The sequence below is a fragment of the Pseudomonas sp. P39-UII1 genome (assembly GCF_039672635.1).
Taxonomy (GTDB): Bacteria; Pseudomonadota; Gammaproteobacteria; order Pseudomonadales; family Pseudomonadaceae; genus Aquipseudomonas.
Map to the genome: position 1 here is coordinate 55,029 of NZ_JBDFPP010000015.1, position 57,671 is coordinate 112,699.

Below are 57,671 nucleotides of genomic sequence, written 5' to 3' on the forward strand. Positions count from 1 at the left end.
TTTCCGTGCCGTCGTGAACGGCCAGTTTTTCCAAAGGAGTGACACCATGCTGGTGATGCGCCCCGCGCAAATGGCTGATCTGAATGAAGTGCAGCGCATGGCTGCAGACAGCCCCGTTGGTGTCACCTCGCTGCCGGACGACGCTGCCCGCCTGGGCGACAAGATCGCCGCCTCGGAGACGTCGTTCGCCGCCGAAGTCAGCTTCAACGGTGAAGAGAGCTACTTCTTCGTCCTTGAAGACAGCGAGACCGGCAAGCTGGCCGGTTGCTCGGCCATCGTTGCCTCGGCCGGTTATTCCGAGCCGTTCTACAGTTTTCGTAACGAAACCTTCGTGCACGCCTCGCGCGAGCTGAAGATTCACAACAAGATCCACGTTCTGTCGCTGTGCCACGACCTCACCGGCAACAGCCTGCTGACCAGCTTCTATGTGCTGCCCGAACTGGTCAACAGTGGCTGGGCCGAGCTCAATTCGCGCGGTCGCTTGCTGTTCATGGCGGCGCACCCGGAGCGCTTTGCCGATTCGGTGGTCACCGAGATCGTCGGCTACAGCGACGAGCAAGGCGAGTCGCCGTTCTGGGATGCCATCGGGCGCAACTTCTTCGACCTCAACTACGCCCACGCCGAGCGCCTGTGCGGCCTGAAAAGCCGTACTTTCCTCGCCGAGCTGATGCCGCATTACCCGATCTACGTGCCCCTGCTGCCGGACGCCGCGCAGGAAGCCATGGGCCAGGTGCATCCGCGTGCGCAGATCACCTTCGACATCCTCATGCGCGAAGGCTTCGAGACCGAACATTACATCGACATCTTCGACGGTGGCCCCACCCTGCATGCGCGTGCTTCGGGCATCCGCTCGATCGCCCAGAGCCGTGTGGTGCCGGTCAGGCTGGAAGAGGCACCGGCCAAGGGTGGCCGCCCGTACCTGGTGTGCAACGGCCAGCTGCAGGATTACCGCGCCGTGCTGCTGGAGCTGGACTGGGTGCCGGGCAAGCCGGTCAGCCTCGGTGCGCAGGCCGCGGAAGCGTTGGGTGTGGGCGAGGGCGCCAGCGTGCGCCTGGTCGCGGTCTGAAGCCTGGGAACAGAGAGTTTTGCGGTGGCCGCAGCTGCCGCTCAAGGAGATAGCATGATCGTTCGTCCTGTACGCAGCAGCGATTTACCTGCGCTGATCGAATTGGCACGCAGCACCGGTACCACCGGGCTGACCACCTTGCCGGCCAATGAGGAGCGCCTCGGGCATCGCGTTGGCTGGGCCGAAAAGAGCTTCCGTGGCGAAGCCGAGCGTGGCGACACCGACTACCTGTTCGTGCTGGAAAACGATGAAGGCCTGGTGGTCGGCATCAGCGCCATCGCCGGTGCCGTCGGCCTGCGCGAGCCCTGGTACAACTACCGGGTCGGCCTGACCGTCAGTGCCTCGCAGGAGCTGAACATCTACCGCGAGATTCCGACCTTGTTCCTGGCCAACGACCTGACGGGCAACTCCGAGCTGTGCTCGTTGTTCCTGCGCAGTGACTATCGCTCCGGGATCAACGGCCGCTTGCTGTCGCGGGCGCGCATGCTGTTCATCGCCGAGTTCCCCGAGCTGTTCGGCAACAAGATCATCGCCGAGATGCGCGGCATGTCCGACGAGCATGGCCGCTCGCCGTTCTGGGAAAGCCTGGGTCGGCACTTCTTCAAGATGGAATTCAGCCAGGCCGACTACCTCACCGGCGTGGGCAACAAGTCGTTCATCGCCGAGCTGATGCCCAAGTTCCCGCTGTACACCTGCTTTTTGTCGGAAGCAGCGCGCAACGTCATCGGCCGGGTGCACACCGATACCGAGCCTGCGCTGGCCATGCTCAAGCAGGAAGGTTTCAACTACCAGGGCTATGTCGACATCTTCGACGCTGGCCCGGCTATCGAATGCGAAACCTCGAAGATTCGTGCGGTGCGCGAAAGCCAGACCTTGGTGCTGGCCGTGGGCACGCCGGGCGATGACGCCACCCCTTACATCATCCACAACCGCAAGCGCGATGACTGCCGCATCACCGCCGCGCCCGCGCGCCTGGCCGCTGGCACCCTGGTGGTCGACCCGCTGACCGCCAAGCGCCTGCGCATGGGCGCTGGCGACAACGTGCGCGCAGTGCCGCTGTCAGCAGCCCGGGAGGCCCAGTAAATGACCACGCATTACATCGCCGGCAACTGGCAGGCTGGCCGGGGTGAAGCCCTGCAATCGCTCAACCCGGTGACCCAGGCGGTTATCTGGCAAGGGCAGGGCGCTGACGCAAGCCAGGTCGACGCTGCCGTGCAGGCCGCTCGCCAGGCCTTCCCGGCATGGGCGCAACTGAGCCTGGAAGCGCGCATCGATGTGCTGGAGAAGTTTGCCGAGCAGCTCAAGACGCATTCCGAGGCGCTGGCCTACTGCATCGGTGAGGAAACCGGCAAGCCGCTGTGGGAATCGGTCACCGAAGTCACCAGCATGGTCAACAAGGTAGCGATCTCGGTGCAGAGCTACCGTGAGCGCACCGGCGAAAAGAGCGGCCCGCTGGCCGATGCCACCGCAGTGCTGCGGCACAAGCCCCACGGCGTGGTCGCGGTGTTCGGGCCGTACAACTTCCCCGGCCACTTGCCCAATGGCCATATCGTGCCGGCGCTGCTGGCAGGTAATTGCGTGGTGTTCAAGCCCAGCGAACTGACCCCCAAGGTCGCTGAGTTGACGGTCAACTGCTGGATTGCTGCAGGCCTGCCTGCCGGTGTGCTCAACCTGGTCCAGGGCGCGCGGGAAACGGGCGTGGCTCTTGCTGCCAACCCGGGTATCGATGGCCTGTTCTTCACCGGCTCCAGCCGTACTGGCAACTTGTTGCACCAGCAGTTTGCCGGGCGGCCAGACAAGATTCTGGCCCTGGAAATGGGCGGCAACAACCCATTGGTGGTGGACGAGGTCAAGGATATCGACGCGGCGGTCTACACCGTCATCCAGTCGGCATTCATCTCTGCCGGCCAGCGCTGCACGTGCGCTCGGCGCTTGCTGGTACCGCAGGGTGCCTGGGGCGATGCGCTGCTCGAGCGACTGGTCGAGGTGTGCAAGACCATCACGGTCGGTGCCTTCGACCAGCAGCCGGCGCCCTTCATGGGCTCGGTAATCTCGCTGCAGGCAGCGCAGGCACTGGTTGCTGCCCAGGCCGAACTGCTTGGCAGAGGCGCCATCAGCCTGCTGCAAATGACCCAGCCGCAGGCCAATGCCGCCTTGCTGACCCCAGGCATCATCGATGTCACTGCCGTGGCCGAGCGCCCCGACGAAGAGTTCTTTGGCCCGCTGCTGCAGGTGATCCGTTATACGGACTTCGATGCCGCCATCGATGAGGCCAACAACACCCAGTACGGCCTTGCCGCCGGGCTGTTGTCCGATTCCCGTGCTCGTTACCAGTACTTCTGGCTGCGCAGCCGCGCCGGCATCGTCAACTGGAACAAGCAATTGACCGGCGCTGCCAGCAGTGCGCCGTTCGGTGGCGTTGGCGCCAGTGGCAACCATCGCGCCAGCGCCTATTACGCGGCCGATTACTGCGCTTACCCCGTGGCTTCGCTGGAGACCGCCAGCCTTGCCTTGCCGGCGACCCTGACGCCGGGCGTCACCCTATAACAACAGGTCACGGAGCCTAGCCGATGAAATCCTATGAAGTGAATTTTGATGGCCTGGTGGGGCCTACCCACAACTACGGCGGCCTTTCCTACGGTAACGTGGCTTCGCAGAGCAATAGCCAGCAGGGCTCAAGCCCCCGTGAAGCGGCGCGCCAGGGCCTGGCAAAGATGAAAGCGTTGGCTGACATGGGCTTCAAGCAAGGCGTGCTGGCGCCACAGGAACGCCCGGACGTGGCCGCGTTGCGCCGCCTGGGCTTCAGTGGCAGTGATGCCGAGGTGATCCAGCGCGCCGCCAAAGAAGCCATGCCGCTGCTGGTCGCCAGCTGCTCGGCGTCGAGCATGTGGGTGGCCAATGCCGCCACTGTCAGCCCCAGCGCCGACACCGCCGATGGCCGAGTGCACTTCACCGCTGCCAACCTGAACTGCAAGTACCACCGCAGCATCGAGCACCCGACCACCAGCCGTGTGCTGGCCGCCATGTTCGACAACGACAGACACTTTGCCCACCACCCGGCACTGCCTGCCGTGGCACAGTTCGGCGATGAAGGCGCGGCCAACCACACGCGCTTCTGCCGCAGCTATGGCGAAGCTGGTGTCGAGTTCTTCGTCTATGGGCGCAGTGCATTCGACAGCCGCTACCCGGCGCCGCAGAAGTACCCGGCACGTCAGACCCTCGAGGCTTCCCAGGCGGTAGCGCGGCTGCACGGCCTGAGTGACGACGGTGTGGTCTACGCTCAACAGAACCCGGCGGTAATCGACCAGGGGGTGTTCCACAACGATGTGATTGCGGTGGGTAACGGCGAGGTGCTGTTCTACCACGAAGATGCCTTCCTTGAGACCGACGCGGTGCTTGGCCAACTGCAAGCTAAACTGGCCAGCAAGGGCGGCAACTTCCAGGCCATCCGGGTGCCACGGGCTAAGGTTGCGGTTGAGGACGCGGTACGGTCCTACCTGTTCAACAGCCAGCTGCTCAGCCGTGAAGACGGCTCGATGCTGCTGGTGGTGCCGGAGGAGTGCCGCAACAACGAGCGCGTCTGGGCCTACCTGCAGCAGTTGGCCAGCCAGGGCGGCGCGGTGCAGGAGGTCAAGGTGTTCGACCTCAAGCAGAGCATGCAGAACGGCGGTGGGCCGGCGTGCCTGCGCTTGCGCGTGGCACTGAAGGAATCGGAACTGGCGGTGGTCAATCCAGGCGTTATCATGACCGCCCCGCTGTACGACACGCTGCTGCAGTGGGTCGACAAGCACTACCGCGACCGCCTCGGCGAGGCGGACCTTGCCGACCCGCAGTTGCTGGTCGAATGCCGTACGGCACTGGATGAGTTGACCCAGATCCTGAAGTTGGGTTCGGTCTATCCGTTCCAACGCCAACCTTGAAGAGAGAGTTTGTAATGACCGACGCCCTGCGCCTGATCCTTGAAGATGAAGACGGCACCCAGCTGGAAACCTCCTGCACCCGTTTTGCCGTGGTGTGGCAAGGCAAGGAAGTGTGGATTCAGCAAGACGGCCGTGGCCAGTTGCTGATTGGCGTCGACGTCGACGAGAACGACGCCGAGTTTGCCAATCTGCTGCTGCGCCCGATGGCCACCAACCTGGTCAGCCTGCAGTTGGAGATGGAGCCGGCAGACGTCGGTGATGAAGGCGATGATCACGTCCATGGCCCCGATTGCGGCCACCACCACTAAGGAAGCGCCTATGCTCGCCCTTGGCAAATTGCTTGAGCTGACCCTGACCGATCACGAGCCGGCCGAGAAGACCCAAGTGACAACCAAGGGCGTGCGTTTGCGCTGGCTGGGGGAGGGCGCGCTGGAAGTGCGCCCTCCGGAAGTCGACGATTGTGGGTTGGACCTGCTGCTGTCGGCGGGTATTCATGGCAATGAAACCGCGCCGATCGAACTGCTCGAACGGCTGCTGCATGGCGTTGCCAATGGCAAGATCAAGCCGCGTGCTCGGGTGCTGTTCCTGTTCGGCAACCCGGCAGCCATCCGCAAGGGCGAGCGCTTCATCGAGCAGGACATCAACCGCCTGTTCAATGGCCGCCACGAACTCTCCAGTGGTTTCGAGGCGCTGCGTGCCGCCGAGCTGGAGCAGTTTGCCCGGGTTTTCTTCAGCAAGCCTGAGCGCACCCGCCTGCATTACGACCTGCATACCGCCATCCGCGGTTCCAAGATCGAGCAGTTCGCCCTGTACCCTTACAAAGAGGGGCGCCAGCATTCCCGGCGCGAGCTGGCGCGCCTGGCGGCCGCCGGCATGGAGGCGGTGCTGCTGCAAAGCAAGTCGTCGATCACCTTCAGTGCCTTCACCTATGAGCAGCTCGACGCCGAGGCATTCACCCTGGAGCTTGGCAAGGCGCGGCCATTCGGGCAGAACGAGCAGGTCAATCTCGACAAGCTGGAAGAGCGTCTGATCCAGATTATCGAAGGTGCCGAGCCCGAGACCGAAGGCTCGCTGGACGGTTTGCAACTCTTCAGCGTAGCCCGCGAGATCATCAAGCACAGCGAGGGCTTCCGCCTGCACCTACCGGCGGACATCGAGAACTTCTCCGAGCTGAGCAAGGGTTACCTGCTGGCCGAGGACCTGGCGGAAATGCGCTGGGTGGTCGAGGAGGAGGGCGCGCGGATCATCTTCCCCAACCCCAAGGTCAAGAACGGGCTGCGCGCCGGGATTCTCATCGTCCCGGACTCGGGGCAACGGCTGGGATGAATTGCTGAGGCCTATTGCCGGCTTGCCGGCGATAGGGTCAGAACGGTCAGCATTGGATCCCAGCGCATCCGTTAAAAGTATTTAATTAACCGCCTGTTCCATTTTCCCTTCCCTTGGGCGGTAATTGGCTTGCCAGCGGCAAAAGCCTGCCTTTAGCATCCGGTCATGTATTTTTCGTTTGCTTGAGCTGAAAAGCCGTCCAATCGACGCTTTCTATCGCATAAACACACTGCACCGAGATTGCAGGACCGATATAATGCGGCCCTTTGCCGTCGTTTCGTCGACGCGTTTGCCCCCAAGGGCCGCCGTTTCCGTGGAAGAACCTATGAAAAGCGCAGAAATCCGTGAAGCCTTCCTTCGCTTCTTCGAAGAGCAAGGCCATACCCGAGTCGCCTCCAGTTCGCTGATCCCGAACAACGACCCGACCCTGCTGTTCACCAACGCAGGCATGAACCAGTTCAAGGACTGCTTCCTCGGTGCAGAGAAGCGCGCCTACACCCGTGCGGTCAGCAGCCAGAAGTGCGTGCGCGCCGGCGGCAAGCACAACGACCTGGAAAACGTCGGCTACACCGCGCGTCACCACACCTTCTTTGAAATGTTGGGCAACTTCAGCTTCGGCGACTACTTCAAGCGCGATGCGATCACCTTCGCCTGGAACTTCCTGACGTCCGACAAGTGGCTGAACCTGCCCAAGGAAAAGCTCTGGGTCACCGTTTACGCCAGCGACGACGAAGCCTACGACATCTGGACCAAAGAAGTCGGCGTGCCGGCCGAGCGCATGGTGCGCATCGGTGACAACAAAGGCGCCCCGTACGCCTCCGACAACTTCTGGACCATGGGCGATACCGGCCCGTGCGGCCCGTGCACCGAGATCTTCTATGACCACGGCGCTGATATCTGGGGCGGCCCACCCGGCTCCCCGGAAGAAGACGGCGACCGTTACATCGAGATCTGGAACAACGTCTTCATGCAGTTCAACCGCACGGCTGACGGTGTCCTGCACCCGCTGCCAGCGCCGTCGGTGGATACCGGCATGGGCCTTGAGCGCATCAGTGCGGTCATGCAGCACGTGCACTCGAACTACGAGATCGACCTGTTCCAGAACCTGCTGATCGCAGCCGCCAAGGCCATCGGTTGCAGCAACGATGGCCAGGCTTCGTTGAAGGTTGTGGCCGACCACATTCGCTCCTGCGGCTTCCTGATCGCCGACGGCGTGCTGCCGTCCAATGAAGGCCGTGGCTACGTGCTGCGCCGCATCATTCGCCGTGCGTGCCGTCACGGCAACAAGCTGGGCGCCAAGGGCAACTTCTTCTATCAGATCGTCGCTGCCCTGGTCGCCGAGATGGGCGAGGCCTTCCCGGAGCTCAAGAGCCAGCAGGCGCACATCGAGCGTGTGCTCAAGGCTGAAGAAGAGCAGTTCGCCAAGACCCTCGAGCAGGGCCTGCGCATCCTCGAGCAGGACCTGGCCCAGCTCAAGGGCAACGTGGTGCCGGGCGACGTGGTGTTCAAGCTGTACGACACCTACGGCTTCCCGATGGACCTCACCGCCGACATCGCCCGCGAGCGCGAGCTGACCATCGACGAAGCCGGCTTCGAGCGCGAAATGGACGCCCAGCGTGAGCGTGCCCGTTCCGCCAGCGCCTTCGGCATGGACTACAACAGCCTGGTCAAGGTCGACACGGCCACCGACTTCGTCGGCTACAGCGCCACCGAAGGCCAGGGTAAGGTCATCGCCCTGTACAAGGACGGCCAGGCCGTCGACCAGCTGGGTGAAGGCGAGCAGGGCGTCGTGGTCCTGGACCGTACGCCGTTCTACGCCGAATCCGGTGGCCAGGTCGGTGACTGTGGCTACCTGCAATCCGGTGCCGTGCGCTTCGACGTGCAGGACACCACCAAGACCGGCGGTGCATTCCTGCACCATGGGGTCGTCAGCAGCGGTGCGTTGGTCATCGGTTCGCCGGTCGAGGCCAAGGTCGATGCCGAGGTGCAGCACGCCACTTCGCTGAACCACTCGGCCACCCACCTGTTGCACGAAGCGCTGCGCCAGGTGCTGGGCGAGCACGTGCAGCAGAAGGGCTCGCTGGTCGACAGCCAGCGCCTGCGTTTCGACTTCAGCCACTTCGAAGCGGTGACGCCTGCGCAGATCAAGGCGCTGGAAGACATCGTCAACCGTGAAGTGCGCAAGAACACCCCGGTTGAAACCGAAGTCACCGATATCGAAACCGCCAAGCGCAAAGGCGCGATGGCCCTGTTCGGCGAGAAGTACGGTGATACCGTGCGCGTGCTGAGCATGGGTGGCGATTTCTCCGTCGAGCTGTGCGGCGGTATCCACGCCAAGCGCACCGGCGATATCAGCCTGTTCAAGATCATCAGCGAAGGTGGCGTGGCCTCTGGCGTACGCCGTATCGAAGCAGTTACCGGCGCTGCCGCGCTGGCCTACCTGAACGCTGCCGAAGAGCAGGTCAAGGAAGCCGCGCAGCTGGTCAAGGGTAACCGTGACAACCTGATCGACAAGCTGTCGGCTGTGCTTGAGCGCAACCGCCAGCTGGAGAAGCAGCTGGAACAGCTGCAGGCCAAGGCCGCCAGCGCCGCCGGGGATGATCTCTCCAACGCGGCTGTTGAGGTCAAGGGCGCCAAGGTGCTTGCTGCCCGCCTGGATGGGCAGGATGGCAAGGCCCTGCTGGCGCTGGTCGATCAACTGAAGAACAAGCTCGGCCACGCAGTGATCCTGCTGGGCAGCGAGCATGAGGGCAAGGTCGTGCTGGTGGCCGGCGTGACCAAAGACCTCTCCAGCCAACTCAAGGCTGGCGACCTGATGAAACAAGCCGCTGCGGCAGTGGGTGGCAAGGGCGGTGGCCGTCCGGACATGGCCCAGGGTGGTGGCGTCGACGTCGCTGCGCTGGACCAGGCCTTGGCGCTGGCCGTGCCGTTCGCAGAGCAGGGACTTTGAGATGAAGGGGCCGGCGGTCTAGTCGCCGGCCCCTTCATGTTGGATGGTTTTTTTGGGGCCCTGTATGGGCTGAGGCACCATTGAAATGGCGTTGATCGTACAGAAATTTGGCGGTACCTCTGTCGGTTCCATCGAGCGGATCGAGCAGGTTGCCGACAAGGTCAAGAAACACCGTGAGGCGGGCGACGACCTGGTGGTTGTGCTGTCGGCCATGAGCGGCGAAACCAATCGCCTGATCGAACTGGCCAAGCAGATCACCGATCAGCCGGTTCCGCGTGAGCTGGATGTGATCGTATCCACCGGCGAGCAGGTCACCATTGCCCTGCTGGCCATGGCCTTGATCAAACGTGGCGTGCCGGCTGTGTCCTACACCGGCAACCAGGTGCGCATCCTCACCGACAGCTCGCACAACAAGGCGCGCATCCTGCAGATCGACGACCAGAAGATTCGTGCCGACCTCAAGGCCGGGCGCGTGGTGGTTGTGGCTGGCTTCCAGGGCGTCGACGAGCACGGCAGCATCACCACCCTCGGCCGTGGCGGCTCCGACACCACCGGTGTGGCCCTGGCGGCCGCGCTCAAGGCTGACGAGTGCCAGATCTACACCGACGTCGATGGCGTCTACACCACCGACCCGCGTGTGGTGCCGCAGGCTCGCCGCCTGGAGAAGATCACTTTCGAAGAGATGCTGGAAATGGCCAGCCTCGGTTCCAAGGTGCTGCAGATCCGTTCGGTGGAGTTCGCCGGCAAGTACAACGTTCCGCTGCGCGTGCTGCACAGCTTCAAGGAGGGTCCGGGGACCCTCATTACCATTGATGAAGAGGAATCCATGGAACAGCCGATCATTTCCGGTATCGCCTTCAACCGTGATGAAGCCAAGCTGACCATTCGTGGCGTGCCGGACACCCCGGGCGTCGCTTTCAAGATCCTCGGCCCGATCAGCGCCTCGAACATCGAAGTGGACATGATCGTGCAGAACGTGTCGCACGATAACACCACTGACTTCACCTTCACCGTGCACCGCAACGAGTACGAGAGTGCTTACCGTGTGCTGGAAAACACCGCGCGTGAAATCGGTGCCCGTGAAGTGATCGGCGACACCAAGATCGCCAAGGTGTCGATCGTCGGTGTTGGCATGCGTTCGCACGCCGGCGTTGCCAGCCGCATGTTCGAAGCCCTGGCCAAGGAGAGCATCAACATCCAGATGATCTCCACGTCCGAAATCAAGGTTTCGGTAGTCATCGAAGAGAAGTACCTGGAGCTGGCCGTACGCGCGCTGCACACCGCGTTCGAGCTCGACGCTCCGGCCCGACAGGGCGAGTAAGGCGTTGCCTTGAGGGGCGCGGCTTGCCGCGCCCTTCGCGTTTCTGCTCGTCACGCAGGCCCTGTCCTGCCGGCGTGACGCGCTTTGCGGCCTTGAGTCGTTGTCCGCGACCAGGCCCTGCTGTTACCAGACTGTTATCCCTGAATGTTTGCCTAAGGAGAAAGCTATGTTGATTTTGACTCGTCGGTGCGCCGAGAGCCTGATCATTGGAGACGGCGAGATCACCGTGACGGTGCTCGGCGTGAAAGGAAACCAGGTGCGTATCGGCGTCAGCGCCCCTAAGGAAGTGGCCGTTCACCGCGAAGAAATCTACCTGCGGATCAAGAAAGAGAAGGATGAGGAGCCAAGCCTTTAATTCTTTTGAAGTTTTTTTCAAAAAAAGGGTTGCAAACGAGGAAGAGCCTGTTTAATATTCGCCTCGTGTTGCGGTGAGGTGGCCGAGTGGCCGAAGGCGCTCCCCTGCTAAGGGAGTATACCTCATAAGGGTATCGGGGGTTCGAATCCCCCCTTCACCGCCATTATTTGCGTAGGGCGCTGTAAGCGGTAAGAACGCTAAGTCGTTGATTTTAAACGAAAAGATTCTTGCAAAAATGTTTCAGCGACCTATAATGCGCGGCAAGACACGGACTCATAGCTCAGCTGGATAGAGTACTCGGCTACGAACCGAGCGGTCGCAGGTTCGAATCCTGCTGAGTCCGCCATTTTTGAAGTGGCTTTGCTTGCAAGGGTGCTTCAAACAACCAGTGGTAATCTGGTCTAAAACTACCAACTACGGACTCATAGCTCAGCTGGATAGAGTACTCGGCTACGAACCGAGCGGTCGCAGGTTCGAATCCTGCTGAGTCCGCCATTTTTTGAAGTGGCTCTGCTTGCAAAGGCGCTTCAAGCAATCAGTGGTAATCTGATTCAAAACTACCAACCACGGACTCATAGCTCAGCTGGATAGAGTACTCGGCTACGAACCGAGCGGTCGCAGGTTCGAATCCTGCTGAGTCCGCCATTTTTGAAGTGGCTCTGCTTGCAAAGGCACTTCAACCCACCAGTGGTAACCTGGTCTAAAACTACCACCACGGACTCATAGCTCAGCTGGATAGAGTACTCGGCTACGAACCGAGCGGTCGCAGGTTCGAATCCTGCTGAGTCCGCCATACAATTAAGAAGCCCGCTCATTTGAGCGGGCTTTTTGTTTTCTCCCGGTCACTGATTTATCAGTGATGCCCGCTAGACTCAAACTAACCAGCGCCACACTCTTTTGCGCGGTGCATGTGTTCTTTCTTTCGCAGCTGCCGTCGCACAGATAGCTTCGAGCGTTGTCCTAGCTTTATCGCGCAAACGATTGTTCTGGCCAAAAATTTAGGCGATCTGCCCGCTTAGGCAGTGTATGATTGCGCCCGTCAGCCCCGCCGGGGCTTGTGGAAAACCACCATGGACTTACCCAGTAGTTACTCCTTAACACGTTTCATGCAGCTTGATCTGACCGATTGATTCTCCCGGCGTGCTCCGCTGCTGGGAGTGGAGTTCGCCTATGACTGAAGTAGAAGTAAAAAAAGCGCAAGAGAGCCTGCAGGATCGCCTGGCCCAAGTGGTCGAGCTGTTGCAGCGCCAACGCGTGGTGGAAGACCTGACCCACCGTCAGGAAGGTCATCACCACGATCTGGTGGAAAACCTCGTCCACCGTCAGAATCTTGTCGAGCTGCAACGTAAGCTCGACGACCTGCACCCTGCAGACATCGCCTACATCCTCGAAGCCTTGCCTCTGGAAGACCGCCTGACGGTCTGGCAGCTGGTGCGCTCGGATCGTGATGGCGACATTCTGCTCGAGGTTTCCGATTCGGTACGCCAATCGCTGATCGCCGACATGGACGATCACGAGATCCTCGCTGCGGCCAAGGAGATGGACGCCGACGAACTGGCTGACCTGGCGCCGGAACTGCCGCGTGACGTCGTTCACGAGCTGATGGAAACGCTCGATGCCCAGCAGCGCGAGCGTGTCCGTTCGGCGCTGAGCTACGACGAGGAGCAGGTCGGTGCACTGATGGACTTCGAGATGGTCACCATCCGCGAAGACATCAGCCTGGAAGTCGTGCTGCGCTACCTGCGCCGCCTGAAAGAACTGCCCAACCACACCGACAAGCTGTTCGTGGTCGACTACGACGGCATTCTCAAAGGTGTGCTGCCGATCAAGCGCTTGCTGGTCAACGACCCGGACAAGAAGGTGGCGGAGGTCATGGCGACCGACCCGGTATCCTTCCACCCCGAGGAAGATGCCTACGACGCTGCACAGGCGTTCGAGCGTTATGACCTGGTATCGGCGCCGGTGGTGGACAAGAGCGACCGCTTGATCGGCCGTTTGACCATCGATGAAATGGTCGACCTGATTCGCGAGGAGAGCGAGAGCGAAGTCCTCAACATGGCCGGCCTGCGTGAAGAGGAAGACATTTTTGCCTCGGTCTGGCGTTCGCTGCGCAACCGTTGGGCGTGGCTCGCGATCAACCTGATTACCGCATTCCTGGCTTCGCGGGTTATTGGCCTGTTCGAAGGTTCCATCGAGAAGCTGGTAGCCCTGGCTGCACTGATGCCCATCGTTGCGGGCATTGGCGGCAACTCCGGTAACCAGACCATTACCATGATCGTTCGCGCCATGGCGTTGGACCAGGTGTCACCGGGCAATACCAGCCGCCTGATGCGCAAGGAGCTGGCAGTTTCGCTGCTCAATGGTCTGATCTGGGGTGGGGTGATCGGTATCGTCGCGTTCTGGCTGTACGGCAGCTGGTCACTGGGCCTGGTGATGACTGCGGCGATGACCTTGAACTTGTTGCTGGCCGCGCTGATGGGGGTATTGATCCCCATGACCCTGACGCGTCTGGGGCGCGACCCGGCCATGGGCTCCAGCGTGATGATCACTGCCGTGACCGACAGTGGTGGCTTCTTCATCTTCCTGGGGCTGGCGACGCTGTTCCTGCTGTAACAGCGTCAACGCCTGGGGGGGCTGCCTGGCAGTTCTCCGCAGCGTTCTCGGCACAACGAAAAAAGCCAGCTTGCGCTGGCTTTTTTGTGCTCGCTGTACGCTTCAGGAAGCGTCGGCGGCCATTTCCACGTCGTGAGCGATGAGGGCCACCAGCGCGTTCTGCTGGCGGTGCGACAACTGGCGGAAGCGTTGCAGCAGCTCGCGTTCATGCAGGGACAGTTCAGGGCTGTCCAGGCGCATGCTCAGCTCGTCGCCCAGCGCACCTTCCTGGATAAGGCTTTGTTCCAGGCGAGCGATGATTTCGGAGTTCATGCTGCGATGATGGTTGCGCGCTACCTCGGCAATGCGCTCACGCATTCCGTCTGGCAGGCGGACTACAAACTTGTCAGCGGTGCGGCTCGAATAAATAGCCTGTTTCATTGGGCGCATATAAATTGACCGGTTTTTGGTTCAGGGGAAGCGGTTCTCAAATTGGCCGCACGGGATGGTGGTACGACCGTGGCGACGACAAAATGTTCAACCGACTGGAAAATTTGGTGCTCATCTTGCCTCAAGGTCGCCGTTTCCTTGGCGTCAATTCTGTGACAAATAGTGATCCCGATAAAGGCTTTTTGCCAGTACCAATTATCAGAAATGAGTACTGGTTTGAAAAGTTTTGCATTCCCAGGCTCACCCTACCGTCAGGCCCTTGCCGTCAAAAACCCGTAAAACGCAGCAAAGGTCACAGAAAACCCCTAAAATGCGCGGGTTTCCTTTCATAGAGCATAGTGGCTATGCAACATGACGCAAGCGCCCAACGTAAACCCCCAGGCCGCCTGATATTCCTGATAGGACCTTCAGGTTCGGGAAAAGATTCCCTGATCGATGCGGCCCGTGAGCAGCTCTCTGCCGCGGGGGTTGAAATTGCCCGGCGGGTCATCACCCGCTCGCCGGAGGCCAAGGGTGAGGCTGCCCATGGCGTTACGCCAGAGCGTTTCGCGGCCATGCAGGCGGCCGGAGAATTTGCCATGTATTGGCAAGCCAATGGCCTGGCGTACGGAATCCCTGCCCAGGTCAACGATTGGCTGGCGCAGGGGCGATCGGTGCTGGTCAATGGTTCCCGGGCTTATCTGCCCGAAGCTCGACAGCGCTATCCGGACCTTCTGGCGGTATGCCTGGAGGTCAAGCCCGAGATCCTGCGCGAGCGCCTTCTCGCCAGAGGGCGCGAGACGCCGCAGCAGGTCGACCAGCGCCTGGCGCGAGGTGCGCAGTTGCAGGCCGGCGCCGATTCGGCGGTGTATCGCCTGGACAACTCGGGGTCACTGGCCACGGCGGTGTGCGCGTTGCTTGAGGTGCTGCGCCAGGAGCGGCTGCTCGTTTGACATGCATCGGAAAGGCCCTACGTGCAAAAAGCCCGATAGGTGCATGACAAACGGCAGCCTGCTGGTTAACATGCTCCCCGTCCAGCCGTGCAGCGCTCGCTGTCGGTTCTTGTGTCTCAGTAGCTCAATTGGATAGAGCATCCCCCTCCTAAGGGGAAGGTTGGCAGTTCGAACCTGCCCTGGGACGCCATATTTCTGCTACTTGCAGTTCCCCGCCTTGCGATACCCCGCGGCTTGCGCCTCGGCCTCGTTGCCGAACACCACCTGATTTTTCTGCGCGACCTGGCTGTAGCCTGGGCACCCGCTGGCCAGGTGGTACACATGACTGTTGCGGTTGCCAATAATCGCCCCGTCGATCGACGCACTCGCCAATGTCGGTTTGGCCACTTCCTTCACTGCATTTTTCGGGGCTGCCGATGCGGCGATGTCGGGAGCGCCTGCGGGCTTGTAACCCAGGGTCCACGTGCGTTCGCCCGTCACGAAGGGGTTGGAGTGGCCCATGATCGCGGCAATACGCTGGTCCCGTTGTTTCTCCCATGCCGATACCGGGTGCTGTTTGTCCCAGGCCATGAGCAACTGTTGCTGCTGGCGCGACATGCTCAGCTTGTAGCGGTCGAACATGTAGAACGTCGTACGCGCCACCAGGCCTTTCACTTCATCGCGAGGTTCGGCAGTTTTCTGCTGGAAGTCCACCTTGGTGGTGCATTGCCCGTATTGCGGCGCGACGCCCGAAACCATGCCGTAGTTGAAGTTGCTGCGGTCTCCGTTCACCTCGCCCACGGACGGGTAAAGGTTGAACAGGTCAGCCTCCATGGCGCGGAAGGTCGGGTCTTCATCGACGCAGTGTTCACGCCCACCGTTCTGCCAGCACTGGCGCTGGTGGCCAAAGGTCCACGCCGGCACGATGTGTTCCCATTCCGTTCGCTCGGCACGTGTCTGCAGCTTGCGGGTTTCATAGCCGCAGGACTTGGCATCGACCCGGCCGCCGGACTTGCCTACCCAGGTCCATTTGCAGCCACAGTACAGCTCACCCAGGGGGCTGTTTGCCTGATCGAGGTAGATTTTCTGCTTGGCGACAACCTTGGCTTCGGTAAACGTTGCGGGTGGATTGGCGAATGCGCTGGGGATGGCGGCGAGGGCGAGGGTTACGACGTACAGCAGTTTCTTCATGAGAAAACATCATCGGATTTTGGGGGGCGGGATTATACGGCGTGCTGACGTCGAATGAAGAAATGTCCAATGACGATGCCGTACTGCGCCTACCTAAACCGGTGCTGCATAGTGACGCCACCCCGGGCAGGGGTGGCCATCCACGCTCAGATCTGGCTAGCCTCCAACGCTTTTTCACGTTCGGCGTTGCCCTGCGAGGCTGCAAGGTCGGTGCCTTGGGGAAGCTGCTCGGCCATCCCACCCTGCGCCTGGAGTTTTGCCTGAGCCTCCATTTTCAGGTCTTCTTTGATGCGTTGCGCTATCTGCTCGCAAATTCTGGCTCTCTGTTCCGGTGGCAGCGCGTTGAACTCCTCCACCGTCATGCCCAGTTCGGCGAGCATTTTCTCCTTGATTTTATCCTCGGGCGTCTTGGCCATGTACTCGCGGAATGCTTGTGTGGCATCGCTGCTTTCCTGGGTGCTTGCGCCGGCCTGCTGGCGTGCGGCAATGTCGGGGTTCTGCAGCAGCAACTTCAGTTTGGCAAAGGCTTCTTCACGGGCCTCTTCGGCGTTCTGTTCCGAGGTGCTGCCCTGGCTGTTCTTTTGCGCGGAGGTGTTGCTTGGTGCCTGTGGCGCACGCAGCGGCACGCTATCGGCCTGTGGCTGTTCGAGAATGATCCGGTGCTGTTGCTGGACCGTGGGTTGCCAGCCCAAGCCATTGAATGTGATCACGGTGTTTCCTCCTTGTCCCTGGAAATCATTAAAGGGCTCGGTTTAGGGGCAAAGGCCATGCCAGTGAGGCAAACCCGAGAAAATAGGGCGTCTGGGCTATTCCGGTTGCCATCTGCGCGGAATATGCTCGCCAGTGATAGGAACGATCTTGCCGCTGGCGGCAATCACGAGCACATTCGGCAGCACCTTGACCGGGGCGCAGTTGCTGGACACCAGGGAGAGCGTCCATGAGTCAGGAATCAAGGCCGGTGCCTGCCGGTTTCAGTGAGCAGCAATTGCAGATGCTGTTCGAGTTGATCAGCGATGGCATCTGGGACTGGAACGCCAACACCGGCTACGTCTATCGCAACCCCGGCTGGTACGCCATGCTCGGCTACGCCAGCCATTCCATGGCCAACAGCGTGCTTACCTGGGAGAGCGTTATCCATCCCGAGGACTACCCGCGGGTGATGGCGCACTTCGAGGCGTACATCAACCAGCGCAACGAGCGCTACCTCATCGAGTACCGCTGCCGCTGCCAGGATGGCAGCTACCTGTGGATCGAGGACAGCGGCCACATCATCGCCCGCAACGAAGACGGCTCGGTGGCGCGCATGCTGGGCGCGCACCGCAACATCGACGCCGGCAAGCGCCTGGTGGCTCAGCTTGAGCAAAAGAACCAATCGCTGGAGGCTCAGGTGGCTGAGCGCACGCGCGAGCTGTCCTGGGTCAACCAGCAGCTGCAGCGCCAGCTGGACGAAAACCGCGAGCTGGCCGAGCGTGATGCGCTCACCCGCATCGCCAATCGCTACCGGCTGGAGCAGGCGCTGCAACAGGAATGCAGGCGCGCCCAGCGCTTTCGGGAGCCGCTGGCGGTGATCGCCATGGACGTGGACGATTTCAAACCGATCAACGACCGCTATGGCCATGCCCAGGGCGATGCGGCCTTGGTCCAGGTGGTCGAAAACTTGCGTACCTGCCTGCGCGATCACGACCTGCTGGCGCGTTGGGGCGGCGACGAGTTCGTCATGGTGATGCCGCAGACCACGCTGGACGAGGCGCTTGGCGGTGGCGGGCCGGTTGCGTCAGGCGATGGTGCAGGTCGAGCAGATTGGCGAGTGCCGGCTGACCCTGAGCTATGGCGTGGTGCAGTGGCAGGAAGGTGAAGGTCAGAGCGACCTGCTCGGTCGTGCAGACAAGGCCTTGTACCGGGCCAAGGGTGCCGGCAAGAACGCCATTTCCGAGTGAACCTGCATCGGCGAGATGAAAAAAGACCCGCAGCGCCTTCAGGGCACTGCGGGCCAAATCGGCCGTAGCCGCTTCAGTGTCAGATGTGCAGGGCGTGGCCCAGCGCGCGCAGTGCCGCCTCTTGAACTGCCTCGCCCAGGGTCGGGTGGGCGTGGATGGTGCCGGCGATATCTTCCAGCCGAGCGCCCATTTCCAGTGACTGGGCAAAGGCCGTGGACAGCTCAGAAACCGCCACGCCAACCGCCTGCCAACCCACGATCAGGTGATTGTCCCGGCGCGCCACCACGCGCACGAAGCCAGTTTTCGACTCCAGGCTCATGGCCCGGCCGTTAGCGGCGAACGGGAACTGCGCAACGATGCATTCCAGCCCTTGCTGGCTTGCCTGCTCCGGTGTGTGGCCGACCACCACCACTTCCGGGTCGGTGAAGCACACGGCGGCAATCGCGCTGGGCTCGAAGCGTCGCGCCTTGCCGGCGATGATTTCGGCCACCATTTCGCCTTGCGCCATGGCGCGGTGGGCGAGCATGGGTTCGCCGGCCACGTCGCCGATGGCCCACACGTTGCGCATGCTGGTCTGGCAGCGGTCGTCGATGGCGATGGCAGCGCCGTTCATCTTCAGTGCCAGGCTGTCCAGGTTGAAGCCCTGGGTGCGCGGGCGGCGGCCCACGGCCACCAATACCCGGTCGGCTTCCAGGCGCAGCTGTGCGCCTTGGCCATCGCGGGCCAGCAGGCAGCCGTTGTCATAGCCTTCGACGCTGTGCCCCAGGTGCAGGGCGATGCCCAGCTTTTTCAGTGAGTCGGCCACCGGCGTGGTCAGTTCGCTGTCGTAGGTCGGCAGGATGCGCTCGCGCGCCTCCACCACACTGACGTGAGCGCCCAGCTTGCGGTAGGCGATACCCAGCTCCAGGCCGATATAGCCGCCGCCCACCACCACCAGGTGCTTGGGCAGCGTCTGCGGTGCCAGGGCTTCGGTAGACGAAACCACAGCGCCGCCCAGCGGCAGCATCGGCAGCTCGACGCTGTTCGAGCCGGTGGCCAGCAGCAGGTGCTCGCACTGGATACGCTGGCCATCGACCTCGACATGCTTGCCGTCGAGGATCTTCGCCCAGCCATGGATCACCTTGACCCCGTGCTTTTTCAGCAGCGCAGCGACGCCGGTGGTCAGGCGGTCGACGATCCCGTCCTTCCAGGCCACGCTTTGGCTGATGTCCAGGCGCGGCGAGGTCACGCTGATACCCAGCTCGGACGGTTCGGTGTAGCGGGCGGCCTGATGGAACTGCTCGGCCACATGGATCAGTGCCTTGGACGGAATGCAGCCGATGTTCAGGCAAGTGCCGCCTAGCGCCTGGCCTTCCACCAGAACGGTGGGGATGCCCAACTGCCCGGCGCGGATGGCAGCCACGTAGCCGCCTGGGCCGCCGCCGATGATCAGCAGGGTAGTGTCGATAGTCTGTTGCATGCTCACTCCACGAACAGGCAGGCGGGTTGCTCAAGCAGACCACGCACGGCCTGGATGAACAGCGCGGCATCCATGCCATCGACCACCCGGTGGTCGAACGAGCTGGACAGGTTCATCATCTTGCGGATCACGATCTGGCCGTCGATCACCATCGGCCGCTCGACCATGCGGTTGACGCCGACGATCGCCACTTCCGGGGTGTTCACCACCGGCGTACTGACGATGCCGCCCAGCGCGCCGAGGCTGGTCAGGGTGATGGTCGAGCCGGACAGTTCCTCGCGGCTGGCCTTGTTGTTGCGGGCGGCGTTCGCCAGGCGGGAAATCTCGCTGGCATTGCCCCACAGGCTGCCGGCCTCGGCGTGGCGCAATACGGGCACCATCAGGCCGTTATCGCCCTGTGTGGCGATACCCACATGCACCGCGCCATGGCGGGTGATCACCTGCGCTTCGTCGTCATAGGTGGCGTTGATCTGCGGGAAGTCGCGCAGCGCGACAACCAGTGCGCGGACCAGGAACGGCAGCAGGGTCAGTTTGCCGCGGCTCTCGCCGTGCTTGCTGTTGAGTTGCAGGCGCAGGGCTTCCAGCGCCGTGACGTCGATCTCCTCGACGTAGCTGAAGTGCGCGACACGGCGCTTGGCATCCTGCATGCGCTGGGCGATCTTGCGGCGCAGGCCGATTACTTGCACCTGCTCGCTGTCGGTGCGCTTGGCGTAGCCGCCGGGCGCCTGGCCTGCAGTGCTCTGCGGTTTGCTGATGAAGGCGTCGAGGTCTTCGTGCAAGATGCGCCCGGCCGGGCCGCTGCCATGCACGTAACGCAGTTCGACGCCGGCATCCAGCGCGCGCTTGCGCACGGCCGGGGAGGCCAGGGGTTTTTCGTCGGCCTGGCGCGGCACGATCGGCGCCGCGCTGTGCGACGCTGCTGCCGGGCAGGCAACCGGTTGCGCTTCGACCCGCGGCTCCGGCTTGGCAGCAGCCGGTGCGGCTTCAGTTGCGGCAGGCTTGGCCTGCGGCGCATCCACATGGTTGCCGCTGCCTTCGACTTCGATGCGGATCAGCTCGCTGCCGACCGCCATCACCTCACCTGGCTGGCCGCCCAGGGCCAGTACCTTGCCGCTGACCGGCGAAGGAATTTCCACGGTGGCCTTGTCGGTCATGACATCGGCTACTACCTGGTCCTCGGCGATTACATCACCGACTTTGACAAACCATTCCACCAACTCGACCTGCGCAATGCCTTCACCAATGTCCGGCATTTTGATGACGTGCGTGCCCATTCAGACCTCCATGACCCGTTTCAATGCCGCACCTACCCGCGAAGGGCCTGGGAAGTAAGCCCATTCCTGCGCGTGAGGGTAGGGGGTGTCCCAGCCAGTGACGCGCTCGATGGGCGCTTCCAGATGGTGGAAGCAATGCTCCTGCACCAGTGACACCAGCTCGGCGCCAAAGCCGCAGGTACGGGTGGCCTCGTGCACCACCACGCAGCGGCCGGTCTTTTTCACCGACGCGACGATGGTGTCCAGGTCCAGCGGCCAGAGGCTGCGCAGGTCGATCACTTCAGCGTCGACGCCGGTCTCTTCGGCGGCCACCTGGGCCACATAGACCGTGGTGCCGTAAGTCAGCACGGTAACGTCGCTGCCGGGGCGGGTGATGGCTGCCTTGTCCAGCGGCACCGTGTAGTAGCCATCGGGTACTGCGCTGTGCGGGTGCTTGGACCAAGGGGTCACTGGGCGATCGTGGTGGCCGTCGAACGGGCCGTTGTACAGGCGCTTGGGCTCGAGGAAGATCACCGGGTCGTCAGATTCGATCGAGGCGATCAGCAGGCCTTTGGCGTCATACGGGTTGGACGGCATCACCGTGCGCAGGCCGCACACCTGGGTGAACATCGCTTCCGGGCTCTGGCTGTGCGTCTGGCCGCCGTAGATGCCGCCACCGCACGGCATGCGCAGGGTCAGTGGGGCGATGAATTCGCCGGCCGAGCGGTAGCGCAGGCGCGCCATCTCGGAAACGATCTGGTCGGAGGCTGGGTAGAAGTAGTCGGCAAACTGGATTTCCACCACCGGCCGCAGGCCATAGGCGCCCATGCCGACGGCGGTGCCGACGATGCCGCTCTCGGAGATCGGCGCGTCGAACACGCGCGACTTGCCGTACTTGGTCTGCAGGCCTTCGGTGCAGCGGAACACGCCGCCGAAGTAGCCGACGTCCTGGCCGTAGATCACCACATTGTCGTCGCGCTCGAGCATGACATCCATGGCCGAGCGCAGGGCCTGGATCATGGTCATGGTGGTGGTGGCCATGGCGGTTTCCGGGTTGATGCTGTTGTTGTGGTCGTTCATCTCAAACCCCCAGTTCCTGGCGCTGACGGCGCAGGTGGTCGGGCATTTCCTTGTACACGTCCTCGAACATCGAGGCCGCGCTCGGGATGTGGCCGTTGGCCAGGGTGCCGTACTGTTCGGCTTCCTTCTGCGCGGCAATCACCGCGGCCTCGAACTCGGCGGTAACCGCCTGGTGTTCTTCCTCGGACCATTGGCCGATCTTGATCAGGTGCTGCTTCAGGCGGGCGATCGGGTCGCCCAGTGGGAAGTGGCTCCAGTCGTCGGCCGGGCGGTATTTGGACGGGTCGTCGGAGGTGGAGTGCGGGCCAGCGCGGTAGGTCACCCACTCGATCAGGCAGGGGCCGAGGCCGCGGCGGGCGCGTTCAGCGGCCCAGCGCGAGGCGGCGTATACAGCGACGAAATCGTTGCCGTCGACCCGCAGCGAGGCGATGCCACAGCCGACGCCACGGCCGGCGAAGGTGGTCGATTCACCGCCGGCAATGGCCTGGAACGTGGAAATCGCCCACTGGTTATTGACCACGTTGAGGATCACCGGCGCGCGGTACACGTGGGCAAAGGTCAGGGCGGTGTGGAAATCCGACTCGGCGGTGGCACCGTCGCCGATCCAGGCCGAGGCGATCTTGGTATCACCCTTGATGGCCGAGGCCATGGCCCAGCCGACCGCCTGCACGAACTGGGTCGCCAGGTTGCCGCTGATGGTGAAGAAGCCGGCCTCGCGCACCGAATACATGATCGGCAACTGGCGGCCCTTGAGCGGGTCGCGCTCGTTGGACAGCAACTGGCAGATCATCTCCACCAGCGACACGTCGCGGGCCATCAGGATGCTTTGCTGGCGATAAGTGGGGAAGCACATGTCGGTGCGGTTGAGTGCCAGCGCCTGAGCGCTGCCGATGGCTTCTTCACCCAGGCTCTGCATGTAGAAGGACATCTTCTTCTGGCGCTGGGCAACCACCATGCGGCTGTCGAAGATGCGCGTCTTGAGCATGGCGCGCATGCCTTGGCGCAGGATCTGCGGGTCGATGCCTTCAGCCCATGGGCCGAGTGCATCGCCGTGCTCGTCGAGCACGCGGATCAGGCTGTTGGACAGGTCAGCGGTGTCGGCAGCATCGACATCGATAGGGGGTTTACGGACTTGACCTGCGTCGTTCAGGCGCAGGTAGGAAAAATCGGTCTGGCAGCCTGGCCGGCCGGTAGGCTCGGGCACATGCAAACGCAGGGGGGCGTACTCGTTCATGCTTTTTACGCTCGCTCGGATGTTGTTTTTGTGAGCTCTGAAGCGGCCGCCGCTGAATACCGGCTTGTGACTGGTAGGTCAGCGTCAATTACATAGTAGTGACACGCTGGGAGAATTTTTCTCTCAAGTTGATTGCCTTTATCGGGCGGCACAGATAAACATTCTGCATAAACACAAAAAACCGGTGATTTTATCTCATGCGCAAACTCGATCGTACCGATATCGGCATTCTCAACAGCCTGCAGGACAACGCCCGCATCACCAATGCAGAGCTGGCGCGGTCGGTGAACCTGTCGCCCACGCCCTGTTTCAACCGGGTCAAGGCCATGGAAGAACTGGGCGTGATCCGCCAGCAGGTGACGTTGCTGTCGCCGGAGGTTCTGGGGCTGGATGTGAATGTGTTCATTCATGTCAGCCTGGAGAAGCAGGTCGAGCAGGCGCTGCACCGCTTCGAGGAAGAGATCGCCGAACGGCCCGAGGTGATGGAGTGCTACCTGATGACCGGTGACCCGGACTACCTGCTGCGGGTGTTGTTGCCGAGCATTCAGGCGCTCGAACGCTTTCTTGATTACCTGACGCGGTTGCCGGGGGTGGCCAACATTCGCTCGAGTTTTGCCTTGAAGCAGGTGCGGTACAAGACCGCCTTGCCGTTGCCTGCCAATGGCATGACCCTGCGCGAATAAGGTTGTTCATACGGGCCTGATCGCCGGCAAGCCGGCTGCCACAGGTATTGCACCGCTGTGAGGGCCTGTGATTTCCCTGTGGGAGCCGGCTTGCCGGCGATGAGGCCAGTGCGGGGTGCTTGATATTTTAAACACCCCCAGCCTATGTTGTGGTCAGCCTATAACAACAAGGACAAGCGTCATGACCACCGCAGCCCAACGCTCGCTCGACGAGCACCTCCAGGGCATCGACCAGATCGAATGCGTCACCCCCGACCTCAACGGTGTACCTCGCGGCAAGGTGATGACCGCCGAAGGCTTCCTGCAGGGCCGCCGCCTGCAGATGGCCCGCGGCGTGCTGTTGCAATGCATCATGGGCGGCTACCCGCCGGCGCGCTTTTACGGCAGTGACGACGGCGACCTGGCACTGGTGGCGGAGCCTTCGCAGATCCACCGGTTGCCGTGGAGTGAGGAGGGCCTGGCCCTGGCTATCTGTGATGCCAACGAGCTGGACGGCAGGTCATCGGCGCTTTCCACCCGCGGCCAGCTCAAATCCGTGATCGCCCGTTATGCTGCGCTCGGCCTGGCGCCCGTGGTGGCGACCGAGCTGGAGTTCTTCGTCTTCGCGCCCAACAGCGACCCGCTGCAGCCTTTTCAGCCGCCGCTGGGCAAGGACGGCCGTCGCGAGCTTGGCCATTCGGCGTTCAGTGTCAGTTCCAACAATGGCCTGCGCCCGTTCTTCCAGGAGGTGTACCACTGCATGGCCGCGCTCGGCCTGCCGCGCGACACGTTCATGCATGAAATGGGCGTCAGCCAGTTCGAGATCAACTTGTTGCACGGCGACCCGCTGGTGCTGGCTGACCAGACCTTCCTGTTCAAGCACCTGCTCAAGGAAGTGGCGCTCAAGCATGGGCTGAACGTGGTGTGCATGGCCAAGCCCTTGGCGCATACGCCGGGCAGCTCGATGCATATTCACCAGAGCCTGGTGGAGGTTGCCACGGGGCGTAACGTGTTCAGCGATGACCAGGGCCAGCCGACCGAGACCTTTTACCACTTCATCGGTGGGCAGCAGGCGTGCATGGCCGATTTCACCGCACTGTTCGCTCCCAACGTCAATTCGTACCAGCGGCTTTGCCACCCCTATGCCTCGCCTAACAATGCCTGCTGGTCCGAAGACAACCGCGCCGCCGGGCTGCGCATCCCGGCCAGTGACCCAGTGGCGCGGCGTGTCGAAAACCGCCTGCCGGGTGCCGACGCCAACCCCTACCTGGCCATCGCCGCCAGCCTGGCGGCCGGCCTGCACGGCATCGAGCAACGCCTGCAGCCCACGCCGGCGATACAGGGCGAGTTCGCGGTGCCGGAGCACCTGAGCCTGCCGTGCACCTTGCACGCGGCGCTGGAGTGCCTCAAACGCAGCGCGCTGGCACGGGAACTGTTCGGCAGTGAGTTCATCGAAGGCTACGTTGCCACCAAGACGCTTGAGCTGACCGATTTCTTTGACGAGATCACGCCGTGGGAGCGGCGCGTGTTGGCAGCACAGGCCTGATCGCGACACCATCGCTACTGGGCGCGTCCCTGTTCGGCTATTTCGCCGGCAGGGGACTGCGCTGCGGCACAATTGCTTTTATGCTTGCCAAGCCAACGCCACCAGACCAGGGAGCCCGACGGGACGTATGCGAAACATCTGGAAGCCGTTTCAGTCGCTGTATTTCGCTGCCTTGATGATGCTTATCGGCTCGGGTCTGCTCAGTACCTACCTGGCACTGCGCCTGGCGGCCGATCATGTCGACAGCCTGTGGGTCGGTGCGCTGATGGCAGCCAACTATTTCGGCCTGGCCGTGGGCGGCAAGGTCGGCCACCGGCTGATCGGCCGGGTCGGGCACATTCGCGCCTATGCCACGTGTGCCGGTATCGTCGGTGCGGCGGTGCTGGGGCATGGGCTGACCAATTGGCTACCGGCCTGGGTCGGGCTGCGGATGATCGTCGGGCTGGGCATGATGTGCCAGTACATGGTCATCGAGAGCTGGCTCAACGAACAGGCCGATGCCAAGCACCGTGGTGCGGTGTTCAGCGGCTACATGATCGCCTCCTACCTGGGGCTGGTGCTTGGCCAGCTGATCCTGGTGGTGCACCCGGAACTTGGCCCTGAACTGCTGATGCTGGTCGCCATGTGCTTTGCGCTGTGCCTGGTGCCGGTGGCGATGACCCGGCGCATTCACCCTGCACCGCTGCGCCCGGCGCCAATGGAGCCGAAATTCTTCATCAAGCGGGTGCCACAATCGCTGAGCACGGTGCTGGGGTCGGGGCTGATCGTCGGTTCGTTCTACGGCCTGGCGCCGCTGTATGCCTCAAGCCAAGGGCTGTCCACCGAGCAGATCGGTCTGTTCATGGGTAGCTGCATCTTTGCCGGTTTGCTGGTGCAGTGGCCGTTGGGCTGGTTGTCCGACCGCTACGACCGGGCGGTACTGATCCGCAGTGTGGCGGTGGGGCTGGCGCTGGCGGCGGCGCCACTGGCGATTCTCCCCAACGTGCCGCTGGAATTGCTCTTCGGCATCGGCTTTTTGATCTCGCTCCTGCAGTTCTGCCTGTATCCGCTGGCGGTCGCTTTTTCCAACGACCATGTGGAAAGCGAGCGGCGCGTCTCGCTGACTGCGATGTTGCTGGTCACTTATGGCGTGGGGGCGTGCATCGGGCCGCTGGCGGCGGGGGTGCTGATGAAGGTGCTGGGTTCCCAGATGCTCTATGCCTTCTTCGTGTTCTTCGCGCTGGTGCTGGTGTGGCGGATCCGCCCGAAAGCGGTCACCGGCTTGCACCAGGTGCAGGACGCACCGCTGGGCCACGTGGCGATGCCGGCGGCGGGTTCGCCATTGTCGGCGGCGCTCGACCCGCGCGTGGATGAGCAGACCGTGCAGGATGTGATGCAGGCGCCGGTGGCGGCTGAGGATACCGAAGTGGAAGAAAAAGCAGAGCCTGTGGCTGAGGCTCCGGAGGGGGATGAGATCAGCAAGTCGGTTTGAGCCTTGTGTCGTCTGTACCGGCGCTTTCGCGGGGCAAGCCCGCTCCCACAGATACCCTACAGGCCCCAAGCCATTGGTAGCACTGTGGGAGCGGGCTTGCCCCGCGAAGAGGCCGGTTCAGGCACATCGAAAACAAAAATGCCACCCAATGGGTGGCATTTGCGCATTCGACAGGCAATCAATAATCGTCTTTGTCGAAGCGCCGCGCTTCACGCTGCAACTGGTACACGAAGCTCTCGATCTTGCGCTGCGCCTGGCCATTAAGGTTATGGAAGCGCACGCCGGCAAAGGTCGTGTTGATGCGTTCTTCGTGGTGCAGGTGGCGCAACTCGACCATGGTGTCGACCAGGCCCAGGGGGTTGCCGGCCTTGAAGCGCTCGTACACCTGGCCCAGTTGCAGGCGGTCTTCGACATTGCCGTCGAAACGCAGCTTGCAGCCGGTGGCAGAGATGTCCAGCAGCTTGCCACGCAGGGCGCCATTGCCCTTGAGGTGGGCGCCGTCGAGGATCACATCGACCAGTTGCGACAGTTTCAGCGCGGCGCGGAACGCATTGCGGCGCTGGTGGTAGGTCATCTCTTCAGGCATTGCACCGCGGTACGAGCGGTGGCCGTCGACCTCGGTGATCTTCAGTTCGTGGTTGCATTCCCAGGCGATGCGCACGCCATCGTGGAAGCCTTCGACGCGGAACGGTTCGCCGTTCTCGATGAATCGTTCGCCGTCGCGCGGGATCATTTCGTCCAGCGCCAGGGTATGGCTGTCACGGTCCACATCCACCACGTAGCTCTGGAACCGCTGGCTGCGCTCATGGAAGGTGATGATCAGAGGATCGTGACTGTCCTGTAGCTGGCGCAGGTTGGCCGCGATCTCCAAAGGAGTGTTCAGCACCTTTGGTGGCTGCGGAGCATCGGTTTCATTGAACACGGGTTATCAATCTCCAGGCAAAAGCGGCACACGCAAGTAACGGCATTTTGCCAGTATGTTCCGTGCCTTGATAGAAGTAATCACACTTGGCTGAGCGCCCGGGGCTTGGCCAGTGGCGAGGTAGCGCCACGGCTGTCGTAGAGCGACGGAGAATCGCCGCCCATGAGGATTCTGATCTGGTTGGCCGTCACGTGCTGCTGTACCTGAATGATCCGGCCATTGGTCTCGTTGACCTTCTGGCAGGCGTCCATCAACTGGGTCAGCACGTTGAGTTGCTGCATGATCACTTCACCGTTGGGCGACTGCGCTGCGACTGCCTGCACCCCGGCGCGGTCGGCGCTGAGGCCGAGGCTGGCGAGCAGGTTGTTGCGGCGGATGCCTTGCTGCTCGAGCAGGACGATCAGCGACTGCTTGCGGGCCAGAATACCCTCCAGCGGTGCCATGTCGCGGCCGTGCAGGGCGACTGCCTCCTGCTGAAGCAGGTCGAGCAGTTCCTGGGTGGGTGCGATGTCGTCTTCGATCAGTTGCAGCAATGTGATGTCGTGCATGGCTAACTCTTGGCTTTTAAAGCGTCCGTGAAGTCAGCGCGCCGAACGGTCAGCGCTGGGCTTCGAAATCGAGCAGTTTGCTGGCGACCCGGCCGGCATCGACCTGGTAGCTGCCATCTGCGATCGCCTGTTTCAACTGCGCCACGCGGGCACTGTCGACAACCGGCTGATCGCGCAGCTTGTCGCTGATCTTCTGCAACTGCTGGGCCTCTTGACTGAGGTGTACCGCTTCTCCGCTGGCGCTGGCGCTTTTCGGCGCTTCACTGGTTTCGCCGGGTTTGTCGGCGTTGCCGGGGGCGGCATTGCCGCGAACGCCGCCCGTGATGGACGGAGAATTATTCAAACGACTGAAGTCGATGACCATGATCAGAAACCCCTGGGTATTTGGACGCTTGCCTTGTTTTCGGCCATTGCGAAAGAAACTTTAGGCACAAATGCTCAGCCGCCTGTCGGCAAGCCCGCGAACCCGTGTTCTGACACAGTTTAGGAAAAGCGGTTCCCAACCGCCAGCCCAATCTACATGGCGACCTCGACCTGGCCGGGGCCGGTAATCCGGGCCTTTACCACCCGTTGCGAATTCAGGTTGCGCACCCGTATCTGCTCACCCTGGCCACCCTTGCTCAGGGCCTCGCCAGGCATGCGCACGCTGAGGCTGCCGCTGCGGGCGATGATGACGACGTGGTCGCCCTTTTGCACCACCTCGGCCTGCTCCAGATGCTGCGGGGTAAGCACCTGGTCGATGACCGTCGGGCGGAGCATCTTCATGCCCACTGCCTGGTCCAGGTCGGTGAGAAAGCCCTGGCCGAGGGTGCCGACGTCGCGTTCGCGCAGGGCCACGTCACCTTCGCCGACGATGTTCTGGCGCTTGAGCGGGCGGGTCACCACCACCACGTCGCGGAACAGCCGCACGGTGGCCGGCACGAAGATCGTCCACGGCGCACTGCCATCGCAGCGCACCCGCACGGTCACCCGGCCCAAAGGCTGCGCAGGGCTCTCCAGCGAGGCGTCCAGCGGCTGGCTGCACAACGGCATGCGCAGGCGCGGGTCGAGCGGGTTGACCTGGATCTCGTAGCGGCCTGCAGTCTGGGTCGTGGCCAGGTAATCCTCGACAGTGAATTCAAGAAACCCTTGGGTGACACCGATAAGCTGTTCAGGCAAGGTAACCGCGTCCGCCCAGGTGCGAGCGCCGGGTGCCAACAGGCACAGCACGGCAAGCGAGCCGCTCAGCAGGTGCGTCAGTCGTCGGAAAATTGTCGTTTTCGTGTACATGGCGCTCAAAAAAGCAAAGCCCGTGCCGACTCGCTACATGAGTTGCTACGAAATGGCAGAAAGAAGAAGGAGTCAGGCATGGCGGGGGTAATGGATTCGGTCAACCAGCGCACACAGCTGGTGGGGCAGAATCGCCTGGAGTTGCTGCTGTTTCGCCTCAATGGCGCACAGCTTTACGGGATCAACGTGTTCAAGGTTCGCGAGGTGCTGCAGTGCCCGGACCTGACCGTGCTGCCCAGATCACACCCGGTGGTGCGTGGCGTGGCCAATATTCGCGGGGCGACCATTCCGATCCTCGACCTGTCGATGGCCACCGGGTTGCCCGGGCTGCAGGAAGAAACGCGCAAGAGCTTCGTGATCATCACCGAGTACAACACCAAGACCCAAGGCTTCCTGGTGCACTCGGTCGAGCGCATCGTCAACATGAACTGGGAAGAAATCCATCCGCCACCCAAGGGTACCGGCCGCGACCACTACCTGACTGCAGTCACCCGAGTGGACAACCGCATGGTCGAAATCATCGACGTGGAAAAGGTGCTGGCCGAGGTGGCGCCGTCGTCGGAGCAGGTATCTGCCGGTGTGGTCGATGCCGATACGCAGGACAAGGCCGTGCTGCTGCGTGTGCTGACCGTCGACGATTCGTCGGTGGCGCGCAAGCAGGTCAGCCGCTGCCTGCAGACGGTCGGGGTCGAGGTGGTGGCACTCAATGACGGCCGTCAGGCCCTGGACTACCTGCGCAAGCTGGTGGATGAGGGCAAGCGGCCGGAAGAAGAATTCCTGATGATGATCTCGGACATTGAAATGCCGGAAATGGACGGCTACACGCTCACTGCCGAGATCCGCAGCGATCCACGTATGCAAAAATTGCACATCTGCCTGCATACTTCGCTGTCCGGGGTATTCAACCAGGCGATGGTCAAGAAAGTCGGTGCCGATGATTTCCTCGCCAAGTTCAAGCCGGACGACCTGGCCCAGCGAGTGGTCGACCGGATCAAGGCAGCGCATTGAAGCAGCCGGGAGGCGACTCCCGGCACCAGTGATTGAAAAGAGGCCGCAGTAGTGTCTACGGGTAATTTGGATTTCGAACAGTTCCGGGTATTCCTGGAGAAAGCCTGTGGCATCCTGCTGGGCGAGAATAAGCAGTACCTGGTCGCCAGCCGTCTCAACAAGCTGATGGAGCAACAGGGCATCAAGAGCCTGGGCGAGCTGGTGCAGCGCATCCAGACCCAGCCGCGTGGCGGCTTGCGCGAACAGGTGGTGGATGCGATGACCACCAACGAAACCCTGTGGTTTCGCGACACCTACCCGTTCGAAGTGCTGAAGAACAAGGTCATCCCCGAGTTCATCAAGAACAACCCGGGCCAGCGCCTGCGCATGTGGTCGGCGGCCTGCTCGTCGGGCCAGGAGCCGTACTCCATCTCGATGGCCATCGACGAGTTCGAGCGCAGCAACCTCGGCCAGTTGAAGATGGGCGCGCAGATCGTCGCCACCGACCTGTCCGGTTCGATGCTGAACAACTGCAAGACCGGCGAGTACGACAGCCTGGCAATCGCCCGCGGCCTGTCCCAGGAGCGCCTGCAGCGTTATTTCGATACCAAGGGCCCGGGGCGCTGGGCGGTCAAGCCGGCCATCCGCAGTCGTGTCGAGTTCCGGTCGTTCAACCTGCTCGACAGTTATGCAGCCTTGGGCAAGTTCGACATCGTGTTCTGCCGCAACGTGCTGATCTACTTCTCGGCACAGGTGAAGAAGGACATCCTGCTGCGGATTCACAGCACGCTGAAGCCGGGCGGGTATCTGTTCCTCGGCGCCTCCGAGGCGCTCAATGGGTTGCCGGATCATTATCAGATGGTGCAGTGCAGTCCGGGGATCATTTACCAGGCCAAGTGAAGGCTTGCAGGTGCATGCCGTCGGGCTTCCGGTGGCCTTGAGATCGAGCGCCGCCCGCGCGGCGCATCGCGGGCAAGCCCGCTCCTACATTTGTTGCAACGTGCCATGGCCTGATAGGCCATAGTTGTCAGCCTTGTTAGCACGACGCGATTTTTCGGCTGGCGCTGCCGCCGCCCCACCTGTGTTCAGCCATGCGCCAAGGCGAACAACCATGGCCTGACTGGAACGGCACGTTGCAACAAATGTAGGAGCGGGCTTGCCCGCGATGCGCCGCGCGGGCGGCGCGCGATTTGCGCATCACCTCAAATTCCCAGCCGAGCGATTGGCGCACCCCCTCAAATCTCCAGCCGAGCGCTTTACCCCCCCCCCAACCCCAACCCTTGACGTCAATTTTTTGTTTTGCCGCTTTTGCCACCCGGCAATTGCCGCTTTGCCTTCCCCAGGCGGAAGCACTTTGCCGCTTTTCTGGCATCACCCCCGCAATCATCCGCCGCCCAGCCCAGCGTTTCCGGGCTTTTTGAACATTGGCACAGCCCTTGCTATAGCTTGGCCAACGATCTTCCGGTCAACCTTCGAAGGTTTCCCCGACATGAGCATCAGTTTCGACAAGGCGCTTGGCATCCACGAAAAGGCCCTGGGCTTCCGCGCCCAGCGCGCGGAAGTGCTGGCCAACAACATCGCCAACGCCGACACGCCCAACTACAAAGCGCGTGACATGGACTTCTCTTCGGTGCTCGCCGCCGAAAGCCAGAAGCAGCAAACCGGTGGCCGCTTCGCCATGGACCGGACCAACAGCCGTCACATCGAGGCTGAAGGCCTGGCGATGGCCGACGACACGCTGCAGTACCGCACGCCGACACAACCGTCGATCGACCAGAACACCGTGGACGCCCAGATCGAGCAATCGAACTACACGGAAAACGCCATCGGTTTCCAGGCCAGCTTCACCTTGCTCAACAGTAAATTCAAAGGGCTGGTTTCGGCCCTGCGCGGAGAATGACCATGTCCCTTTCCAGTGTCTTCAACATTGCCGGTAGCGGCATGAGTGCGCAGAACACCCGCCTCAACACCGTTGCCTCCAACATCGCCAACGCCGAAACCGTTTCGTCGAGCATCGACCAGACCTACCGCGCACGTCACCCGGTATTCGCCACCACCTTCCAGAATGCCCAGGCCGGTACCAGCCAGTCGCTGTTCGAAGACCAGGGCGAGGCGGGGCAGGGTGTGCAGGTCAAGGGCATCATCGAAGACCAGAGCAACCTGGAGGCGCGTTACGAGCCCAACCACCCGGCGGCGAACAAGGACGGCTACGTCTATTACCCGAACGTCAACGTGGTTGAGGAGATGGCCGACATGATCTCCGCCAGCCGGGCGTTCCAGACCAACGCCGAGCTGATGAACACCGCCAAGAACATGATGCAGAAAGTCCTGACCCTGGGTCAGTGATAAGGAATCCAGACCATGGCAGTCGATAGCACCAGCGGTGTAAACCTCAATGATGTCCTCACGGCATCGGGCGTCGGTGGCACCACCAAGAAAACCACGGATACCGCCTCCAAGACGGGCACCGACACGCTCGGCAAGGATGCGTTCCTGCAGTTGCTGGTTACCCAGATGCAGCACCAGAACCCGCTGGACCCGCAGGACAATGGCGAGTTCGTGGCCCAGCTGGCGCAGTTCAGCAGCCTGGAAGGCATCACCACGCTGAACGATTCGGTCAGCAGCATCACCAACGCCATGGCTTCGTCCCAGGCCCTGCAGGCTTCGTCGCTGGTCGGCCGTTCGGTGGTCGTGCAGAACGACAAGGCCGTGGTCGATACGGCCGAGAGCTTCAATGCGCAGTTCGTCGTACCGCAGGCGATCAGCGAAGCGAAGATCACCATCAAGGACAAGGACGGCAACACCGTCAAGACCATCGAGTTGGGCGAGCAGAAAGCCGGTTATGCCGACTTCATCTGGGATGGCACCAACAACAGTGGCGAGAAGGTCGACCCGGGCACCTACACCTTCACCGCCAGCACCACCGTGGACGGGCAGGCAGTGCAGATGAACACCCTGCTGCCGGCCAAGGTGACCAGTGTCAGCTTCAATGCAACCGGCGAAATGGTGCTCAACCTCGCGGGTGTCGGTAAGGTTTCCCTCTCCGACGTACAAACTATCGGTATCTAAGGCCCGCCAGCGCGGAGCAGGAGCGAATTCATGTCTTTCAATATCGGCCTTAGCGGTCTGTACGCAGCCAACAAGCAACTCGACGTCACCGGCAACAACATCGCCAACGTCAACACCACCGGCTTCAAGTCCTCGCGCGCCGAGTTCGCCGACGTTTACGCAGGCGCCAACCGCCTGGGCGTGGGCAAGAACCAGGTCGGTAACGGCGTGCGCCTGGCAGCTGTTTCGCAGCAGTTCACCCAGGGTGATGTGAACACCACTGGCAACGTGCTGGACATGGGCATCCAGGGGCAGGGCTTCTTCGTGCTGTCCGACAACGGCTCTAAGGTTTACACCCGCGCTGGTGCCTTCCAGGCCGACAAGAATAACTTCGTGACCACCTCGGACGGCCTGCGCCTGCAAGGCTACGCGGCCGATTCGTCCGGCAAGATCCAGAAGGGTGTACTGACCGATCTGCAGATCGATACGTCGGCGCTGCAGCCCAAGGCCACCAGCCTGATCGATCAGGGCATCAACCTGAATTCCTCGTCCAAGGACATCCCGCTGGAAGTCGACGATGGTACCGGCGCCATGGTCCCGAACCTGCCGTTCGACCCTACTGACGAGACGACCTACAGCAAGTCGTTCCCGACCAAGGTGTACGACAGCCAGGGTAACGAGCACACCATGGAGCAGTACTACCGCAAGACCGGTACCAATGAGTGGACGTCGTACACCTTGATCGACGGCCGCAACCCGTTCGACCCGTCTTCCACCGCGCCGCTGACCGGCATCATCAGCTTCAACAGCGATGGTTCGGTGAAGAGCATGGCGGCCGACAACACCGGCCACCCGGCAGGTTCGTCGTTCACCGTGACCAACAACACCTTCACCATGACCGGTTGGGTGCCGGCGGTGGAAGATGCCGCGGGCAACTGGGCGTCCAACGGGGCGGCCGGCAATGCCGACGGCATCAAGCTGTCGATGAACAGCACCACCTCCTACAACACCGAGACCGCGCGTATGTCGCAGTCCCAGGATGGCTTTGCCACCGGTATCCTGTCGAGCCTGAGCATCGACGCCACGGGCGTGCTGTTCGCCAGCTTCAGCAATGGCCAGTCGCGCGCCATCGGTCAGGTTGCCCTGGCCAGCTTCGCCAACGAGCAGGGCCTGCAGCAGATTGGCGGTACTCGCTGGACCGAGACCTACAACTCGGGCATTCCGGGCATCGATGCACCGAAGACCGGTACTTTGGGTAGCGTTGAGTCCAACTCGCTGGAAGGCTCGAACGTCAACCTGACTCAAGAGCTGGTCGAGCTGATCAAGGCGCAGAGCAACTACCAGGCCAACGCCAAGACCATCTCTACCGAAAGCACCATCATGCAGACCGTCATCCAGATGGCCTGATGGTCGCGGGTTGATGGCGTGAGGACGAACCCCTTTGTCGTGAAGGGGTTCGTCGTTTTTGCGGGAGTGTTCATGAAAAGGTTGCTTGTCGCGTTGCTCGCTGCCTTCTGCCTGTATCAGGCACAAGCCGGCACTGCCCCCTGGTGGCGCTGGGAAAGCCAGGTGGATGGGCGTCTGGTGTGCTCGCAGTGGTCGCCGGGGGAGGGCTGGAAGCGGTTTGCCGGGCCTTACAACAATGGTGGGTGCCGCGATCGTTGAATCTTGTGTCGGCCTCTTCGCGGAGCAAGCCCGCTCCCACAGGTTTGAGGGCGCAACACAATTCCCTGTGGGGGCGGGCTGGCCCCGCGAAGAGGCCGGTACAGGTTTGCCGCAATCGGCAATCCGGCGCCGGATAACCGGCGTTACTCTCGCCACGCTCACCCGCAAAAGCCCGTAATCACGGGCTTTTTCACGATTTCCAAAAGTTGGTTCGGAACTTGCTTTAGTGCCTGCACAGCAACGGCGAGCGGCAAGCGATCGCCAGTGCAGCGGAGGATGACTGTGGACAAGATGCTTTACGTGGCCATGACCGGCGCCAGCCAGAACGCGCTGGCGCAGAAGGCCCACGCCAACAACCTGGCGAACATTTCCACCAATGGCTTTCAGCGCGACCTGGAGCAGGCGCGCTCGATGCCGGTGTTCGGCGACAGCTTTCCGTCGCGGGCGTTTGCCATGACCGAGCGTCCCGCCACCGACTTCAGCGAAGGGCCGATGGTCGAGACCGGGCGTGACCTGGACGTAGCCGTCGCCGGCCAGGGCTTCATTGCCGTGCAGGCACCGGACGGCAGCGAAGCCTACGTGCGCACCGGCAGCCTGAACATCGACGCCCTGGGGGTGCTGCGCGCCGGCAACGGCATGCCGGTGATCGGCAATGGCGGCCCTATCGCCATTCCGCCAGAACAGAAAGTCGAAGTGGGCGAGGACGGCACCATCAGTATCCGCTCCATGGGTGAAGACCCGCGGGTGATGGCCGAAGTCGACCGCATCAAGCTGGTCAACCCGGACATCAAAGGCATGACCAAGGGCCTGGACGGTTTGATCCACACCAGCAACGGCCAGCCAGCGGCGGCCGACGTCAACGTCAAAGTGGTGTCGGGCTTCCTGGAAGGCAGCAACGTCAACGCCGTTGAAGAGATGACCTCGGTGCTGGCGCTGTCCCGCCAATTCGAACTGCACGTGAAGATGATGAACGCGGCCAAGGAAGGCGACGAAGCCATGGCGCGTGTTTTGCAAATCGGCTAACCACACTTGAACGGGTGCCGTAAAACAGGCGCACGAGGAGAATACTGATGCTTCCGGCTCTTTGGGTCGCTAAAACCGGCCTGTCCGCCCAGGACACCAACCTCACGGTCATTTCCAACAACCTGGCCAACGTTTCGACCACCGGCTTCAAGCGTGATCGCGCCGAATTCCAGGACCTGTTGTACCAGATCAAACGCCAGCCAGGCGCGCAGTCCACCCAGGACAGCGAACTGCCGTCGGGCCTTCAGGTGGGTACCGGTGTGCGCATCGTCGGCACCCAGAAGAACTTCCAGACTGGCAGCCTGCAGACCACCGAAAACCCGCTGGACATGGCGGTCAACGGCCGTGGCTTCTTCCAGGTGCTGCAGCCCGATGGCACGGTTTCCTACACCCGTGACGGTACCTTCCACCTGAACTCGGACGGCCAGATCGTCACCGCCAACGGTTTTGCGCTGGAGCCTGCGGTCGTCGTGCCGAACGACGCCCAGACCTTCACCGTCGGCCAGGACGGCACCGTGTCGATCACCACTGCCGGCAACCCGGCGGCACAGGTCATCGGCAACATCCAGACCGCTGACTTCATCAACCCGGCGGGCCTGCAGGCCATCGGCGAAAACCTGTTCCTGGAAACCGCCGCCAGCGGCGCGCCACAGGTCGGCACCCCAGGCCTGAACGGCTTCGGCACCACCCTGCAGCAGACCCTGGAAAACTCCAACGTCAGCACCGTGGAAGAACTGGTGAACATGATCACCACACAGCGCGCCTACGAGATGAACTCCAAGGTCATCTCCACCGCCGACCAGATGCTCTCGTTCGTCACCCAGCAGCTGTAAGCCCTAGCCCTTGTTACACCGTGAGGTAAGCGTCATGAATCTTCTGTTGTCCGTATTCGCCCTGGGGGGGGCGGTGTTGCTGGCTGGTTGCGTCGCACCGACGGCCAAGCCCAACGACCCGTACTACGCGCCGGTATTGCCGCGCACCCCGTTGCCGGCAGCGGCCAACAACGGTTCGATCTACCAGGCCGGTTTCGACCAGAACCTGTACAGCGATCGCAAGGCGTTTCGGGTGGGTGACATCATCACCATCACGCTCAACGAGAAGACCTCGGCGAGCAAGAACGCCGGCTCGCAGATCCAGAAGAACAGCAAGGCAGACATCGGCCTGACCTCGCTGTTCGGCGCCTCGCCGAACACCAACAACCCGTTCGGCGGCGGTGACCTTTCGCTCGAGGCTGGCTACAGCGGCGACCGCACCACCAAAGGTGACAGCAAGGCCACCCAGGGCAACACCCTGACCGGCTCGATCACCGTGACCGTTGCAGAGGTGCTGCCCAACGGCATCATCGCCGTGCGCGGTGAAAAATGGCTCACGTTGAACACCGGTGAGGAACTGGTGCGCATTGCCGGCCTGATCCGCGCCGACGATATCGCCACCGACAACACCGTGCCGTCCACCCGTGTGGCCGATGCGCGCATCACCTATTCGGGCACTGGCTCATTCGCCGATGCCAGCCAGCCCGGTTGGCTGGATCGCTTCTTCCTCAGCCCGCTTTGGCCTTTCTGAGTACGGATGAACATGTTCAACGTCAGGCAGCTGATTGCCGCAACCTTGCTTCTGTCCTGTGCGTTCGGTGCCCATGCCGAGCGCCTGAAGGACATCGCCAGTATCTCTGGCGTGCGCTCCAACCAGTTGATCGGTTACGGCCTGGTGGTGGGGCTCAATGGCACGGGTGACCAGACCACCCAGACGCCATTCACCCTGCAGACCTTCAACAACATGCTGTCGCAGTTCGGCATCAAGGTACCGGCAGGCTCCGGCAACGTGCAGCTGAAAAACGTCGCCGCGGTGTCGGTGCATGCCGACCTGCCGGCGTTCGCCAAGCCCGGCCAGGTGGTGGACATTACCGTTTCGTCGATCGGTAACTCCAAGAGCCTGCGTGGCGGCAGCCTGCTGATGACCCCGCTCAAGGGTATCGATGGCAACGTCTACGCGGTCGCCCAAGGCAACCTGGTGGTCGGCGGTTTCGATGCCGAAGGCCGCGACGGCTCGAAGATCACCGTCAACGTTCCGTCGGCCGGTCGCATCCCGGGTGGTGCTTCGGTGGAGCGTGCCGTGCCGAGCGGTTTCAACCAGGGCAACAGCCTGACCCTGAACCTCAATCGCCCCGACTTCACCACGGCCAAGCGTATCGTCGACAAGGTCAACGAGCTGCTCGGCCCAGGTGTCGCCCAGGCCGTGGATGGCGGTTCGGTGCGCGTCAGTGCGCCGATGGACCCGACCCAGCGCGTGGACTACCTGTCGATCCTCGAAAACCTCGAGATCGACCCCGGCCAGGCGGTGGCCAAGGTCATCATCAACTCGCGCACCGGCACCATCGTCATCGGCCAGAACGTCAAGGTCTCGCCGGCGGCGGTGACCCACGGCAGCCTGACCGTGACCATTACCGAAGACCCGATCGTCAGCCAGCCGGGGCCGTTCTCCAATGGCGAGACCGCCGTGGTGCCGCGCTCGCGGGTCAACGCGCAACAGGAAGCCAAGCCGATGTTCAAGTTCGGCCCGGGTACCACGCTGGATGAGATCGTCCGCGCGGTGAACCAGGTCGGCGCGGCGCCCAGCGACCTGATGGCGATCCTTGAAGCCCTGAAACAGGCCGGCGCCTTGCAGGCCGACCTGATCGTGATCTGAGGACGCCACCCATGAACTCGAAAAGCCTGGTGTCCAGCGCCGCCGACAGCGGCGCCTACACCGACCTCAACCGCCTGAGCTCGCTCAAGCACGGTGACCGCGACAGCGACGCCAACGTGCGCAAGGTGGCCCAGGAGTTCGAGTCGCTGTTCATCAGCGAGATGCTCAAGGCCTCGCGCAAGGCCAGCGATGTGCTGGCCGACGACAACCCGATGAACACCCAGACGGTCAAGCAGTACCGCGACATGTACGACCAGCAGTTGGCCGTGAGCATGTCCCGCGAGGGCGGGGGTATCGGCTTGCAGGACGTGCTGGTGCGCCAGCTGTCGAAGAACAAGAGCACGCCGGCCAACACCAGCCCGTTCCCGCGCAACGAGGGCAGTGCGCCGGCGTTGTGGGGCAACAAGGTGGCCGAGCCGGTGCATGCCGCTCAGTCGGCCAGCCGCAACGATGTCGCCGCGCTCAATTCGCGGCGCCTGGCCTTGCCGGGCAAGCTTACCGACCGCCTGCTGGCCGGTATCGTGCCTTCGGCAACCAACCCTGCAGCCACTACCAATACCGCCGCCGTGCCGGCCCGCGACGGGCAACAGGTCGCGCAGAGCTTCGCGGTACCCGAGGGCGGCCTGCGCATCACCGGCCGCGCCGTGGCACAGCCGCCCCTGGCGCCGAAGAAGGCCTTCAGCGACAGCGACGAATTCGTCGCCACCATGCTGCCGATGGCCGAACAGGCGGCCAAGCGCATCGGTGTCGACCCGCGTTACCTGGTGGCCCAGGCGGCCCTGGAAACCGGCTGGGGCAAGTCGGTCATGCGCAACAGCGACGGCAGCAGCAGCCACAACCTGTTCGGCATCAAGGCCTCCGGCAACTGGGAGGGCGATTCGGCGCGGGCAATCACCAGCGAATTCCGCGACGGCCAGTTCGTCAAGGAGACCGCGGCGTTCCGTTCCTACGACTCGTATCAGGACAGCTTCCACGACCTGGTCAGCCTGCTGCAGAACAATTCCCGCTATCAAGAAGCGGTGAAGGCGGCCGATAAACCAGAACAGTTCGTGCAAGAGTTGCAGAAGGCCGGGTATGCCACCGACCCGAATTACGCCAGCAAGATCTCGCAGATCGCAAGACAGATGAAGTCGTACGAGCGCTACGCAATGCTCGGTACCACAACGAAACTTTAAGGGCATGGAACCATGGCGAGTCTGATCAATATTGGTATGTCGGGGCTTGGCGCCGCGCAGTCGGGGATGTACACCCTCGGTAACAACATCGCCAACGCCGACGTCGAGAGCTACTCGCGCCAGCAGAACGTGCAGAAGACCAAGGGCGGCCAGCAGGTCGGCCAGGTCTTCATCGGCAGCGGCACCACGCTGGCCGACGTGCGCCGGGTGTACAACGCGTTCCTCGAGAACCAGTTGCGCACCACCACGTCGCTGAGCAGCGAGGCTTCCTCGTACCTGGATCAGATCACCCCGCTGGATACCTCCCTGTCCGGCAGCGACACCGGCATCACCGCCGCGCTGCAAAGCTTCTTCAGCGCCATGCAGGATGCCGCCGCCAAGCCGACCGAGGACGCCTCGCGCCAGCTGCTGCTGACCAGCGCCCAGTCGCTGGCCAAGCGCTTCAATACCCTGTCGGCGCAGCTCAATCAGCAGAACAGCAACATCAACAGCAACATGGCGTCGCTGGCTGACCAAGTGAACAGCCTGACCAAGACCATCGCCGACCTCAACGAACAGATTTCCCGCGTGAGCGCCGTTTCCGGCCAGCCCAACGACCTGCTCGACCAGCGCGACGGCGCGGTGCGCCAGCTGAGTTCGTTGATCGGCACCGATGTGGTCGAGCGTGAAGGCAACTACGACATCTACCTGAAAAACGGCCAGGCACTGGTACTGGGCAAGACCACCCAGACCCTGGGCGTGCAGGCCAGCGCTACCGACCCGACCCGCATGAGCCTGATCCTCAACCGCGGTTCGACCAAGATGGACGTCACCAGCAGCGCCACCGGTGGCGAGCTGGGCGGGCTGATCCGCTATCGCAGCGAAACCCTCGACCCTGCGCTCAACGAGCTGGGCCGCGTGGCCCTGGTGGTGGCCGATGCGATCAACAGCCAGCTGGCCCAGGGCATCGACAAGAACGGTGACTTCGGCGCCACGCTGTTCGGCGACATCAACAGTGCCGCCGCCATCGCCCAGCGCAGCATCGCCAAGACCGGCAACAGCGCCGGCTCCGGCAACCTCGATGTGACCATCAAGGACACCGGCAAGCTGTCCACCAGCGACTACCAGGTGACCTTCACCAGCGACAAGCAGTACACCGTGCGTAAGCTGCCCGACGGCACTGACATGGGTAGCTACAGCCTCGACGACGACCCGGCACCGGTGATCGACGGTTTCAGCCTGTCGCTCAATGGCGGTGCCTTGAGTGCCGGCGACAGCTTCAAGATCACCCCGACGCGCAACGCGGCGGCCAGCATCGATACCGTGCTCACCGACCCCAAGCGCCTGGCGCTGTCGTCGCCGCTGACCGCCACCAGCGGCTCGGGCAACAAGGGCACCGGCGTGATCACCCAGCCGACGCTGACCTCGCAGCTGGACATCTACGATGCCGCCCAGCGCACCCAGCTGCAAAATGGCCTGAAGTACTCGACCCCGGTCAAGCTGGTGTTCGGTGACGAAGCCACGTCGCCCCAGGCCTACAAGATGTACGACGCCAAGGGCACCGAAATTGGCAGCGGCACCATCGTGCCCGGCCAGGAAAACAAGCTGCAGCTGTCGGTGCCGATGGTCGATGCCAACGGCAACTCGCTGGGCGGCAACTTCACCTTCGAGATGAGCGTTTCCGGCGCCCCGAAGAACGGCGACAGCTACACCGTGGCGCTGACCGCCGCAGGCTCGGCGGACAACCGCAACGGCCAGTCGATCATCGACCTGCAGACCAAGGCCACGGTCGAGGTCGGGGCCGACGGCAAGGGCATCAGCATCACCGATGCCTACGCCAAGCTGGTGTCCAACGTCGGCGGCAAGGCCGGCCAGGCGCAGATGGACAGCGACGCCACAAGCGCCTTGCAAACTTCTGCACTGGACAGCCGCAACGGCTTGTCGGGCGTTTCGATCGACGAAGAGACCGGCAACCTGATCAAGTTCCAGCAGTACTACACCGCGTCGTCGCAGATCATCAAGGCGGCCCAGGAAACCTTCGCCACCCTGATCAACAGTCTTTAAGGAGCCGTAGATCGTGAGCGTACGCATCTCTACTTCGCAGTTCTACAACACCAACAGCGCCAACTATCAGAAGAACTTCGCCAATACCGTGAAGACCCAGCAGGAGGCCAGCGATGGCATCCGCGTGCGGTCGGGCAAGGACGACCCGGTGGGGGCGGCGCGGTTGCTGCAGCTGGAGCAGCAGCAGAACATGCTGAAGCAGTACTCGGGCAATATCACCAATGTGCGCAATGCGTTGGGCACTGCCGAGAGTACGTTGAGCTCGATCGGCACCATCCTGCAGCGCGTCAACGAACTGGCGGTGGCCTCGGGCAACGGCACGTTCACCGACGCCGATCGCAAGGCCAACGCCGATGAGCTGGCCTCGCTGGAAGATCAGCTGTTCTCGCTGATGAACAGCAAGGACGAGAACGGCAAGTACATCTTCTCGGGGTCCAAGGGTGATACCCCGCCTTACGCGCGGAACGCCGATGGTACCTACAGCTACCAGGGCGACCAGGGCAAGCTGAACCTGCAGGTCGGTGACATGCTTAGCCTGGCGGCCAACGAAACCGGCTATGACGCTTTCGAACAGGCGCTCAACACCAGCCGTAGCGAGACCAGGCTGACTGCACCGGCCACCGACGATGGGCGCGTCAGCCTGTCCAATGGCCAGGTTGCGGGCAGCTCGACCTACAACGACCGTTTCCGCAGCGGCGAGCCGTACAAGATCGAGTTCATCAGCAGCACCGAATACAAGATCACCGACGCCAACAACAACGACGTTACCCTGGAAGCCAGCCAGGGCGGCAAGTTCGACCCTGCTGCCGACAACGGCTCGATCAGCTTCCGCGGTGTCGACCTGCGGCTGGACATCACCTTCAAGGACGGCGACAAGGGCAATGAAGATGCTGCCATCGCCGGTCATACCTTCAGCCTGAGTTCGAAAGCCGATCAAGTCTCGGGTACCCGCAGCCCGGGCAACACGTCGTCGGAGCAGGTGACGGGTGCGACCATCACCGATCAAAACGCTTACAAGGCTGCGTTCCCCTCCGGTGGCGCGGTGCTCAAGTTCACCGGTACCAGCACGTTCGAGTTGTACGCCTCGCCGGTTACCGCTGACAGCCGTCCGGTCGCCTCGGGCGCTCTGGGCGGCCCGAACGGCACCACTGCCACGGCGGCGGGGGTCAGTTTTGAATTGTCGGCAGCCCCAAACGCGGGCGACTCGTTCGCGGTAAAGGTTGATACCCATCAGACCCAGAACGTGCTCGATACCATCAGCCAACTGCGCCAGGCGCTTACCAGCCCGGTCGACAACGATCCCGTTGCCCGGCAGAACTTCCTGGCGTCGCTGGATTCGGCGATTGGCAACATCGCCAGTGCTACCAATCAGGTTTCCTCGTCGATCAGTGCCATCGGCGGACGTGGTCAGGCGCTGGACGTTCAAGCGGAAACCAACGAGGCGCTGAGCACCGAGAACACCAAGACGCAGAGCTCGATCCGTGAAAGTGATCCAGCCGAGGTGATGCTGCGCCTGCAAATGCAGACCAACATGCTGCAGGCTTCGCTGCAGGCTTATGCCAAGGTCTCCAGCCTGTCGCTGGTCAACTACATCTGATTTTCCTCTCGTGTCACCTACCGTGCATCGCTCCACCGGGGCGGTGCGCGGACCCTCTCCCAGGTCCCGCATCGTGAATCAATCGGCTCTCGTCACCATTGCCATTCCGGCCTTCAACCCAGACTTCCTGCGCAGAACGCTGATCAGCGCCCTCAACCAGGATTATCCGCACTGTGAAGTGCTGGTCTGCGACGATAGCCGTGGTGAGGAAGTCCAGCGCATCGTCGATGAAGTGGTGAACGATACCGGCAGGCCTGTACGTTACCTGCGCAACCCGCAGACGCTGGGTTTTGCTCGCAACCTGCTGACGTGCCTGGAGCAGGCTCGGGGTGAGCTGATCAAGTTCCTGTGCGATGACGACCTGCTGTTCACTGAATGCGTAAGCCTGCAGGCGGCCGTGATGAACACGCATGCGGATGTCAGCCTGACCATCTGCCAGCGCATGCTGTGTTCGGCAGACGACACGCTGCTCCCGTCACGCATGATCAACATGGTGATGTGCCCGGATGATGCGGTGGTCAAGGGCTCCGACCTGCTTGAGGGGTTGGAGCAGCATGCGCCCAACCTGTTCGGCGGGCTCAGCAGTGCGCTGCTGCGCCGAGCCCTGGTGGAGGAATTTCTGCCGTCGCTGGTGCTCGAAGGCCAGGGTTTCACTGCTCGGTTGGACATGGCGCTCTACATTTGCATGATGCGCCGCGGCAACCTCGGGCACCTCGATCGTTTCCTCAGTATGGAGCGCCTGCATCCGGGGCGGTTGAGCCATAACCCCGGCATTACCCTGCTCTATCCCACCGAAACCGACTGGCTCAAGGCCATGTTGGCTGCGCGATCCAGTGAGCCTGCGCCTGCGAAGGGTTGGGTGCGCTATGTGCCGTTGCACACCTACACGGGTGAGCGAACGAGCCAGTGGGAGGAGTACGACCTCAATGGCTTGAGCGCTTTGCAGGCTGCCCGGGCACGGCAGCAGGTCGGTAGCGACTGTCTGTCATTCGAAGAAGTGTACGCGCAGTGGCTGGAATGCCGAGCGTTGTCCCCGGCACAACTCAAGTTGTTGCCCAAACGTATCGAGCAGTGGCCTTCGCAACCGCGGATCGTGCCAGTGATCTGGGCCGAGCCAGGTGAAGAACAAGCGTTGCGCGCGACCCTCGACAGTTTCGCAGCGCAATCTTATGCGCCCGCCGAATACTGGGTGCTTGCACCTGCCCAGATGTGCTGCCCCCCGGTACCGGGTGTCCACCATCTGCCGTTGCAGGGCAATGGCATTGCTCAGTTGCAGGCACGCCTGGCCGGGGCGGTAGACGCCGACTGGATTTTCCTGCTCCGTGCCGGTGACCGCGTGGTGCCACACGCGTTGGCGATCATGGCTGAGCGCATGGTCCTGGGCAATCGAGTGTGCCTGTATGTCGATGAAGGTGGGCACGACACCATCAACCCATCCACGCCGATCTTCAAACCGGATTTCAATCTCGACCTGATGCGCAGCCTGCCCTACGTCGGACGCTTGCTGGCCTTTGAGTGCAAGGCGGTGCGCGAAGCAGGCGGGTTCGATCACGATTTCGACCTGTTGGCGCCGCATGACCTGCTCTGGCGTCTCGCAGAAAACCGTGGCTTGCAGGTTATCGGGCACGTCGACGAACTGCTGGTGCACAGCCAGTGGGATTATGCCCAATGGTTGAGCGACCCGCGCTGCGTAGCGCAGGCGCCCCGCGTGGTGCGCGCCCATCTGGGCCGTCTGGGGGTCGATGCCGAGGTCGAAGGGGTGGTGGGGCAAGCACTGTGCAGGGTGGCTTACCGTCATGAAGGGCAGGCCAGCGTGTCGATACTGGTGGACGTTGGTGTCGACCTGATCGCAGCACGGCGATGTGTCGAATCGCTCTTCGAGCATACCGCCTACAGTAATTTCGAGGTGCTGCTGATAGCCGGTTCGGACGCGCCCACCGAGTTGCGTCAGTGGCTACAGGCGATGAGCAGCCTGGGCAGCGACCAACTGCGGCTGATCGAGGTTGCCGCGCAGGGACGGGTGGCGCGGCTCAATGAGGCCAGTGCCGCTGCGCGTGGTGACTATCTGTTGATGCTTGAAAGCGCCTGCGTGGCGTTCGAGGCACAGTGGCTGGCCGAACTCATGGCCCAGGCGCGTCGGCCCGAGGTCGGCGTGGTTGGCCCCAAGCTCTGCAATACGGCTGGCAGTATCCTGCAGGCCGGTTTGGTCCTAGGGCTCCACGGCGAAGCCGGTAGCCCGTTCGTTGGCATGCCGGCGGACAGCGGCGGCTACATGCACAGACTGATGACGGTGCAGAACTGGAGCGCCCTGTCGCTGGAGTGCCTGCTGGTGCGTCGCGAACTTCTGTTTGCTTTGGGTGGTTTCGACTGCGAAGCGCTGCAGGGTGAGCTGCAAGATGCGGATTTCTGCTTGCGTGCAGGTGAGCAGGGATACCTCGCGGTCTGGACGCCTGCGGCGATGTTGCTGCGCCTGACCAGTCAAGCCCATCATCGCCAGGTGCAAGTCAGCGAGCCGCATCAAGACCGGGATGCTTTCTACAGCCGCTGGCTGGCCAAAATAGCCCGAGACCCGGCCTACAATCGCAATCTCAGCTTGAAGATGGCCAGCTTCACCATGGACCCCGGCTTGCGCGAGGGCTGGGACCCGTTCATCAAACGAGTCCTGCCGTCGGTCATGGCGTTGCCGGTCAACTCGTCCGCCGTGGGCCACTATCGTGTGTCTCAGCCGTTCCAGGCACTGGAAGATGCCGGCTGGCTACAGGGGCGCGTGGATTACTCGCTACCGGAGTTGATCCAGATCGAGCGCGAGAAGCCGGACATCGTTGTGTTCCAGTACCGCAGCAAAGCGAGCTCAGTGGTGGAGATGGAGCGGCTGGTGCGCTCGTCCAGTGCCAGGCACATCTACGAGATCGATGACTACATCATTGATGTGCCCAAGCGCAACGACCACTCCCGCAACATCGCTGCTGACATACGTAACCTCGTCGAGCGCGGTATCTCGATGTGTGATCGGTTGGTCGTCTCCACCGAGCCGCTGGCCGATGCGCTTTCGAGTATGCACCAGGATATCCGGGTGGTGCCCAACATGCTCGCTGCCGGGCTGTGGACCGGGCTTGCCAGTGAGCGACAGACCGCTGCCAGGCCGCGCGTGGGATGGGCTGGCGGCACTAGCCATCGAGGCGATCTGGAGCTGCTGCTGGAGGTTATCAAGACACTTGCCGACGAGGTCGACTGGGTATTCTTCGGCATGTGCCCGGAGCCGCTGCGCCCTTACGTGAAGGAGTTTCACCAGGGCATCCCGATGACGTTCTATCCGCAGAAACTGGCCAGTCTCAACCTGGACCTGGCGCTTGCCCCGCTCGAGCAGAACCTCTTCAACGACTGCAAGAGCAACCTGCGGCTGCTGGAGTACGGGGCCTGCGGCTTCCCGGTGATCTGCTCGGATACCAAGGCCTATGCCGGGTATCTGCCTTGCACACGGGTCACCCATAATCGATCGCACGAGTGGCTGGACGCCATTCGGATGCACCTGGCCGACCCTGATGCGAGCTACCGGCAGGGTGATGCCCTGCGGGAAACCGTTTTACGTGATTACGTGCTCAACGAGCGCCATCTGCAGCACTGGGCCAACGCGTGGTTGGCTGACTGAAGCGTCACGGCAGGTCGTCTGGCGAGTGACCGTGACAAGACTGGTTTTATAGCATCGGGTAACCCAATGACTGGACATGCAACCCTGAATACTTTGTCGTCGCTGGATACCAGTGTACTGCTGCTGGGCACTGAGCTCGGGGGCGCCCTGCACAATGCAGACGAAAACTACCGTGCGCGCGCAAGTGCGCACATCCGTGGGCTTGGGTGCCAGCCTGTAGGGGTCGACCGGGTGAATGGCGAACCACTGCACGTAGCGCTGGCGCGGGCCCTCGATCAGGTGACTACGCCGTTCGTGGTGCTGGCCAAAGACAGCGACTTCCTGCTGCACGATGCTTTGTCGCAGGCTCGGCAGTGGCTGTTGAGCCACCCGCAGGTGCAGGGCGTACAGGGATACTCACTCGGTATGCGTCCGGGCAATGCGACGGTGGGCTATCACCGGTTGGGTGAAACGGCGCATCAGGATGGCGAGGGCGGTTTGCGTGAGCGGGTGCTGCAGCATGCATTGAGCGGGTTGCAGCCGTGGCGTGCGTTACTGCGTGTGCAGCAGTTGCGCAGTGCGCTGGCAGAGATGGCGGCCCATGTCGAGGGTGAAGACGGCTTGCTCTGCCTGTCTTTTGCCCTGTTGCGCCAGGGGGCGATCAAGGTCTTGGAGCAGACCATGGTTGTCAGCGAGTGCGCCGAGCACGCTGTGGAAGGTGACGAACTGGCGCCGACCCTGCGCGCCTTGCGGCAATGGGATGCGCAGCAGGGTGGGTGTTTCAACGACGACGACGGGTTCGCAATTCTGCGCCAGTTCGTACTGACTACCGGATTGACTGGCGCTGCACCGCTGCTGTTCACCTCACCCTGGGCGAGCGTCGTCCATGAGCCTGTGCGCAGTTTCGAGGTGCGCCAGTACGTAGAGCTGCCTTATTACAATGCCGGGCTGTTCAAGCAATTGACGGCGTTGGAATTCCTGTTGCATGCATGGCCTGCGGGCCCTGCCCATGTGCGCGCGGTGGAGGGGGCCTGGGTTCGGCAGCGCGATCTGCTGCTGCAGCATGGCAACGACAATGTGAGCACATTGCGTAACCGCTATTGGCAGGCGCTGTCAATCAACCTGTTCGCGCCGCAAGTATGCCAGTTGCTATTGGACGTGTTGACCGAGGAGGATGAAGAAGCGCGCCAGGAGCTTGAAGCCTGGATCGAGCGTCTGGCCCTTGCAGGTGCGCCGGATAGTGCCGCGCGCCTGGCCGCTACGCCCTCGGGGCATGTCTTGCACGCATTGGCCGCAGCCACCTTGGATGATGCCAGCCGGCAGCGGGTACAGCAGCACCAGGCGGCAGGCAAAGGCGTGAGCATGGCGCTGTTGGTGCTCGACCTCGCAGATGACAACGAAGCGTTGCAGCGGACGTTCGATAGCGTCGCCAGCAGCGGGTTGCGTGACATGCGCATTGTCGTGCTCAAGGCCGGCAACCTTCCCGCCATTACCACGCCGCGAGACACGGTGCACTTCGTCAAGGTCACGGCGCAGAACAGCGTATCGCACCTCAATCAGGTGGCCCGGCAGGTGCCCAGTGACTGGATGATGCTGTTGCAGGCGGGGGATGAGTTGGCCGGCAGCGGGCTGTTGCGTCTGCAACTGGAGCTGGCGCAGGACAACAACCTGAAGGCAGTGTGTGGCAACGAAGTTCAGCGTGACGGCGAAGGCCGCCTGGTTGCGTTGCAGCGTCCTGGAGCTGACCTTGATCTGCTGCGCAGCCGCCCGGATGCGATGGCTACGCATTGGCTAGTGCGCCGCGAGGCAGTCCTGCAGGTCGATGGCTATAGCGAAACTTGCCGGGGCGCCCTCGAATTCGATCTGCTGTTGCGCATAGTGGAGACTCAGGGCTTGGGTGGCCTGGCGCATATCGATGAGTTCCTGGTCATCACCAGCAATCAACGCGAAGCCATGCTGCCTGATGCACGGGCCACCCTGGAGCGGCATCTGTCGCTGTTGGGCTACCGCGGGCAGGTGGGGCAGGATGAAGCGGGTCACCTGCACATTGATTTCCGGCATACGAGCACGCCGCTGGTGAGCATCCTGCTGGTAGGCGGCGATGATCTGCAGGTACTGGGTGCCAGCCTGGCGAGTATCCAGCAGCGCACACGCTACCCGCGTTATGAAGTGCTGGTGGTTACCCAGGGCGAGCAGCGCCTGGAGGCTAGTCTTGGCAGCCGAGTCAGAATGCTGGCATGCCCATCACCGGTGCTGGCTGAGCGGCTCAACCTGGCCGCCAGCGAGGCGCGTGGCGAATATCTTGTGCTGATGAGTGACCGTAGCCAGGTGTCCAGCCCAGGCTGGATCGAAAGCCTGCTCAACCAGGCGCAGCGCCCGGAAGTAGGTGTGGTGGGTTGCCAGATGCATGACGGTGCCGGGTACGTCAGTCATGCTGGTTACGAGCTGCTCGAAGGCGGGAAGGTTCATGCCGGCTGGCGTGGACGCGGTGTTGGCGAGACCGTCGAAGCGCTGGGCCTGGGTGTTGTTCGCACCTGCCAAGCTGTTTCCGCTGATGGCCTGATGGTACGCAAAGAGGTTTTCGATGCTGTGGGTGGCCTTGGCCAGCAGGCAGCGCTGGATATCGACTTGTGCCTGCGCGTCGGGCAGCAGGGTCTGTTGGTGCTGATGGCCCCTCACGCGCAGCTGTTCAACCCCGCAGTGCCGGGTGTCCCTGACGACGTGGCGCTGGCGCTGGCAGCGCAAGCCCCCTGGGCGTTCACGCGTGCAGTCGCGGTGGATGGCAGCCATGGCATTGCCGTACCGCCCACAGCGGCAGGCCCCCGCTGGCTGCAAGAGTTGGCCTGACTGGCCTCGTTCAATCAAGCCGGGCGCTGCCCGGCTTTTTTGTGCGCGTTGGCAAACATCTTGCTTTCAGCCATCGGAACAGGGCGAGTGTTGGATTTCTGACTGCTTGATTGCCCGACCGCTGCAGTGACAAGGAGCAATCTTGAACGACTCTCGACGCATTAAGGGTACGCATGTCGCCATTGACTACGACGCGACCCGAGCCTTTTTCGAAGCGCGCGGCAACCGCAGCTACACCAATGTGCTCAGCGCCACCATGTATCAGGATCATAATGCCGAACTGGTCGAACAACGCGATCAGGCGGAAAAAACGGCAATGGCCGATATGCTCGGCCTGGGCCAGGCACAGCGAATCCTGGACATTGGCTGCGGAACAGGGCGATGGGGATGGTTCCTTGCCGAACAGTGTCAAGCACTCGACTATCTGGGCCTTGATTTCTCAGCCAGTCTGATTGCCAAAGCCGAGCAGGAGGCTGCCTCGCGGCAGCTGCCGGGCATGCACTTTCAAGTCATGTCGGCCACCGATATCCAGCCTGATGCACTGAGTGTCAAAGGGCCTTTCGATCTGGCCCTGATCTCCGGCCTGCTCATTTACCTCAACGATGCCGACTGTGTGAAGGTACTGCGTGATGCCGCGCAACTGACCGCTGTAGGTGGCGGCATCTACCTGCGCGAGCCCGTCGGTGTCGCCGAGCGGTTCACCCTGGACCGGTTCTATTCCGAAGAGCTTGCCGACGAGTATTCGGCAATCTATCGCACCGCCAGTGAGCTGCACGTCTTGATGGAGCAGGCCTTCGACGGGCTGGGGCTGTTCGTCCAGCATGAGGGGTTCCTGTTCCCCGAAAGCCTGGAGAAGCGCACAGAGACCCGGCAGTACTTCTTCATACTGCGACGCCCTGGGGGGGAAGTATGAGCACCGCTTACTGCTTCGATCTCGACGGTACCCTTACCCGTCAGGAGTTACTGCCGCTGATCGCCACTTCGGTGGGCCTGGAGGACGAGATCAGCGCCCTTACACAGGCCACCATCGAAGGGCTGCTGCCGTTCGACAAGTCGTTCAAGTTGCGCGTCAAACTGCTTCGCGATGCACGACTGGACTGGATTCATGCGGCGCTCGACAAGCACGTCGAGTTCGACCCAGCAATCCTGGAGTTCATCACGCGTCACCCCGAACAATCCTTCATCGTCACGGGCAACCTTGATCTGTGGGTGAAGCCGGTGCTCGACAAACTGGGCATTCACAGCTTTACCTCGCTCGCCAGGCTCGACCAGCAAGGCCAGTTGGACGGTGTCGAGCATATTTTGCACAAGGGCGATGCAGTCAGCAGCTTGCGTTCGCGCTTCGAGCGCATCGTCGCAGTCGGCGAGGGCATGAATGATGTGCCGATGTTCGAGGCTGCCGATTGGCGTATCGCTTTCGGCGGGGTTCATCGGCCGAACAAAGAGCTGATCAAACTAAGTGATTTTGTTACCTACGATGGGAAGGCCCTATGTCGCTTGTTAAGCACGCTGTAATCTGCGCCGCCGGCATCGGCTCGCGGCTGGGGCTTAACAAGCCGAAATGCCTGGTCGAAGTGGCGGGTCGGACGCTCCTCGATTGGCACCTCGAGCGTCTGCACTGGGCAGAAACTGTCTGGCTGGTGGTCGGCTTTCATGAGGAAGAGGTGATCGAGCATGCCATCTCACTGCGTCCCGATGTAATCGTGGTACGCAACCCCGACTACGCGCGCACCAACACCCTGCAAAGCATCTACCGGGTTTCTCGACACCTCGATGAGCGGATGCTGGTGCTGGACGCGGATACTGTCGTTGAGCCCCGCAGCTTCGATGCGTTCCTGGAGGCAGCGCAACACCACGACCAGTTGGTAGGCGTTTCGCCCTACATCACCAGCGACGGCGTGAGGGTCCACCTCGATGACGCTGGCACCCGATTGCTGGGTTTCACCCGTGAACCGAAATATGCCATGGAGTGGACGGGCATCGCCGTGATAAAGCCGCAGATCGTGGTCAACCAGCCGATCTTCGTTTACCAGGCGTTGGAAACCTGCCTGCCGTTGCCTGCTTTCGAACTCAAAGCATTTGATATCGACACGACGGCGGACCTGGACATGGCACGTAAAGTCTTTGCGACGCAGTGGGGCGAGAATGAGTAATAACCAACAGGGTCAAGTGGCGCGTCACTTCTGGAGCCAGACCGAGCGCGGCCAGATTGGCCCGCAAGAACTCTACAAGCGCCAGCGCGAGTGCTTGCTTTCGCAGGTATTGCCCTCGCTGCCCACCAACGCCCAGGTACTGGATATCGGCTGTGCTGATGGTGAGTTCAGCTTGCTCTTCGCCCGTGGTGCGGGGCGCGTGGTGGCGTTCGATGTGGGTGAAAAACTGATCGAGCAGGCGCGAGCCAAGGCCCTGGAGCAAAACGTCGACAACATCGATTTCCAGGTTGCCGATGTGTTCGAGTTCGCTTGCGAGCAGCAGTTCGACGCTGTCAGCCTGATGGGCGTGTTGACCACTATCAGTGATGACACTGCCGCCGCGCGCGTGGTCCTGCGAGCGTTGTCGATGCTCAAGCCCGGTGGGCAACTGATCCTGAAGGATTCGGTCCTGCTGCAGGAGGGCGAGGCACGGACCCTGCTCAACGAGCATTACGAAGCCAAGTATCGGCCTGAATCCCGCTACCTCGCGCTCATCCGTTCGCTGGGGTTGCGCGAAGAAGCCAGGCATCCGCTGCTGACCATGCATAACTGCGGTCAGACCAGCGTGCTTTATGTGTTTCGCACGGTGCTCGAGGCACCTGCCACATTGCCTGTTGCCGGCTTGCGTGTGGCCTGCTACGGCAGCATGCCGTTTCATTTCCGTTCCTTGCGGCCATTGGCAGCCTGCTTCGACGAAAGCCTCCTGAGCCTTTCGATCGATGAAGTGATGGCTTGGAAGCCGCAGGTCATTGTGGTTGCCGATGGTTGGTCGGTGGAGTTCTGGCGGGATTATTGCGATGCGCATCAGGTACTGCTGATCGGCATGCGCCATGGCTCGGTCACTCGATATGGCTATGCCGAGCCGCAATACAACCATGCTGACTACTTGTGCGGCAGCGTCTGGGATATCGAAGACACGTTGCTGTCCAATGTCCATCCACGCCATGGTTTCCTGCTGACTGGCAATGCCTGGGTCGACCAGGTGTTCAAACTGCCCGAGCGCCAGTTGAGCGAAGCCGAGCCGACGATTCTGTTTGCACCCACCTACAACCCGGAAATCAGTGCGGCGGTGTATTTCGGTGACCGTATCGTGCGCCTGATCCGCTCGGTCTACCCCCAAGCCAGAATCATCATCAAGCCGCATCCTGCCATCGTGCAGCATGAGCACAGCTTCGTCGTGGACAAGGCGTTGTTCCGTGACCTGATGGGACAGTGGCGTGAGCAGGTGGCAGCCGACCCCCGGGTCGAGCTGGTCGATGATCCTGAAGCGAGCATTGCCGACAGCTTCGCCGAGGCGGATATCCTGGTCGCGGATCGTTCGTCGCTGCTGTTCGAATACATGGTGCTGGACCGGCCGATCTTGCTGTATTCCAGCGAAGCCCGGGTAGGGCACTGGGAGTACAACCCCGATGCACCCGGCAACGCCTGGCGTGATATCGGTATGGAATTCGGTGACGACGAAGCGTTCATAGCGCTGCTCAAAGACGCGCATGGCTTGCACCATATGCATTGCCGGGCTGCCCAGCGAGAACGTGTTCGTCACCTCTACGGCCACTTCAGGGATGGCCGTTCGGCCGAACGTGTGGCCTCGGCCATTGCCCAGGTGCCTCGCCTGCATGTGGTGATCGATGGGCAGTACAGCGATCAGGCGGCGCATCTGCATGAAGCGTTCGACGCGTGCCTGGCGTTCAAACACATTTCCGTCGTCGCACCGGCAGACCGTGAGCGATGGCTGGCAGGGCGCTTGCGCGATGGCCAGGCCGACCATAGCTACCTGCTGGTGGACGGCGAACTTGCCTGCAGCCCTGGCAGCGCCCATCAGGTCAGCGACGGCCTGGCCTCGCTGGCCAATGGGGAAGTCGATGCCGTGCTGTTGAGCGCGCAGAGCTTACCCGCCGAGACGTACAGCAATGACAGCCAGGCTTGGGTGCGCCAGCGCCTGCGCTGCGCGTTAAGGCAATCGCAAGGGCGTCCGGCCTGGCAGCTGGTGGCGGCGCACACTCTGCAAAGATTGCTCAAGCAATTGCCGCAAACCATCGACGACGAAGTATTCGATGCGTTTTGGGAAACGGTAGCGGCTGACGGGCGTACGGCCTTGTGGCAAGACGAGAAGATCAACCTCGTGCTGCGCTCATCGGTACTGCGGGTCGTCGGGAATCGCGCCGGCCAGTATCTGGCCGGGCCGCGAGCGGCATTGCAGCTGGCCCCGGCGGTGAAAGGACGTGCGGCCTCGTCGGCCGGCGTCGAACTACTGATGAGTGCAGTTGCCGGGCAGCAATACGACATCTTCCCGTTCGTCACTCAAGTCTGGATCAATGGCCGCTGTGTGCGCGAACTGCAGGTCGGGAATGCTGGCGTGCAACGCTTGCTGCTGCCATTCGAGCCCAACGATCAGGGCGTCACCGATATCGAACTGCGCAGCTCCGGCGCGTTCGCCGGAATGCCGGGCCTGGCAGGCCCGCTGTCGCTGTGCCTGGCATTTGCGGATGCCGCACCCGTGACAGCCCCAGCACGTGCGCATATTCACCAGATCTTCTATTCAGAAGAAACCCGCACGATGCTGGAGCCGGGCTACATACCGCTGGATAACATCGGTCAGCGACCCGACTGGGCCGAGTACTGGCCGATCCGCAACCTGCTGCAGAGCAGCGCGCTGGACGAGAACGCGTTCTATGGCGTTCTGTCGCCTCGATTCAAGGAAAAGACCGGCCTGGACTCTCGTCAGGTACTGAGTTTTGTCGATTCGGCTCCGGACGATGCCGATGTCTTGCTGTTCCCGGTCTTCTTCTCGGACGGAGCCCGCTACGAAAACGTCTTTATCCAAGGCCTCGTTCACCATCCCAATATCTGGCCGGTGTTCGTGGAAATGGCGCGTCGTCTGGCCCCGGGGGTTGATCTTGAAACCTTGGTGATGGATTCGACGCAGTCGCAGTTCTGCAACTACTTCATCGCCAAGCCGCGCTTCTGGCGGCACTGGCTGAGCAAAGCAGAGACTATCTTCCAGGCGGCCGAGCAGGCGCGCAGTGGCGAGTGGCCAACGGCCTACGGTGCCGCGCTGAATGCCGCCACCTTGCACCGTGCCACGGAAGGCTATGCGTGCAAGGTGTTCGTCATGGAGCGGCTGCTTTCCCTTATCCTGGCCACCGAGACGCAATGGCGCGTTCACGTCAACGAAGCATTGAAACCACCGTTGACCGGCGCAGAACTGAATGCCGATCTGGTTCGGCTGGACCAGATCAAGGCGTGCCTGCGCGAGGCTGATACGGCGGAAAACCGCACTAGTTACGGGGAGCTGCGCGAGAAGGTTTTCCGCGCTACCTTTGCCCAGCAGATCGCAGACATCACGGCAAGGGGAGGCGAGGTAGCCACGGCGAACGAGCAGATCCAGGCCGCGCTGCGTCAGCATCCGCCGTTGCCGGTCGACCTTGATGTGCAGGCCTGGCTGGACGAGCGCAGGCCAAGTGCCGTGCAGCAGCAATTGATCGATGCACGATTGGCCGCCAATGCCCTGCCGACCCTTGGCCTGGTGGTGATCGACCGCGAGGGTGATGCCGATCGGCTAGAGCTGACGCTGCGCAGTTTAAGCCCGGAAAACAATCTTTATCCCGCGCTGAAGATTGTGGCGTTGACACCCCTCGATGTAGGTGCGGCGTCTAGACCCGGGGACAAGCTGCACATTCGACGGCTTGCAGAAGGTTCTGTCATGGCCGAAATCGAGCATGCCGTGCGCGAAGGTGATTTCGACTGGTTCATGCTGGTAGAAGCCGGGTGCGAGTTCACTGCCAGTGGCCTGTTGATTGCCGCCCTGGACTTGCTGGATGCGCCGGGCCTGCGCGCCGTTCACGGTGACGAAGTGCTGCGTTCGCCAGCGGGTGCACTGACATTGGCCCTGCGCCCAGGGTTGAACCTGGACATGCTGCTCAGTGTGCCGGGTATTTTGGCCAACCATTGGTTGTTCAGTCGTGATGCCTGGCTGTCGCTCGGTGGTTTCCGCCAAGAGGCCGGCGAAGCCTTCGAGCTGGATCTGCTACTGCGCCTGATCGAAGACCAAGGGCTGGAAGGCCTGGGTCATATCAGTGAACCGTTGCTAACCCGTGACAGTGTGCCGCTGCGCGACTGCCCGGCCACGCGAGAAGTGCTTCAGCGCCACCTGTTGGCCAGGGGGTTCGAGGGCGCCTCGCTGGGCAGTCGCCTGCCGGGTCACTATGACGTTGACTACGGAGTGGGCGAGAGTGCTCTGGTCAGCATCATGATCTCCACGGAGGAAGGGCTGGAGCGGGTTCGCCGATGCCTGGATACCCTGTTGGAAAAAACCAGCTACCGCGCCTTCGAGATCATGCTGCTGGACCAGCAGGTGAATGACCCTGCCTTGCAAGCCTGGCTTGAAGGCGTTGAGCAATTGGGCGCAGCGTGCATCCGGATCCTGCGGTTCCCGGCTGAGCTTTCATCGGTGCAGGTGCGCAATCTTGCCGCCCAGCAGGCACATGGCGAACTGTTGTTGTGGCTGCACGGTGGGATTGCCGTACTTGAGCCTGACTGGTTGCTCCAACTGGTCAACCATGCCTGCCGGCAGGAAGCGGGCGCCGTAGGGGCAAAATTGCTGGCAAGTGACTGCACGGTGCGTCACGGCGGCCTGGTGCTGGGGCTCGATGGGCCGGTGGGCAGGGTAGCCAGGGGGCGGCCAATGGAGGCTGCCGGCTACCTGCAACGGTTGCTTGTCGATCAGAACCATGCGGCGGTCAGTGGGCACTGCATGATGCTGGGCAAGGCGTTGTTCATGGAAGTCGGTGGCTTTGATGAAAGCCCCGAGATGGCCCCTTGGGCGGATGTTGACCTGTGTCTGCGTCTGCATGGCGCAGGGTATCTCAATGTGTGGACGCCGCGGGCTTCGCTGTTGATCAGCGAAACCCTTGCGCCGGCGGTCACTGCCGAACAGGAAGATGCCCTTTACGCGCGTTGGTTGCCATTGCTGGCCCGTGACCCTGCCTACAGTGCCCATTTTGCACTCAGTGGCGGCGAATTCACTTTGGCACCGAGCAAGCTCAGTTGGAAGCCTCTCGCATCCTGGCAGCCACTGCCTACGGTATTGGCATGCGTAGAAAGCTTGCATGACAGCGCCGACTCGAGGGTTATTCAGCCGTTCGAGGCTCTCAGCCGCGCTGGCCTGATTGAGGGTGCGTTGATTCAGACGCAGTTGTCCGTGACTGAGTTGGAGCGTTACGCCCCGGATACGCTCGTTTTGCGACGTACGGTGGATGATCGGCAAGTGGTGCGCATGCAGCGCCTTTCGGCGTTCTCCAAAGCGTTCAAGGTGATGG

Annotated in this window: 45 protein-coding genes, 6 tRNA genes and 1 pseudogene (1 of these 52 only partly in view); 41 read left to right on the top strand and 11 right to left on the bottom strand. The window is 62.1% G+C overall.

Annotated features, from left to right (window positions below; translation table 11 throughout):
- Positions 1-46 precede the first annotated feature (46 nt).
- The 15 genes from aruF (at position 47) to mgtE (ending at position 13,551) form a co-directional block, all read left to right on the top strand.
- The gene (gene aruF, locus ABEH27_RS18840; RefSeq protein WP_346615023.1) at positions 47-1,066 is read left to right on the top strand and encodes an arginine/ornithine succinyltransferase subunit alpha; all 1,020 of its coding nucleotides are present in this window, start codon (positions 47-49) and stop codon (positions 1,064-1,066) included.
- Between the two features lie 54 nt (positions 1,067-1,120).
- A complete protein-coding gene (astA, locus tag ABEH27_RS18845; RefSeq protein WP_346615024.1) occupies positions 1,121-2,149 on the top strand; it encodes an arginine N-succinyltransferase in 1,029 nt (342 codons plus the stop codon).
- A complete protein-coding gene (gene astD, locus ABEH27_RS18850) occupies positions 2,150-3,613 on the top strand; it encodes a succinylglutamate-semialdehyde dehydrogenase (protein ID WP_346615025.1) in 1,464 nt (487 codons plus the stop codon). It begins immediately after the preceding gene.
- Between the two features lie 23 nt (positions 3,614-3,636).
- A complete protein-coding gene (gene astB, locus ABEH27_RS18855) occupies positions 3,637-4,986 on the top strand; it encodes an N-succinylarginine dihydrolase (RefSeq protein ID WP_346615026.1) in 1,350 nt (449 codons plus the stop codon).
- 14 nt (positions 4,987-5,000) lie between these two features.
- Positions 5,001-5,294, top strand: coding sequence for a topoisomerase II (locus ABEH27_RS18860; protein WP_346615027.1), 294 nt, complete (start codon positions 5,001-5,003; stop codon positions 5,292-5,294).
- Positions 5,295-5,304: 10 nt separating this feature from the next.
- Positions 5,305-6,312, top strand: coding sequence for a succinylglutamate desuccinylase (astE, locus tag ABEH27_RS18865; RefSeq protein ID WP_346615028.1), 1,008 nt, complete (start codon positions 5,305-5,307; stop codon positions 6,310-6,312).
- A gap of 325 nt (positions 6,313-6,637) precedes the next feature.
- A complete protein-coding gene (gene alaS, locus ABEH27_RS18870) occupies positions 6,638-9,262 on the top strand; it encodes an alanine--tRNA ligase (RefSeq protein WP_346615029.1) in 2,625 nt (874 codons plus the stop codon).
- Between the two features lie 85 nt (positions 9,263-9,347).
- On the top strand, positions 9,348-10,583 hold the full coding sequence (locus ABEH27_RS18875; protein ID WP_346615030.1) for an aspartate kinase: 1,236 nt from the start codon (positions 9,348-9,350) through the stop codon (positions 10,581-10,583).
- Positions 10,584-10,749: 166 nt separating this feature from the next.
- Positions 10,750-10,938 carry a carbon storage regulator CsrA gene (gene csrA / locus ABEH27_RS18880; protein ID WP_003254503.1) on the top strand — a complete coding sequence of 63 codons (189 nt, stop codon included), beginning with the start codon at positions 10,750-10,752 and terminating at the stop codon, positions 10,936-10,938.
- A gap of 72 nt (positions 10,939-11,010) precedes the next feature.
- A tRNA-Ser gene (locus tag ABEH27_RS18885) sits at positions 11,011-11,101 on the top strand.
- A 106-nt stretch (positions 11,102-11,207) separates the two neighbouring features.
- Positions 11,208-11,284: transfer RNA gene (locus ABEH27_RS18890), tRNA-Arg, on the top strand.
- Between the two features lie 72 nt (positions 11,285-11,356).
- Positions 11,357-11,433: transfer RNA gene (locus tag ABEH27_RS18895), tRNA-Arg, on the top strand.
- A gap of 73 nt (positions 11,434-11,506) precedes the next feature.
- Positions 11,507-11,583: transfer RNA gene (locus ABEH27_RS18900), tRNA-Arg, on the top strand.
- 71 nt (positions 11,584-11,654) lie between these two features.
- Positions 11,655-11,731, top strand: a tRNA-Arg gene (locus ABEH27_RS18905).
- A 377-nt stretch (positions 11,732-12,108) separates the two neighbouring features.
- A complete protein-coding gene (gene mgtE / locus ABEH27_RS18910; RefSeq protein ID WP_346615031.1) occupies positions 12,109-13,551 on the top strand; it encodes a magnesium transporter in 1,443 nt (480 codons plus the stop codon).
- A 102-nt stretch (positions 13,552-13,653) separates the two neighbouring features.
- Here mgtE and ABEH27_RS18915 read toward each other — a convergent pair whose 3' ends face one another.
- The gene (locus tag ABEH27_RS18915; RefSeq protein WP_003254499.1) at positions 13,654-13,980 is read right to left on the bottom strand and encodes an Arc family DNA-binding protein; all 327 of its coding nucleotides are present in this window, start codon (positions 13,978-13,980) and stop codon (positions 13,654-13,656) included.
- Between the two features lie 344 nt (positions 13,981-14,324).
- On the opposite strand from ABEH27_RS18915, the gene phnN reads away from it, so the two are divergent.
- Together phnN and ABEH27_RS18925 are read left to right on the top strand one after the other, a co-directional pair.
- The gene (gene phnN / locus ABEH27_RS18920) at positions 14,325-14,912 is read left to right on the top strand and encodes a phosphonate metabolism protein/1,5-bisphosphokinase (PRPP-forming) PhnN (protein ID WP_346615032.1); all 588 of its coding nucleotides are present in this window, start codon (positions 14,325-14,327) and stop codon (positions 14,910-14,912) included.
- Positions 14,913-15,025: 113 nt separating this feature from the next.
- A tRNA-Arg gene (locus ABEH27_RS18925) sits at positions 15,026-15,102 on the top strand.
- An 8-nt stretch (positions 15,103-15,110) separates the two neighbouring features.
- Here ABEH27_RS18925 and ABEH27_RS18930 read toward each other — a convergent pair.
- Positions 15,111-16,082 (bottom strand): endonuclease, encoded by a 972-nt coding sequence (locus tag ABEH27_RS18930; RefSeq protein ID WP_346615033.1) that lies wholly within the window; start codon positions 16,080-16,082, stop codon positions 15,111-15,113.
- A gap of 146 nt (positions 16,083-16,228) precedes the next feature.
- Positions 16,229-16,708: a hypothetical protein gene (locus ABEH27_RS18935; RefSeq protein WP_346615034.1), complete on the bottom strand. Its 480-nt coding sequence runs from the start codon at positions 16,706-16,708 to the stop codon at positions 16,229-16,231.
- 311 nt (positions 16,709-17,019) lie between these two features.
- On the opposite strand from ABEH27_RS18935, the pseudogene ABEH27_RS18940 reads away from it, so the two are divergent.
- Positions 17,020-18,019 (top strand): annotated as a pseudogene (locus tag ABEH27_RS18940) (diguanylate cyclase).
- Positions 18,020-18,098: 79 nt separating this feature from the next.
- On the opposite strand, the gene lpdA reads toward ABEH27_RS18940, so the two are convergent.
- The 4 genes from lpdA to ABEH27_RS18960 are packed head-to-tail and all read right to left on the bottom strand — an operon-like array spanning position 18,099 to position 23,045.
- Entirely contained in the window at positions 18,099-19,478 is a 1,380-nt protein-coding gene (lpdA, locus tag ABEH27_RS18945; RefSeq protein WP_346615035.1) for a dihydrolipoyl dehydrogenase, read from the bottom strand.
- A gap of 2 nt (positions 19,479-19,480) precedes the next feature.
- A complete protein-coding gene (locus ABEH27_RS18950) occupies positions 19,481-20,752 on the bottom strand; it encodes a dihydrolipoamide acetyltransferase family protein (protein WP_346615036.1) in 1,272 nt (423 codons plus the stop codon).
- Positions 20,753-21,811 (bottom strand): alpha-ketoacid dehydrogenase subunit beta, encoded by a 1,059-nt coding sequence (locus ABEH27_RS18955; RefSeq protein WP_346615037.1) that lies wholly within the window; start codon positions 21,809-21,811, stop codon positions 20,753-20,755.
- 1 nt (position 21,812) lies between these two features.
- Complete coding sequence (locus ABEH27_RS18960; RefSeq protein WP_346615038.1) at positions 21,813-23,045, bottom strand: 3-methyl-2-oxobutanoate dehydrogenase (2-methylpropanoyl-transferring) subunit alpha; 1,233 nt, start codon at positions 23,043-23,045, stop codon at positions 21,813-21,815.
- Positions 23,046-23,242: 197 nt separating this feature from the next.
- Here ABEH27_RS18960 and bkdR point away from each other — a divergent pair, with 197 nt between their 5' ends.
- From bkdR to ABEH27_RS18975, 3 genes are all read left to right on the top strand, one after another.
- Complete coding sequence (gene bkdR, locus ABEH27_RS18965) at positions 23,243-23,728, top strand: Bkd operon transcriptional regulator BkdR (protein WP_008098689.1); 486 nt, start codon at positions 23,243-23,245, stop codon at positions 23,726-23,728.
- A 283-nt stretch (positions 23,729-24,011) separates the two neighbouring features.
- Positions 24,012-25,253 carry a glutamine synthetase family protein gene (locus ABEH27_RS18970; RefSeq protein ID WP_346615072.1) on the top strand — a complete coding sequence of 414 codons (1,242 nt, stop codon included), beginning with the start codon at positions 24,012-24,014 and terminating at the stop codon, positions 25,251-25,253.
- Positions 25,254-25,380: 127 nt separating this feature from the next.
- On the top strand, positions 25,381-26,724 hold the full coding sequence (locus ABEH27_RS18975) for an MFS transporter (RefSeq protein ID WP_346615039.1): 1,344 nt from the start codon (positions 25,381-25,383) through the stop codon (positions 26,722-26,724).
- A 178-nt stretch (positions 26,725-26,902) separates the two neighbouring features.
- On the opposite strand, the gene ABEH27_RS18980 is transcribed toward ABEH27_RS18975, so the two are convergent.
- From ABEH27_RS18980 to flgA, 4 genes are all read right to left on the bottom strand, one after another.
- The gene (locus tag ABEH27_RS18980; protein WP_346615040.1) at positions 26,903-27,646 is read right to left on the bottom strand and encodes a flagellar regulator YcgR PilZN domain-containing protein; all 744 of its coding nucleotides are present in this window, start codon (positions 27,644-27,646) and stop codon (positions 26,903-26,905) included.
- An 80-nt stretch (positions 27,647-27,726) separates the two neighbouring features.
- Positions 27,727-28,194: a flagellar protein FlgN gene (locus ABEH27_RS18985; protein WP_346615041.1), complete on the bottom strand. Its 468-nt coding sequence runs from the start codon at positions 28,192-28,194 to the stop codon at positions 27,727-27,729.
- Between the two features lie 49 nt (positions 28,195-28,243).
- Positions 28,244-28,558: a flagellar biosynthesis anti-sigma factor FlgM gene (gene flgM / locus ABEH27_RS18990; protein ID WP_346615042.1), complete on the bottom strand. Its 315-nt coding sequence runs from the start codon at positions 28,556-28,558 to the stop codon at positions 28,244-28,246.
- A gap of 152 nt (positions 28,559-28,710) precedes the next feature.
- The gene (gene flgA / locus ABEH27_RS18995; protein WP_346615043.1) at positions 28,711-29,463 is read right to left on the bottom strand and encodes a flagellar basal body P-ring formation chaperone FlgA; all 753 of its coding nucleotides are present in this window, start codon (positions 29,461-29,463) and stop codon (positions 28,711-28,713) included.
- 78 nt (positions 29,464-29,541) lie between these two features.
- On the opposite strand from flgA, the gene ABEH27_RS19000 reads away from it, so the two are divergent.
- From ABEH27_RS19000 to ABEH27_RS19095, 20 genes are all read left to right on the top strand, one after another.
- The gene (locus ABEH27_RS19000) at positions 29,542-30,471 is read left to right on the top strand and encodes a chemotaxis protein CheV (RefSeq protein ID WP_346615044.1); all 930 of its coding nucleotides are present in this window, start codon (positions 29,542-29,544) and stop codon (positions 30,469-30,471) included.
- A 51-nt stretch (positions 30,472-30,522) separates the two neighbouring features.
- Positions 30,523-31,350 (top strand): protein-glutamate O-methyltransferase CheR, encoded by an 828-nt coding sequence (gene cheR / locus ABEH27_RS19005; RefSeq protein WP_346615045.1) that lies wholly within the window; start codon positions 30,523-30,525, stop codon positions 31,348-31,350.
- A gap of 589 nt (positions 31,351-31,939) precedes the next feature.
- Positions 31,940-32,350 carry a flagellar basal body rod protein FlgB gene (gene flgB / locus ABEH27_RS19010; protein WP_346615046.1) on the top strand — a complete coding sequence of 137 codons (411 nt, stop codon included), beginning with the start codon at positions 31,940-31,942 and terminating at the stop codon, positions 32,348-32,350.
- Between the two features lie 2 nt (positions 32,351-32,352).
- The gene (gene flgC / locus ABEH27_RS19015) at positions 32,353-32,796 is read left to right on the top strand and encodes a flagellar basal body rod protein FlgC (RefSeq protein WP_346615047.1); all 444 of its coding nucleotides are present in this window, start codon (positions 32,353-32,355) and stop codon (positions 32,794-32,796) included.
- A 15-nt stretch (positions 32,797-32,811) separates the two neighbouring features.
- Positions 32,812-33,519, top strand: coding sequence for a flagellar hook assembly protein FlgD (flgD, locus tag ABEH27_RS19020; RefSeq protein WP_346615048.1), 708 nt, complete (start codon positions 32,812-32,814; stop codon positions 33,517-33,519).
- 30 nt (positions 33,520-33,549) lie between these two features.
- Positions 33,550-34,905, top strand: coding sequence for a flagellar hook protein FlgE (gene flgE / locus ABEH27_RS19025; RefSeq protein WP_346615049.1), 1,356 nt, complete (start codon positions 33,550-33,552; stop codon positions 34,903-34,905).
- 72 nt (positions 34,906-34,977) lie between these two features.
- Entirely contained in the window at positions 34,978-35,163 is a 186-nt protein-coding gene (locus ABEH27_RS19030) for a hypothetical protein (RefSeq protein WP_346615050.1), read from the top strand.
- A gap of 282 nt (positions 35,164-35,445) precedes the next feature.
- On the top strand, positions 35,446-36,186 hold the full coding sequence (gene flgF / locus ABEH27_RS19035) for a flagellar basal-body rod protein FlgF (RefSeq protein WP_346615051.1): 741 nt from the start codon (positions 35,446-35,448) through the stop codon (positions 36,184-36,186).
- 47 nt (positions 36,187-36,233) lie between these two features.
- Positions 36,234-37,019 (top strand): flagellar basal-body rod protein FlgG, encoded by a 786-nt coding sequence (gene flgG / locus ABEH27_RS19040; RefSeq protein ID WP_346615052.1) that lies wholly within the window; start codon positions 36,234-36,236, stop codon positions 37,017-37,019.
- Between the two features lie 34 nt (positions 37,020-37,053).
- Positions 37,054-37,749: a flagellar basal body L-ring protein FlgH gene (gene flgH, locus ABEH27_RS19045; RefSeq protein ID WP_346615053.1), complete on the top strand. Its 696-nt coding sequence runs from the start codon at positions 37,054-37,056 to the stop codon at positions 37,747-37,749.
- 12 nt (positions 37,750-37,761) lie between these two features.
- Positions 37,762-38,871 (top strand): flagellar basal body P-ring protein FlgI, encoded by a 1,110-nt coding sequence (locus ABEH27_RS19050; protein ID WP_346615054.1) that lies wholly within the window; start codon positions 37,762-37,764, stop codon positions 38,869-38,871.
- A gap of 11 nt (positions 38,872-38,882) precedes the next feature.
- Positions 38,883-40,046: a flagellar assembly peptidoglycan hydrolase FlgJ gene (gene flgJ / locus ABEH27_RS19055; RefSeq protein WP_346615055.1), complete on the top strand. Its 1,164-nt coding sequence runs from the start codon at positions 38,883-38,885 to the stop codon at positions 40,044-40,046.
- A gap of 12 nt (positions 40,047-40,058) precedes the next feature.
- Positions 40,059-42,089, top strand: a complete 2,031-nt coding sequence (gene flgK / locus ABEH27_RS19060) for a flagellar hook-associated protein FlgK (protein WP_346615056.1) — start codon at positions 40,059-40,061, stop codon at positions 42,087-42,089.
- A gap of 13 nt (positions 42,090-42,102) precedes the next feature.
- Entirely contained in the window at positions 42,103-43,686 is a 1,584-nt protein-coding gene (locus tag ABEH27_RS19065; protein WP_346615057.1) for a flagellar hook-associated protein 3, read from the top strand.
- A 73-nt stretch (positions 43,687-43,759) separates the two neighbouring features.
- Positions 43,760-47,335 (top strand): glycosyltransferase, encoded by a 3,576-nt coding sequence (locus tag ABEH27_RS19070; RefSeq protein WP_346615058.1) that lies wholly within the window; start codon positions 43,760-43,762, stop codon positions 47,333-47,335.
- Between the two features lie 66 nt (positions 47,336-47,401).
- Positions 47,402-50,161 (top strand): glycosyltransferase, encoded by a 2,760-nt coding sequence (locus ABEH27_RS19075; RefSeq protein WP_346615059.1) that lies wholly within the window; start codon positions 47,402-47,404, stop codon positions 50,159-50,161.
- Between the two features lie 142 nt (positions 50,162-50,303).
- Positions 50,304-51,074: a class I SAM-dependent methyltransferase gene (locus ABEH27_RS19080; RefSeq protein WP_346615060.1), complete on the top strand. Its 771-nt coding sequence runs from the start codon at positions 50,304-50,306 to the stop codon at positions 51,072-51,074.
- Complete coding sequence (locus ABEH27_RS19085; protein WP_346615061.1) at positions 51,071-51,676, top strand: HAD family phosphatase; 606 nt, start codon at positions 51,071-51,073, stop codon at positions 51,674-51,676. Before ABEH27_RS19080 ends, ABEH27_RS19085 begins: the two co-directional genes overlap by 4 nt.
- Entirely contained in the window at positions 51,652-52,314 is a 663-nt protein-coding gene (locus ABEH27_RS19090) for an NTP transferase domain-containing protein (protein ID WP_346615062.1), read from the top strand. The genes ABEH27_RS19085 and ABEH27_RS19090 overlap by 25 nt, the downstream gene beginning before the upstream one ends.
- Positions 52,307-57,671, top strand: partial view of a methyltransferase domain-containing protein gene (locus ABEH27_RS19095; RefSeq protein WP_346615063.1) — the 5' portion only. Its footprint extends 734 nt past the window's final position; only the first 5,365 of its 6,099 coding nucleotides appear in the window; the start codon lies at positions 52,307-52,309; the stop codon falls past the right edge of the window. Before ABEH27_RS19090 ends, ABEH27_RS19095 begins: the two co-directional genes overlap by 8 nt.

What these genes read in the sequence shown, in the direction of transcription:
- aruF (WP_346615023.1), top strand. Translation starts at nt 47, where the DNA reads ATGCTGGTGATGCGCCCCGCGCAAATGGCTGATCTGAATGAAGTGCAG.
- astA (WP_346615024.1), top strand. Translation starts at nt 1,121, where the DNA reads ATGATCGTTCGTCCTGTACGCAGCAGCGATTTACCTGCGCTGATCGAA.
- astD (WP_346615025.1), top strand. Translation starts at nt 2,150, where the DNA reads ATGACCACGCATTACATCGCCGGCAACTGGCAGGCTGGCCGGGGTGAA.
- astB (WP_346615026.1), top strand. Translation starts at nt 3,637, where the DNA reads ATGAAATCCTATGAAGTGAATTTTGATGGCCTGGTGGGGCCTACCCAC.
- ABEH27_RS18860 (WP_346615027.1), top strand. Translation starts at nt 5,001, where the DNA reads ATGACCGACGCCCTGCGCCTGATCCTTGAAGATGAAGACGGCACCCAG.
- astE (WP_346615028.1), top strand. Translation starts at nt 5,305, where the DNA reads ATGCTCGCCCTTGGCAAATTGCTTGAGCTGACCCTGACCGATCACGAG.
- alaS (WP_346615029.1), top strand. Translation starts at nt 6,638, where the DNA reads ATGAAAAGCGCAGAAATCCGTGAAGCCTTCCTTCGCTTCTTCGAAGAG.
- ABEH27_RS18875 (WP_346615030.1), top strand. Translation starts at nt 9,348, where the DNA reads ATGGCGTTGATCGTACAGAAATTTGGCGGTACCTCTGTCGGTTCCATC.
- csrA (WP_003254503.1), top strand. Translation starts at nt 10,750, where the DNA reads ATGTTGATTTTGACTCGTCGGTGCGCCGAGAGCCTGATCATTGGAGAC.
- mgtE (WP_346615031.1), top strand. Translation starts at nt 12,109, where the DNA reads ATGACTGAAGTAGAAGTAAAAAAAGCGCAAGAGAGCCTGCAGGATCGC.
- ABEH27_RS18915 (WP_003254499.1), bottom strand. Translation starts at nt 13,980, where the DNA reads ATGCGCCCAATGAAACAGGCTATTTATTCGAGCCGCACCGCTGACAAG.
- phnN (WP_346615032.1), top strand. Translation starts at nt 14,325, where the DNA reads ATGCAACATGACGCAAGCGCCCAACGTAAACCCCCAGGCCGCCTGATA.
- ABEH27_RS18930 (WP_346615033.1), bottom strand. Translation starts at nt 16,082, where the DNA reads ATGAAGAAACTGCTGTACGTCGTAACCCTCGCCCTCGCCGCCATCCCC.
- lpdA (WP_346615035.1), bottom strand. Translation starts at nt 19,478, where the DNA reads ATGCAACAGACTATCGACACTACCCTGCTGATCATCGGCGGCGGCCCA.
- ABEH27_RS18950 (WP_346615036.1), bottom strand. Translation starts at nt 20,752, where the DNA reads ATGGGCACGCACGTCATCAAAATGCCGGACATTGGTGAAGGCATTGCG.
- ABEH27_RS18955 (WP_346615037.1), bottom strand. Translation starts at nt 21,811, where the DNA reads ATGAACGACCACAACAACAGCATCAACCCGGAAACCGCCATGGCCACC.
- ABEH27_RS18960 (WP_346615038.1), bottom strand. Translation starts at nt 23,045, where the DNA reads ATGAACGAGTACGCCCCCCTGCGTTTGCATGTGCCCGAGCCTACCGGC.
- bkdR (WP_008098689.1), top strand. Translation starts at nt 23,243, where the DNA reads ATGCGCAAACTCGATCGTACCGATATCGGCATTCTCAACAGCCTGCAG.
- ABEH27_RS18970 (WP_346615072.1), top strand. Translation starts at nt 24,012, where the DNA reads ATGACCGCCGAAGGCTTCCTGCAGGGCCGCCGCCTGCAGATGGCCCGC.
- ABEH27_RS18975 (WP_346615039.1), top strand. Translation starts at nt 25,381, where the DNA reads ATGCGAAACATCTGGAAGCCGTTTCAGTCGCTGTATTTCGCTGCCTTG.
- ABEH27_RS18985 (WP_346615041.1), bottom strand. Translation starts at nt 28,194, where the DNA reads ATGCACGACATCACATTGCTGCAACTGATCGAAGACGACATCGCACCC.
- flgM (WP_346615042.1), bottom strand. Translation starts at nt 28,558, where the DNA reads ATGGTCATCGACTTCAGTCGTTTGAATAATTCTCCGTCCATCACGGGC.
- flgA (WP_346615043.1), bottom strand. Translation starts at nt 29,463, where the DNA reads ATGTACACGAAAACGACAATTTTCCGACGACTGACGCACCTGCTGAGC.
- ABEH27_RS19000 (WP_346615044.1), top strand. Translation starts at nt 29,542, where the DNA reads ATGGCGGGGGTAATGGATTCGGTCAACCAGCGCACACAGCTGGTGGGG.
- flgB (WP_346615046.1), top strand. Translation starts at nt 31,940, where the DNA reads ATGAGCATCAGTTTCGACAAGGCGCTTGGCATCCACGAAAAGGCCCTG.
- flgC (WP_346615047.1), top strand. Translation starts at nt 32,353, where the DNA reads ATGTCCCTTTCCAGTGTCTTCAACATTGCCGGTAGCGGCATGAGTGCG.
- flgD (WP_346615048.1), top strand. Translation starts at nt 32,812, where the DNA reads ATGGCAGTCGATAGCACCAGCGGTGTAAACCTCAATGATGTCCTCACG.
- flgE (WP_346615049.1), top strand. Translation starts at nt 33,550, where the DNA reads ATGTCTTTCAATATCGGCCTTAGCGGTCTGTACGCAGCCAACAAGCAA.
- ABEH27_RS19030 (WP_346615050.1), top strand. Translation starts at nt 34,978, where the DNA reads ATGAAAAGGTTGCTTGTCGCGTTGCTCGCTGCCTTCTGCCTGTATCAG.
- flgG (WP_346615052.1), top strand. Translation starts at nt 36,234, where the DNA reads ATGCTTCCGGCTCTTTGGGTCGCTAAAACCGGCCTGTCCGCCCAGGAC.
- flgH (WP_346615053.1), top strand. Translation starts at nt 37,054, where the DNA reads ATGAATCTTCTGTTGTCCGTATTCGCCCTGGGGGGGGCGGTGTTGCTG.
- ABEH27_RS19050 (WP_346615054.1), top strand. Translation starts at nt 37,762, where the DNA reads ATGTTCAACGTCAGGCAGCTGATTGCCGCAACCTTGCTTCTGTCCTGT.
- flgJ (WP_346615055.1), top strand. Translation starts at nt 38,883, where the DNA reads ATGAACTCGAAAAGCCTGGTGTCCAGCGCCGCCGACAGCGGCGCCTAC.
- flgK (WP_346615056.1), top strand. Translation starts at nt 40,059, where the DNA reads ATGGCGAGTCTGATCAATATTGGTATGTCGGGGCTTGGCGCCGCGCAG.
- ABEH27_RS19075 (WP_346615059.1), top strand. Translation starts at nt 47,402, where the DNA reads ATGACTGGACATGCAACCCTGAATACTTTGTCGTCGCTGGATACCAGT.
- ABEH27_RS19085 (WP_346615061.1), top strand. Translation starts at nt 51,071, where the DNA reads ATGAGCACCGCTTACTGCTTCGATCTCGACGGTACCCTTACCCGTCAG.
- ABEH27_RS19090 (WP_346615062.1), top strand. Translation starts at nt 51,652, where the DNA reads ATGTCGCTTGTTAAGCACGCTGTAATCTGCGCCGCCGGCATCGGCTCG.